The sequence below is a fragment of the Brachyspira suanatina genome, assembly GCF_001049755.1.
In the GTDB taxonomy this organism is placed as follows: Bacteria; Spirochaetota; Brachyspiria; order Brachyspirales; family Brachyspiraceae; genus Brachyspira; species Brachyspira suanatina.
In genome coordinates, this window is the sequence record NZ_CVLB01000001.1 from 1,441,639 (window position 1) to 1,499,309 (window position 57,671).

The following is a 57,671-nucleotide window of genomic DNA, read 5'->3' on the forward strand; positions in this document are numbered from 1 at the left end:
AATAGCACAAGCTACTACGGCTACTTTAAATATATATTTTTTATTTTCTTCAGCTTCTTTAGCCTTATCCACTTTTTGAATGGTAGAATTTAAATTATTATTTGAATTATCTTGATTATTATTAATCAAATTATTATTGTTATTATTATCCAAATTTTCCATAAACAAACTATTCCCCGCAGATTAATTTTTGAATATGATAACATATTTTAAATAAATTAAAAGAGATTAATGTAAAAAATATATATACTACCCTATTGTAATACAAAATTCCTAGTTTCTATATAAGGTGTCTCATCTGCAATATATGATTCTATAACAACAATATAATTTCCTCTAGGAAGTGATGATAATTCTTCTTTTGGTATAGTGAGTTTGAATACATCATTTTCTAAAACAGCATTATATTCCTTTTCGCCTCCATTAGGTAATTGAAGCAATATTTTTACTGTTGTATTAGGATCTGGCATCTCTAATGCATTATCCGGATAATTATATGAAGAAACATAAATATCTATATTCATGTCATTGTTTCTATCTGCTATAGCAGGCATATCAATATCTTCTATTCTGCTCATTTTTGTAGATAATTTTTCAATCCAATATTCAGCAGTGTAGCCATAATCTTTAAATGCACTTAATTCTATATAATTAGCTTTAGAATCTATTCTTGAAATGAAGAAAGGTCCATTTGATATATAAGCATGTCCGTATTTATCTATAAAATCAATAGCAGACTGATATCTTTTAACAGCTTCTTCTTTTGTTATAAAATCTTCTATTCCGGCAGGTATATACTGAGAATCACGCATTTCTATCAATTTCTCTTTTATGTCAGATACACATGTAGGATTTTTTACATCTATAGAAGTTAAAGACTGATCCTGAGAAATAGTATAAACATTTCCAGATTTAGAACCCTCAAGAACAATTTTCATTATAGCTTCATTTATCTCGAAAGGAATAACAGTATTTCTATTAGGATTTCCTATTTTAGGACCAACTGAAGCAATACCTATTTGTCTATTCATATCCATAGGCCAATAATAATTTCCATAAACAGTAAAACTTCCGTCTTCATTGATTACACTTCCAACAGCCCCGTCCATAGCAGAAAGATATCTTCCAGCCATAGCAGAATCATAATATTTATCGTTTTCATTAGTTTTTGTTATTATATTAGCGATGAATACACTTCCATACATTAAATCAACTAAAGATGAATCTATACCATGATGCCATTTAAAACTCTTAGGCTTGAAATCACATTTTACATAGGCAGTAAGATTATCTGATTTTGTATAAACTAATTCGCCTTTATCATTAACTTTAACAGTTAAACCCTCTTCCCATTTTTGAGTATAAGGATTGTACATTTTAGCATTTCGCGGAACTTTTACAGTACCAACAGGTATACCATTATTTCCTGCTCTAACTCCTATTTCTAAACTATTAGTATCAGGATCTCCAAGTATGAATTCTGTTTTTGCTGTAGAAGGCGATTCAAATGAAGCACCTGCATCAGAACAAGGACCTATCATTATAGCAGAATAAGCATCAGAAAATCCTCCAACTCCTACAGGATCCCAAGGACTTATAAATAATGAACCTTGTGCGGAATGCTGAAGAACTCTCAATACTTTTTCACCATTTCTGTTTGGTTTTATATCAGCACTTCTTATAGACCAATCATTTATACCATCGCCTACACCATAAAGCATTCTTCTATTGAATCTTTCTTTATTTGCCACAAAAAACTGAGTTTGAGAGTTTAAATATATTCTGATAGCATCTTCAAGCCCTATTTCCTGCAAACGCATATTACCATTCCAATATTCATCTGCAGTCAAAAACCAGCCATTTGAATTTTTATCACTTATCCTAGAAGCCTCTTTATTATCATAGTTCCAAAACTCTGCAACATTAGCTCCAGGCATATAGTTGCCTTCTCTTACATACATCTGTCTTAATGTAACGTCCCACCAAGCACGAGTAGCACCTGCCCCCCAAGCCTCTGTTATAATATTCCATCCATAATCTTTTGGGTCTGAACCGTATACAACTTGAGTAGATTTATTTCTATCATATAATAATTTTTCAACTTTTATTCCTGTTTTCTCTATTAAATCGGATATTGCATTACCTGCCGGAAGTCTTCCTGTAGGATCATCAACCCTTATAACAAATTTAATAGTTACTACTTCTCCGTTATATTTCCACCAGCCATTTTCTTTTACTAGTTTCCCCCTATTCTCTGGAAGATTAGCTGCTTTCTCCATAGCTTTATTTATATCATTAAGAGCTTTTTCCTGATTGCCGTTTTCTGTAATACCCATTTTTGAAGGTATAAGATTATATCTGTAAGTACCCGGCTGTCCCGGTGTAGCTTGTGTAAATGAAGGCTGTCCTGCTCCTCTTAAAATTTCATCAACAAGTTTTTTTCTATCAATTAAGAAATTCATAGCGAATCTTACTTCTTTTATAGCTAAAGGATTAAAATGAGTTTTTCCGTCTATTGTTGTAACTGTATATGGGGCTTTATTTGGTACAGGGTTAAATAATAATGACCATGAACCTGAAGGTACTGCATAAGTATCGAGCTTTTCTAAATCACTCTCGCCTAATGATAAATATGTACTTCCGTCTATTCCGCTTGCCATTAAATCAGCTCTGCCGTCTGCCACATCTTTAATGGCTATTGTCATATCTGTTCTCACTTCATATATTATTTTATCTATTAATGCACCGCCTCTATCTATTTCTTTATGTTGAATTTCTTCCTGACTATTGGAACATGACAATAATATTATAAATAGTATTAATATTGGAAATTTATATAAAATTTTATCATTCAATTTCATTATTTAGCCTCATTACTATATACAGATTAACATAATATATAATAATAGTATAAACAATAAAAGTCAATAAAATAATATCTATAAATTATATTCAAAATATTTTTACAACCACAAATAATATAAAAATTATATCATTATTAATAAAATATTTTTTATTAGTAGTATATGTATAATAAAACATCTATAAAATAAATAAAATATGTCCTTGACAAATATAAAAAAGAAAATTAGAATACCTAATTAAACTCAAAATTATTTTGAAATAAAAGATCTCGGAGAAAATATGAAAGTAATAGATATAGACAAAAAACCTGAAAATGAAAAAATATTTTTTGGAGATTTTGGACACTATTTAAGAATAGATTCCGTAAGTCATGAAGTGGCTAGAAAATTGAAAGAAGCTAGTGAGGGAAATACTTGGTTTTCAAAAGAAGTTGATTATAAATCTGATAAAACAAGATTCTCTTCATTGCCTCAAGATGCACAAAGAGCTTTCAAACTTAATATAGCATATCAAACTTTGATGGACAGCGGGGTTACATCAGGATTTTCATCAATATTGAACAGAATAGTTACAAGCTCAATATGGTCTATTTTATATGCAAGAATAGCTATAGAGGAAAATATACATGCTGAAAGTTATTCTTACGGACTTTCTGAAGTATTCGGACATGAAGCAACAGATACATTAGATTTAGTATACAATGATGAATTTGTCAAGCATAGAATGGAGAAAGAGGTAGAATTATTCGGAAATGTTGATGAACTATGTAATTTAGAAAATTCTCCGGCAACATTAGATGAAAAAAAACAGGCAGTATTAAAATTACTTATGGGGATATATTTGCTTGAAAGTGTGAAGTTTCCATTCTCTTTTCTTGTAACTTTCACAATTAATAATAATTATGACAATGCAATAGCAGGATTCACAAAGACTATTAAATTGATAGCACATGATGAATTAAATACACATGTACCTACTGGTAAAAATGTAATGAATATACTTAGAAAAGAAAATGATCAAGGTTTTACACATTTATTTAAAAGCGGTTGGTTTAATGATATGGCTAAAGCTATGACTGAATTTACTGTTAATGAAGAGATAAAATGGGCTAAATACCTTTTTGACGGATATGAGGTAGCAGGTATTAATTCTTCAGTAAGCGAACATTTTATTAAATATTGGGCAGGGGTTAGATTAAGAGATTTAGGAGTTGAATCTCAATATAATGAGAAAAAATCAGATATCATAGACTGGTTTAATAGCTATAGAGATATAAACAAGCAAAATGCTGCGTTACAGGAAACAACTAACACCTCTTATCAAAAAGGTGCTTTGAAAAACGATTTATAATTTATGCTTAATTTTCAAAATAAAAAAATAATTATCAGGGTTAAATTATGATAGAACTTACAAAAGATAAAAAACATATAATCATTAAAAGGGACGGCAGAGAAGAGCCTTTTAATGAAGAAAAATTAAGAAAAGTTATAGATTGGGCTACAGAAGGTAAAGAGGCTTTCACTAATCAGCTTCTTGAAGGGCTTAATATTAAAATAAATGATAAAATGAAAATAGAAGTATTATATGATGAACTCATAAATACTGCTGTTAACATGATAAGTCCTTTATACCCTATGTATGATACAATAGCAGAAAAACTTTATTTAATGAAAATATATAAAGAAACATGCGGATTAAAAAAAATAGGTTCATATCCTCATATAAAAAATTTCTTAAAAAAAGGTATAAAATATAAAATATATGATAAGGATATAATTCAGCTTTTCACAGATAAAGAATTAGATAAAATAAATTCTATGATAGATCCTAACAGAGATTTATTATTCACATATAAAGGACTTGCAATATTCTATAAAAAATATTGTAAAAACATAGGAAACAAAAAATTAGAGCTTCCTCAAATAACATATATGGTAGCTGCTATGTTCTCATTCTATGATGATTATTATAAAGGCGAAAACAAAGATAAATTAGAAATAAGCAAATCTGAAAGACTTAAATATATTAAGAGAACTTATGATATGCTTTCAAAACATGAAATTACTTTTGCAACACCTAGAATAGCAAATAGTATGACAATAAAAGCACAATTAGCTAGCTGTATATTAAACACCCCTGCTGATGATACTTGGAGCTTGAATCAAACAGATGGAAATATGGCATTATACTCAAAATTTTCAGGCGGTATAGCTTATGATGCTTCATATATAAGAGCTGCTGGTTCCACAATACAAACTAATAGAGGACGTTCCGACGGTCCTATACCTTTTATAAAAAGAGTTGAGCAAACTATATCATCATTCAATCAGGGCGGAGTTCGTAAAGGCGCATGCGTTATTACTTTCCCTTGGTGGCATTTAGATGTACTTGATTTGATTATGCTTAAAGATGCTGGCGGTACTGAAGATACCAGAGCTAGAAAATTAGTTTACTCTATTAGAATAAGCAATATATTCAGAGAAAGAGTTAATAAAGACGGATATGTAACTCTATTTGATCCTAAAGAAACTCCTCTTTTAAATGAAGAATACGGAAAAAATTTTGATGTTGCTTATATGTATTATGAAAGTAAATCTTCTATAAGAAAAAAGAAAATAAAAGCTAAAGATTTATTATTCCAAATATTAAAAGTAAGACAGGAAACAGGAAATTTATATTTAACATTTGTAGACAACATCAATGAGCAGAATATGGTTAATAGATTCGTAGGAGCTTCAAACCTCTGTCAGGAAATAGTAATACCTTCCTACCCTTCTAAACTCATAAAAGAAAAATATGTCATTAATGAAGACGGAGAATATGAAATCATACAGAGAAAGAAAAGCGGCGAGATAGGTATATGTAATTTGGTTTCTGTAAATTTAATGTCTTGGGTAAATTTCTCACCTGAAAAGAAAAAATCATTCTGTTACACTCTTTTAAGAGGATGCGACAATATTATAGATACTCAATTCTATCCTGTTAAAGAAGGTGAAATTGCAAACAAAAAGAATAGACCTATAGGAATAGGCGTTATCAATTATGCTAATTTACTTGCTTCAAATAAAATAAAATATACTGATAAAGAAGCTTTGGAATTTACAAATAAAGTTTTCGATGATTTATATTATCATATATACGAAGCATCTAATATATTAGCAAGAGAGAGAGGACCTTATAAAACTTTCAATGAATCAAAATGGAAAGAAGGATTAACTCCATTTCATATATCATTATTAAATAACAACAAAAAGAATAATCTTAATGTAAGTGTAGATAAAGAGAAATGGGATAAGCTTGCAGAAAATATAAAAAATAATGGTGTGAGATTTTCATTCCATGGAGCAATAGCCCCTACTGCTACATCAGGAAAAAGTGTATCTGCAACAGAAAGTATAGAACCTATAGTAGATTTATTTTTCATAGAAGAAGGAATACAAACACTTCCTAGCTTGGTACCTAATATCAAAAAAAATAGAGAGTACTATGAAAGATGCTGGAATATTCCTGCAAAAACTATAATAGAGCTTGCTGCTGTAAGACAGAGATATATAGATCAGTCTCAGTCATTGAATTTATATTATGTAAAACCTGATTCTGCTAAAGAGCTTTGGGACGATATTCAGTACGCTATGGATTTGGGATTAAAAACTCTTTATTACATGAAAACCCCTAAATCTAATTTCGAACTTGAAGAAGTTTGCGAATCCTGCACATAAAAAGTAAACATAATTAAGTTAACATATCAACAAAATATGTTAACTTAATATGTTTTTATAATATTCTTCTATAATATATATCCCAGTATAGTTTATAAAAAAATATCAAAATTTAAATTAAATTTCAATTTTTGTATTGACATAATGTTTTTTTTAGTATATAAGGTGTGCGTTAATTTTCACAATTAACAAAAAATTATTTCGGAGTGAATCAATATTATGAAAAAAATTTTGATTTTCTTAAGCCTTATAAGTATGTTAATACTTATTTCTTGCGGAGGCGGTGCTTCAAGTGCTACTGATATAGTTATAACAGGTTCCTCTTCAGTTTCTCCATTGATGTTCAAATTGGCAGCAAAATTTGAAGAGCTTAATCCTGATTACACTGTAACAGTAGAAACATCAGATTCTACTATTGGAGTTCAAGACACTATAAACGGCAACAACAATATAGGTATGGCTTCAAGAAATTTGAAAGAAGATGAGTTAACTGGTTTGGACAGCTATTTATTATGTCAAGATGGTATAGTAATAATCGCTAACAAAGATTCTGAAATTACTCAAATAAGCGAAGAAGAATTATACAATCTTTATATGAATAATACTGCAATAGGCAATATAACTAAATCTATTTCAAGAGAAGACGGATCAGGTACTAGAAGTGCATTCACTGATTTAACTTCTGTGGGAAAAGAAAATCCATTACCTTCTACTGTTGAAATATTGGATGGAACAGGAAAGGTAAAAACTTCAGTTATGAGCGATGCTTCAAAAATAGGTTATATCTCTTTAGGTTCTATTGATGATACAATAAAGCCTTTAGCTTATAAAGCAAAAGGACAAAATGAATATGTATCTGCTTCAGTAGAAAATATACAAAGTGATACCTACAAACTTTATCGTCCCTTTTACATATTCACAAAAAAAGGAATTGAACTTGATGAAGGAACTAAGGCATTTTTAGACTTCATTAATAGTGAAGCAGGGAAAACGGTTATAAATGAAAATGGCTATGTGGCTAGCTAATTAGAAAATTAATAAGTCGATGTACAATGATTTTGTATATCGGCTTTTTTTATTTTCTATCAACAAATCAAGAAAAAATAAAAAATCAATAATTAGGATATAATTTTGAATAATAATATTAATAAACATATACGAAATGAAATAATAGATAATATTATGAAATATATATTTTTTATATGTTCTATATTTTCAGTTATAGTTGTATTTTCAATATGTATTTTTATATTTATCTATAGTCTTCCAATATTCAAAGAAACAGGATTTTTAAAATTCGTTTTTGGAATGGATTGGTCGCCTTCATCAAAACATTTTGGTATATTTCCAATGATAGTAGGCTCTGTATATATAACTATTCTATCTACCCTATTAGGAGGAGGATTCGGTTTCTTTACAGCAGTTTATATATCGATGTTTGCACCAAGTAAATTAAAAGTGATACTATCTCAGGTAATAGATTTGCTTGCAGGAATTCCATCAATAGTTTATGGTTTTTTTGGAATGTCTGTATTAGTACCATTTCTAAAAAATATTTCTCCAAACGATATAGGCGAAGGAGTATTAGCTAGTTCTATAATACTTGCAGTGATGATACTTCCAACAATAACATCGATTACAAAATATAATTTAGAAGCGGTTTATAAATATTACTATGACGGTGCAAGAGCTTTAGGAAATACACATTCTCAAGCTGTTTTTGGTGTTATAGTAAAAGCTGCCAAATCCGGTATATTCTCGGCTATAGTTCTAGGTATGGGAAGGGCTATAGGAGAAACTATGGCGGTTATGATGGTAGCTGGAAATGCTCCTTTTATACCTCAGGATTTATTCTCATATTTCAGAACTATGACTATTAATATAGCTTTAGAAATGGGATATGCTACAGGTATACATAGATCCGCATTGATTGGAACTGCTTTTGTATTACTTTTATTTATACTTATAATAAATATAATATTATCTCTTTTGAAAAGAAATAATTTATATTTTTCATTTTCATTTACTAGCCTTTTTAAAAAGAATAAAGAATTAAAAACTGATATTAATAACTTTTCTTTTAAAAATTATGAAATGAAAATGCAGACAATAAAAGGTGATATGCTCAAATATATTTCAATATTTGCAACTCTAGTATCAACTTTATTTCTAGTATTTATAGTAGTATTTATACTTGTAAGAGGACTTCCTCATATAACATTAAATCTTTTGTTTGGAAAGAGTAACAATTCACAGATGACGCTTCTTCCTGCAATAGTATCAACTTCTATGATGCTTTTTATGTCATTAATTATAGCAATTCCATTAGGAGTATTTGCTGCTATTTATTTGACTGAATATTCAAAAGCAAAAAGTAAATTAATAGCTTTAATAAGAATATTTACCGACAGCTTATCAGGAATTCCATCAATAGTGTTCGGGCTTTTTGGTATGCTTGTATTTGCTAATTTGTTGGGTATAGGAAGAAGTATATTAGCAGGTTCTTTGACATTAGTTTTAATAATACTGCCATCTATAATAAGACAGACAGAAGAAACTCTGATGTCAATTCCTGCAAGTTTAAGAGAAGGAAGTTTGGCACTTGGAGCATCTAAAGTGAGGACTATATTTCAAATAGTTCTTCCATGCGGATTTTCAGGAATCATGACTTCTGTTATTTTAAGCATAGGAAGGATAGTAGGAGAAAGTGCCGCTTTGATATATACAGCCGGTGCAGTACGATATATGCCTAAAGGTTATTTGAGTTCAGGAAGTTCATTTTCAGTTATGATGTGGATGTTCTCAAGTGAAGGACTATATATCAATCAAACTTTCGCTACAGCTAGTATATTACTTATTATGATTATAGTTCTTAATGCTTTATTATTCTTTGTAAATAAAAAGTTAAAAAAGGATTATTAATTTTAAGACTATATAAAAAGGATAAAAAATGAATAATGAAATAAATAACGAAATAAACTTTGATTTTGATACGGATAAAATTATTAAAGTTAAAGATTTAGATTTATATTATGAATCTTTTCAGGCTTTGAAAAAAATAAATATAGACATAGATAAAAACAGCGTAACAGCTTTTATAGGACCTTCAGGCTGCGGAAAATCTACTCTTTTAAAAACTTTCAATAGAATGAATGATCTCGTACCAAAATGCAGAGTTGAAGGAAATATAGAAATAGCAGGAGTTGATATATACAATAAACATATAAATGTATCATACTTAAGAAAAAATGTTGGAATGGTATTTCAGAAATCAAATCTATTTGCTATGAGCGTTTATGATAATATAGCTTACGGACCTAGAACATTCGGAATCAAAAAGAAATCTCAATTAGATGAAATAGTTGAATACAGTTTAACAAAGGCAGCAATTTGGGATGATATAAAAGACAGATTAAATAAAAATGCTTTAGGACTTTCAGGAGGACAGCAGCAAAGATTATGCATCGCAAGAGCTTTATCTGTTAATCCTAAAATACTTCTTATGGACGAGCCTACAAGTGCATTAGACCCTATAAGTACTGGTAAAATAGAAGACCTTATAAATGAACTTAAAAATGAATATACTATAGTAATAGTAACTCATAATATGCAGCAGGCTATGAGAGTATCGGATAAAACTGCTTTCTTCCTATTCGGTGAAATTGTAGAATACACTGATACAGAAGAAATATTCTCTAAACCTAAAGATGAAAGAACTGAAAAATATATTACAGGAAGATTCGGTTAATTAATAATTTATTATCATTGCTGAATATAAGCTTTTATTTTTTAATTAGGCAATTATAAAACAATAAAAAATGGAGATAAAAATGAAAAAATTTGAAGAAGAATTAAATAAATTGATAGAACATGTTAGTGAAGCAGGCGACATGATATTAGAGGCTTTAAGAAACTCTACTAAAGCATTAACTAATGGAGACATTGAACTTGCAAATCAAGTAATAGAAAATGACAGAAACATAAATAGAATATCATACAAAATAGAAAGTTCATCTTTAAAAATGCTTTTATTAGAACACCCTGTTGCAACTGATTTAAGAATAGTTTCAGCAGCATTAAAGATAGCTACAGATTTAGAGAGAATCGGAGATCAGGCGAAAGATATATGTGATTTGCTTAGATTCTTATTGGAAGGAAATATATATAAAGAGAATCTTGATATTATAATAGAGATGTCAAACATAATAGAATATATGATAACTAATTGTCTAAATGCTTTCAAAGAAAAAAATGCTGAACTTTCAAAAAATGTTATAGCAAAAGATGATGAGGTTGACAAGCTATTCTATAAAATGCGTGATTCTATGGTTGAGCTTATTAAAAGCGGTGCTGAAAATGCTGATCAGGCAATATACTTAATGATGATAGCTAAATATTTTGAGAAGATGGGGGATCATGCAGAAAATATAGCTAAATGGGTTTACTATTACAGTACAGGCGAGAGATTTAAATAATAATTATTTATAAAAAAACTCCTAACTTCATATAGTTGTTAGGAGTTATTTTTTATATTTTTATTTAATTATATTTTGATCATGATAATAATAATTTATCGCTTAAAGAACCATCAGCAGTTTCAAATTTCTTGAGTAAGTCAGCTATCTCTAAAGATTTTTTCTCTTCACCTGAAACATCATATATAATATTACCATCATTCATCATTATAAGTCTGTTTCCGTAATGAATAGCATCTTTAATATTGTGAGTAACCATAAATGCTGTTAGCTTATCTTCTCTGATGATTTCTTCTGTTAAATCTAATACTCTTTTAGCTGTTTTTGGGTCAAGTGCCGCAGTATGTTCATCTAATAATAAAAGTCTTGGTTTTTTTAAAGTAGCCATAAGCAAAGTTAATGCCTGTCTTTGTCCACCTGATAAAAGCCCTACTTTTGACTGCAACCTTGTTTCAAGCCCTAAATCAAGTCTCTTTAATTTTTCCACATACTCTTCCCTTTCGGCTCTTGTTATACCCCATTTTAAAGTTCTTCTTTTACCTTTTCTTTTAGCAAGTGCCAAATTCTCTTCTATACCCATATTAGAAGCAGTACCAACCATAGGATCTTGGAAAACTCTGCCGAAAAGTCCTGCCCTTGCATACTCTTTCTTATCTGTAATATCTACTCCGTCAACTGATATTGTACCATAATCAACTTCATAAACTCCGGCAATCAAATTGAGAAGAGTGGATTTCCCTGCTCCGTTTCCGCCTATAACTGTTACAAAATCCCCGTCATTTAATTTAAGATTAACACCTTTAATGGCTTTTTTCTCTGTGATAGTGCCTCTATTAAATGTTTTATAAACTTCTTTTAATTCTAACATAAATGCCCCCCAAATATCATTTTCTTTTTCCGCCTACTACTCTTGTAACTTTTCTATTAATTACAGGCACTGAAAGAGCAATTGCAACTATTATAGCAGTAAGAAGTTTTAAATCTGTAGCCTTTAATCCCAACTGAAGAACTATAGCTATTATTATTCTGTATATTATAGAACCCATTACAACAGAAGCCAATTTGTACCAGAATGAGAATCTATTACCGAATACAACCTCCCCTATTATAACAGAGGCAAGACCTATAACTATAGTACCAGTTCCCATACCTACATCAGCATATCCCTGACTCTGAGTAACCAAAGCACCGGATAAAGCAACCAAAGCATTTGATATCATAAGTCCTATTATTTTCATAACATTAGTATCAACACCTAATGCTCTAATCATTCTTTCATTATTACCGGTAGCCCTTATAGCACAGCCCATTTCTGTACCGAAAAACCAATACATCAAAGCTATGATTATTACAGAGAATATAAATCCTACAAGTAAATCTGATAATACTTTACTTAATGAAAGTATATTTTGAATTATAGTTAAAGAAGTATCCATTCCCAAAAGAGGTATATTAGGTCTGTTTCCCATAACTCTAATGTTAATAGAATATAATGCAATCATTGTAAGAATACCCGCTAATATTCCAGGTATTTGAAGCTTAGTATTTAAAAAACCTGTTGCAAATCCAGCCAAAGAACCTGCCAAAAAAGCAAAAAACAAAGTTATAAAAGGATTCATACCATTCGATATAAGTATTGCACTTACAGCACCGCCTAAAGCAAAACTTCCATCAACAGTCAAATCTGGGAAATCCAAAACCTTAAATGTAATATAAACACCTAGAGTCATTATTCCCCAAATGATACCCTGAGATGCTGCACCTTCTATTGCCAAAAAAATCCCTTCCATTATACAAACCTCTATTATTGCTGATTAAAATATATGATAATTATTATAACAAAAATTGGGGGCAGAATCCTTATTAAATATTAAAGATTCTCCCTCAATTCTTATATTTTATTTAATATTTTACTTATTATATAATGATTCTGGTATTGTTATGCCAATGCTATTAACCATATTAGTATTAACTACCAAATCAAAAGTTTTTAATGTTTCTATAGGCATAGTTGCAGGCTTTTTTTCTCCTTTTAATATAGCAACTGCCTGAGTAGCTGTCAATTTTCCAAGTTCATAATAGCTTATAGCATAAGTAGCAGTACCGCCAAGCATAGTCATACCACCTTCTCCGCAAACTACTGGAAGTTTAGCAGGCTCTGCAACTAAAGCAACTGTAGCCATACCAGCAGCTATCATATTATCAGTTGGGGTATAGATAGCTTCTACTTTTCCAACTAAACTCTGAACAACCTGCTGTATTTCATTAGCGGATGTCACTGTTGCATCTATATATTTTATTCCCATAGAATCTAATTTCTTTTTTGCTATATCCATTTGAAATACGGAGTTCTGTTCGCTTGAACAATATAAAAGTCCTACTGTTTTTAAGTTAGGAGTGATTTCATTTAATAATTCAATTTGTGCTTCTACAGGAGTTAAATCAGAAGTACCTGAAACATTTCCTCCAGGAGCATTATTATCAGCAACAAGTTTTGCTGCTGCAGGATCTGTAACAGCTGTAACAAGTATAGGTATATCTTTTGTCATATTAGCTACTGCTTGTGCTGCAGGTGTTGCTATTGCCAAAATCAAATCGCTTTTATCATTAACGAACTTTTGTCCTATAGTTACACAGTTTGCCTGTTCGCCTTGAGCATTCTGATAATCTATAATAATATTTTTTCCGTCTTCATATCCTGCTTCTTTAAGTCCGTCAACAAAACCTCTGTAAGAAGCATCTAATGCATCATGCTCTATTAACTGAAGAATTCCTATTTTAAATACTTTATCTCCTGCTGCATTAGAATTAGAACTTCCTGAAGAACATGAAATAAATATCATTGATGTTATGATAAATAAAGAATATAAATATCTTTTCATAATCAAACTCCTATTTTTAATAGAAAAAAATTTAAGAAACTATATACAGTAATTATACTACATATAATAATAATGTCAATTAATAATTATCACATTATTAATATATCAAAATAGTTTTTCAAAAACTAAAATATTTTACCATAATGTATAATATAATTTTGGTAACATAAATATGAATTTAATTTTTTAATGAAAATATTAATTTTTAAGTTTTTTATAAAAAATAATATAATATTTTTATGCTTTAAATATAAAATAACTTGATATAAAAAAAATATTATATATAATTTGCTGTCAAAGAATATGGGAATGAGGGTGAAAATCCTTCGCTGGCACGCAACCGTAAAGTTTAGTTTTTTATATAAATAAAATAACTAACGAAGTCGGATACCATTAAAATAGGCGAGTGCACTGAAAAATTCTTTAAGCACTCATTTATTAAATACTCAGTAATATTTAATTTAAATAAAGGAGCATCTATTATGCAAAAACAAATCAAATTTTTTTTAACACTTTTAACGGTGTTAATTTTAGCCGTATCATGTGCTAAAAACAATCCAAATGACCCTAATAATAATAACGGATCTGGAATAATCACTACAGTATATTATGGCAGTAAATCTATTGTTGTTAATACTGCAGATCAAGACAAATTAAAAGAATTATGGATAGGATTAGTTAAGAATCAATTTATTTATTATGCAACAGATTATGCATATAAATCAGGAAAGTTTGACTCTGAAGGAAATTATCATGATATTAGCAGTGATTATCAAAATCCTAAACCTGAAATTAGAACTAAATATATAAAAAATATCGCTTATCAATACAATGGAAAATTTTATCTTGCAGGCATATATTGGGATAATGAAAATCAAGGTATGCCTAATGCTTATCGTCTAATCGCTTTCGATGATAAAGGTGCAGAATTAGCATGGTTTGGTGGCGGAAGCAATCCTAATAACATACCAAATGAAAATACTGTATGGACTAGATATAAAGATGGTTCTGGAAAAGATGCTATATGGGGATATATAGAAAAATTCTAATATATTAATTTCAATTTTTTCTATAAAAATAATTAGTATAAAATTTATAATATACTGCAATATTAAAATTTAGTATTTCATAAAATAGTATAGCATTTGAAATAGTAAGTACACTAACATTCACATTTATTAAAATTCATAAAAAATAAAGGAGCATTTATTATGCAAAAACAAATTAAAATTTTTTTAACACTTTTAACAGTGATAACTTTAGCAATATCATGTGCTGGAAACAATCCAAATAATCCGACAGCAGGAACATCTTTATGGAAAAACAATATAAATTACAACTTATTAATCAAAGATTGGTATAATCCAAATTATCAAACAGAAATTTATAAAATAGAAGAAAGTGGAAACAATAAAATAGACTTTAATGTACTTAATCCTCAGGGAGATATTAGCTACTCTATTTCTGTATCAGAAATAATTTGGAATAATGATAATACATCTGGTATTATGTACGGAATATATACAAAGATAGACGAATCTTTTCAAGCTGGGGCTCTTAATAAATGGTATGCTATATCATTTAAAAATTTAACTAAATCTTCTTTATCCATATCTCAAGCTTGGGTTCAAGATGGAACTCCTTCTGGTATTTTTTATACTGAAACTCTTGAAGAAGCAAAAACTAAATTTACAGAAGAAAATAAGGCATTTTCAGTTTATTCAGATTTAGTACCTAAAACAAAATAAACAATAAATTAATAATCAAGGTATAATCATCATGAAAAATAAAATCAAAATTTTAATAAACATATTTATAATATTAATTATATCTATTTCATGTGCTCCTAAATCTGTAACTGATCCTAGACAAGAAACAATCAATGAAAATTCAAAAGTAAATGTATCAGCTGTAGAAATTGGAAATGGATATAATGGAACTATTTATTATGGTAACAAAGCTTATACAGGTGAAATAACTCAGTCAAAAATTGAAGAGATATGGAAAACTATGGTTAATAATAAAAATATATATGAAACATCATCATATAGTACAGTAACAGGACAATTCAAAGATGATGCTAATTATTATGAAGATAAATGGAATAATGGAACAAGCCCTAGAACTGTTTTTAAAAGATGTATGGTATGTACATATAATGGTAAAAATTATATAGCCGGAGTATATTGGGATAATAAAACAGGCATCGGAATGCAGATAAGATATAGACTTATAATAGTTGATGAAGAAGGAGCTGAACAAGCTTGGTATGGCGGCGGAAGCGATCAAAATACTATACCAAATGAAAAAACAAGCGATTGGGTAAAGTATTGGTGGCCTTTTGGTTATATAAAACTTCAATAAAATAAAATTAAAAGTGTATTCATATGAAAAAGTATATCATAGTATTATTTATATTCACAAATTTATTATATTCACAAAGTTATTTGATAAGAGAATTAAAAGGCGGTATTTGGGTTACTTCTCAAGTGGAAATAACAAATGCATCTCAAACTAATCAGACTAATAATATTTCTGATCCCAAAACTCCTATCAAAGCAAATAATCGTATAATAACATCTGAAGAAATAGACAGAATGGGATATAAAAATGCTCAGGAAGTATTAGCTAATCAGCCGGGATTCATTAACAAAGGCAATTATATGGGAAATGAAGTTGTTGATCCTGCTGGTGCAAATGGAGATAATATAAAAATATATATTAATGGCATACTTATGAATACAGCTAAAGGAAATGCTGATGCCGGAGTTGATTTAAGAAGAATACCATCGAATTTGATAGAATCCATTGAAATAATAGGCAATTCTATATATATAACAACTAAAAGTCCTGTTCAGGATATACTTTTAATATCATTATGTTATGGCGCTTATAATACAGTAAGACCATCTATACTATTTTCAAAGAACATTGATGAACATCAGGTATTTACTTTTACTGCTGATTCTTATTATAGTGATGCAAATTATCATTATGATTTTATTAATTCTTCAGGAGACAGAGTACAAGGAAATTTTAGAGATAATAGACAATTTATAGTTAATTCATCTGCCAACTATAAATATACATTTGATAATAAAGATCATATAAATGTATTTGCTAATATATCTTATTCAAGCTCTGCTGCCCAATATCAAATACCGCCTATAAATAAAACTGATTCTTGGTTTACTTTTACTACTCTAGCTTCTTCAATATCATATAATGGATTTTCAGATATTTTAAATTATAATGTTACTTTATCATATTTATTTGATTCATTTGTAGACAGACCTTATTTTCAGAATGGTAAATTTGTATCAGATTATAAATCGCATGCTATAGCTTTAAATACAACTTTAGAAAGAATGGACGAATTTTTACCAAACACTATTACAATGTATAATAAATTAACCCCTGAATACAGATATGATATTTTAACAGAAGATACAAATGCTATAGAAACTAATTTTTATTATTATCCTCAAAGACATTCTATTTCAATAAAATATGATATGCAATTATCTTTCGGATATTGGGATAATAATACACCTATATTTACATTGCTTCCTAGCATAAAGTATGAATATCAAAATGAAATATTTACTAATCAAAAAAATAATAATTATTTAGCATACAATGTAGGATTTAATTTAAATTTTTATAAAGGCTACTCATTGTATTTTGGCTATATGAGTGATTATACCTCACCTACTTTTAATGATCTTTATTACGGCACTTTCAGTAATCCTAAATTATTGCCTGAAAGCTATAATCAACTGCTCACTAAATTAACATTAGAACCTATAACAAATTTAAAAATAGAAGCCTCTTATGCTTATACAACATATACAAATAAAATAATTTGGCTGTATGCAGTTCCTGAAAATGTAGATACAGCAACTTCACATATATTTACTTCAAGTATAGGATATGATATACCATTTGCTCAGTATCATAAGATAAAAACAAAAATAGGTTATTCTTATCAGCTTGCCTATATGGGAGAAAATCAGCTCCCTAAAATAGGTTTGCCGGAACATGTTGTTACAGCATTACTCGGTTATGATTTTATACCTAAAAATAAAGTATTAAGTTCATTATCTTTAAATATTTACTATACCTACTCTGCTCCAAGACCTTTAACAGATTATAAACCAATAAAATATTCTGAAGTATTTCATGATTTTGATATATCATTCTACTCTATATGGTTTAATCATTTGATATTCTCTATGCATTTTAAAAATATTTTTAATAAAACTCCTATACTTTCTACATACTCTGTTGCCAAACCTTTTACTTGGGAATTTGAAATAGGATATAATTTTTAATAAAAATATTTTGCAATTTTAATTTACTTTAGTATAATCTTTTATATATAAAAAATATAATGAGTTTCTTATGTTAAAAGATATATCTAATTATATAAAATACAGAATTGACAGAATGCTTAATAAAGGGCTTTTCTATCAATTAATGCTTTTAGTATTTGCAATAATAATTCTCCTTTTAATAGTATCAATATTTATCATAGTATTTTTTCAGTATCCTCCTAAAGATGCATTTTGGGATAGCTTGATGCAGTTTATAGATACGGGAAATATATCTTCTGTAGAAGGCAATACTGGTGTAGTAATAACTTTTTTAATGGTAACTTTTGTAGGCGTATGCGGCTGGGGTTCTCTTATAGCTATGATCAATAAAGCTTTGCAAGATAGAATAAATAATCTAAGCAAAGGTAATGCATTTATAATGGAAAAAAATCATGCTATTATTTTAGGGTACGGAGAAGAAGCTCTCACTATAGTAGAAGAATTTATAAAAGCAAAAGTTAAAACCATTGTAATACTATCTGAACATAATGTTGATGTTATAAGGAAAAGAGTTTCATTTATAAAAGGATATAAAAAAACTAATATAATAATAAGAGAAGGAACTACAAGCAGAATAGAAAATATAAAATTATTAAATATTTCTAAATCATCAAGCATATCAATAATAAATAATGATGATACAGAATCTCTGAATATACTTTTAGCTTTGAAAAAAATTATAGAAGAAATAGAAGAAGATAAAATTGATAACAAAATTAATATATGCGTATTGGTTCATGAAGAAGATACTATTGAGATAATAAAATCCATTGAAAATAAAAACTTTGTAATTCATGTAATTTATAAATATGAAATTCTTTATAAACTTATAGCACAAAGTATAATTTATACAGGCTTAAGCAATGTTTATGAGGATTTATTTTCTAATGATGGTAATATATTTTATATAGAAAATGATCATGATTTTGATAATTGGAAATTTGAAGATGCTGCTTCAAAATATTTTGACAAGGGAATGATATTGCTTGGAATAACAAAAGAAGATAGAAGTCAGATTTTAATACCTAATTATGATTATGTAATAAAAAAAGAAAATAGACTAATAGTATTATCAAAAAATAATTACGATAACCCTATTAAAGAATATCCTGATATAAAACCAAATATTATTAAATATAAAAATAACATTCTATTAATATGTGAAGAAAAAAGATACACTGAAATAATAAAAGAAATTTCAGAATATATAGAAAATAATAATATAGTTATGCTAAGTTATGATTTAATAAAATCTCAAAAAAATAAATATAAGTTTATGTTGGAAAAATTAAATAAAGAAAATACAACAAAAATAGTATTAATATCTGAAGATAATATCACAGACATAAAAAGCATTAATATACTTTTGATTATAAGAGAAATAATAAAAAAAGAAAAATTAAATATAGCAATATTATCATTATTAAATTCTATACAAAAAAGGAATTTGATATATTCAGATGATGTAAGAGACTTTATAGTGAGCGGTAAACTTATAGGTATGCTTATGGCACAGGCTTCTATAAGTTCAAATATATTATATATTTTCTACGGACTTCTAAGCAGAAATGGAAAAGATATTATAATGTCTCCATATTCTGATTATTTTAATGAATCTAGAAGTTTTAAAGATGTATACTTTAATTTACTAAAGAAAAAAATAATTTTAATAGGCATCAAAAGATACAATGATATTATTTTAAATCCTAATTCTGAATGTATGCTTGATAATAAGGATGAAATTGTAATTATAACTAATTATGTATTAGAAGAAGAAAATGAAGAGTTAATTTTTTAACCTACTTCATTGCAATAAAGTAGATTAAAAAATTGAAATATAAAAAATTTTATTCAAGAAGTTTTATTATATCATTATAATTGTTCATCTTAGCATAATATAAAGCATCATTTCCATGTTTATTTACTATAGATTTATCAGCACTTGCTTTGATTAATAATTCTACAACTTTAATATGACCTTCCATACATGCCAATATAAGTGCAGTATTTCCTACATCATCTTGTATATTAACATTGATATTTTTAGCAATAATTGCTTTTATAACATCCTCATCTCCGAATATTGCAGCATCTAAGAATGTTTCTTCATCTTGATTTAATGGATAAAGTTGATTAAATGAAATTAAAGTTATAGATATAATCATTAATGGTATAAGTATAATATTTTTCATTATAAATATCCTCCTTTTTTATTATCGGAGAAAAACTATTTATAGTTAAAAAATAAAAACTATTCTCAAATAATATTTAAGAATAGTTTTATAAAAGATGTGGAGGTTATGGGGATCGAACCCACGACCTACTGCGTGCAAGGCAGTCGCTCTCCCAAACTGAGCTAAACCCCCGATTATATATTTTAAAGAACCTGAGCGTGTGGGCCTGGGAGGAATTGAACCACCGACCTTTCGATTATCAGTCGAACGCTCTAGCCATCTGAGCTACAGGCCCTTTAATTTATTCATCAACGATATGTATTAGATTATAGCATAATTAAAAAAAATAGCAAGTGCTTTTTTATATTTTTTTTTATAATTAATAAAACTTTATAAAAAATGTTGTAAAAAAAACTATTTATATTATACTATACAAATATGATTAATAAAAATAATTTTTTTTCTAGAGATAATAATTCTTTAACACACAATAAAATTTTAGTTATTGGCGGAGAAATACTATTAATTGCTATAGTATTTACTGCTTTTTTCTATTTTTGTTATTTAATTAGAGATATAATAAATCCTATTATATTATTTATTATACTTATAGTAGCTCTAATACCGTTTTGGAAATATATATGGGCTAAAACTTCAATAGTATTAATATTAGCCTTATTTACACTATGGGTCATTAAAGAAGCCGGATATTTAGTTGCACCATTTATTTGGGGAATTTTTATTGCATATATGTTTGATCCTTTAATAACAAAAATGCAGACTAAAATTCCTAGAATAACCGCCGTATTACTAATATATATACCATTATTATTATTGGCTATAATATTTATAATATTTATTCTTCCCAGAACTATAGAACAAATTGAAGTAATATTTAAAACATTGCCTCAATATGTGGATAAAATATATAACTCCATATCTGATATGCTTATAACATTATCTGAAAAATTAAACAGAACAATAGGAAAAAGTTTTGATATCAATTTAGAAATAGACTCAAATGCTATAAATGATTTTTTATTTGGTAATAGCGGCGTTGTAACTTTAATGTATAGAAAAATTATAGATTTCAGATTCCAGAATATAAACAGCATAACTACAATATTCAGCATAATATTTTCATACTTTGTAATACTTCCTTTTGTTACTTTTTATCTAATGTTGGACTTTCAAAATATAAAAGATAGAATCATAAAAATAATACCTATGAGATGGCAAAGTTCTGTAAGTAATATAATAAAAAATTCAAATTATATAATAAATAGTTATGTAGTTGGAATGACAATATTAGCTGTATCATTTTTTATCATATGTTATATAATGCTATCCGTAACAAATACTAAATATGCATTTATATTAGCTTTACTTAGAGGGCTTTTAAATTATATACCATTTATAGGACCATTTGCAGCATTTATATCAGCATTATTTATAGGTATAATTACAGAACCTGTATGGTGGCATGGCGCTTTAAAAATGTGTATAATATACGGCATCATACAAATATTGGATTCAGGAATAATGGCGCCTAAAATATTGGGAAAATCAGTAAAAATTCACCCTATAGCTGTAATGTTCAGTACTATTATAGGAGGAGTACTTTTTGGTTTCCTAGGAGTATTATTTGCTGTACCATTCTGCGGAATTATAATAATAACAATAAAAAACTTTTTTAATAAATATTATCATTCAAAATTTTATACTTTAACGAAAAGAGGCGAATAGATGTTAGTTTACTTAGTACCAATATTTATAATACTTCCATTATTTTTAATGGCTATTATGATATTTCTACCAACGTTCATAGGAAAGAGAATACCTCCTGCTTTCTCAAAAGAAAAAACTCAAGTATTTAATATTAATAGAAATGAATTATACAATCTCATCATAGATTATGAAAACTACCCTGCTTGGTTAAAATACATATCAATAGTTCGTACAGAAAAATTAGATAATGATAAATTAAAAATAATGCAAACATATTCAAATAGAAGGACATATCAGGAATTAATAGAAGTAAGAAGAATAGAAAACAGTGAAATATCAATAGTAAAAACAGAAAATGAATACACAGCTCTTTGGACATATATATTAGAAGATACAGAAAATGGAAGAACTAGACTTACAATAAAAGAAACTATGTATGTATATCATCCTTATTTGAGATTCATGCTTAAATATGTACTTATAGATGAAAACGGTAAAAGCGACTTTTTCAGAAGAGTAAGAGCTTTTATAAACAAACATAAACAATAATTTTTTATTATTGTTATGCTCGCCCACCTGTAAAGGTGCCTACTTGGTTCACTAAAGGCTTAACTTAATAAATTAAGTTACGTGCCTGTGTCCCTATTGGAAGGGCTTGGACTCGCTTTTATATTTTAATTCTAATATTTAAAAACTATTATTTTTTATTATTGCTAATAAAAATTGTTCCTCTCGCTATGCGTGCCTACAGCAAAGGCTCTGTCAAGTAAACTTGCCAGAGGCGAACAATTTTTATAATTAGCTTTACAATATTTAAAAATTACTATTTTCTATTCTTTTTACCCCATACACATATAGCATCTAATATTGGTATTAAAGATTTACCTCTTTTAGATAAGCTATATTCTACTTTGGGTGGTATTTGAGGGTATTCTTTTCTAGTAATTAAATCATCTTTTTCTAATTCTTTCAAAGTTAAACTCAATGTTTTATGAGAGATATTAGATATTATTCTTTTTAATTCATTATATCTCACAACATTTAATTCTGACAATATATATAATATTATCATTTTATATTTACCTGATATTAATGACATAGTATAGGCAAAACCTGTATCTTCCATATATTTTTCTTTAAGTTTGTTATTATCTTTTTTCATATATTATCCTTTATTATCATTTTATACTTTACTTTTAGTTAGTATATAATATTTTTGTTAGTACTTGATAAATATAATATATAATACTAAAATAATAATATCAATAATAATTTACTATACAGGAGTAAAAAATGAAAAAAATATTAGTTTTAAATGGAAGCCCAAGATTAAATGGCAACACTTCTGTTTTGATAGAAGAATTTACTAAAGGGGCAAAACTTAACGGAAATGATATAATAAAATTCAATTTAGACAGAATGAATATACATTGCTGTAAAGGCTGTTTAAAAGGAGGTAAAAATCCTGATAGTCCATGCTCTCAAAAAGACGATATGGATAAAATATATCCGCATTATAAAGAAGCAGACATACTGGTATTGGCATCTCCTATGTATTATTGGGCCTTCTCTGCTCAATTAAAAATCTTTATAGACAGAATATTTGCTGTTACTGAAATAGATCCTAATTATAAAACACCATATAAAGAATGCATTATGCTTATGGCAGCAGAAGGAAATGATGATAATAATTCTAAGCCTGTTATAGAATATTATCAATCTTTATTGAATTATTTAGGCTGGAAAGATTTAGGATATTTAATTGCAGGGGGAGTATTTAATATAGGAGATATTAAAGGAAAAGAAGAATTTTTAAATAAAGCATTTGAAATAGGAAAAGCTATAATTTAAATCCATTTACATTAATTCATTTTAATATATAATTTATAGTCAATAAATTTAAAAAATAAGGATTTTTAATACATGATTAATTTTGAACCTATTTCATTAGAAAAACAGGAACTTTATCATAAATATTTTTCTATGACTCCAGAGCAATCTGCTGATTATACATTTATGAATTTGTTAGGATTAAAGGATATATATATGCTTGAATGGGCATTTACAGAAAAGCTAGTTTGGATAAGACAGAAATCTCCTTATACTATATATTGGGCTCCTGTAGGCGATTGGTTTAATACTAACTTCTGCACTGATTTTAGCCCTTGTGAAATTTCAGGTGAAACTATAATAAGAATACCTAAGGAACTAGCTTTATTTTGGGAGAAAACTACTAAAATAAAAGTTAAAGAAACTAGAGATGAATGGGAATATATATATGATCTCAATGAACTAACTACACTACCGGGGAAAAAATTCCATAACAAAAAGAATTTATATAATCAATTTCTTAAAAATGAATTTAAATATGTTCCAATAGATAATAAAACTGTAATAAAGGATATACTTGATTTCGAAGCTAAATGGGAAGAAGAAGAGAAAAAAAACAATGCTGCTTTAAATGAAAATAATGCTGAAGAATGCGAAACTTTTGACAGCAGTAAATTATTAACTCATGAAGTAAGAGCGGAAGCAGACACTATAATGATAAAAACTTTACTTGGTAATTGGGATATAATAAATAATATATCAGGAGGAGCTATTTATATAGATAATAAAATAGTAGCATATACTATAGCTGATTTAAGTATGAGAGATACTATTGTAGTTCATTCAGAAAGAGGTGATAGAAATTACAAAGGCACATATCAGGCAATAAACAGAATGTTCTTAGAAAATTTAAAAAATTATATAAATGATTATGAAAGATTTAAATTTGTTAATAGAGAGCAGGATGTTGGAGATTTAGGACTTAGAAAAGCAAAAATGTCATATAATCCTGTAGGATATATAGAAAAATATAAAGGTTTCTGTACAGAATTCTAATAAAAATATAAACTCAATTTAAATTTTTCAATAAAAAAGGAAGCCCAATTCTTTGAGCTTCCTTTCATATTATCTTATTTACTCATTAACCTAATATAGCTAAAAGTACTCCGGCAGCAACAGCAGAACCAATTACTCCTGATACATTCGGACCCATAGCATGCATAAGTAAGAAGTTATGAGGATTAGATTCCTGTCCAACTTTATTAGCAACTCTTGCAGCCATAGGAACAGCTGATACTCCAGCAGCTCCGATAAGAGGATTGATTTTATCTTTACTAAATATATTCATTAATTTAGCAAGAAGTACTCCGCCTGCTGTACCCATAGAGAATGCTACTAAACCTAATACTAATATACCCAATGTTTCAAAACGTAAGAATTTATCAGCAGCCAATTTACTGCCAACAGATAATCCTAACATTATTGTAACTATGTTAATTAATTCATTTTGAGCAGTTTTAGAAAGTCTGTCTGTAACACCAGATTCTTTGATTAAATTACCAAACATCAAAGCACCAATTAAAGGAGCAGCATCTGGTAAAAGTAAAGCAACAAGTATTATAACAGTAAGAGGGAAAATAATTTTTTCTCTTTTACTAACAGGACGAAGCTGTTTCATCTCTATTTTTCTTTCATTTTCTGTAGTAAGCCATTTCATAATAGGAGGCTGTATTATAGGTACTAAAGCCATATATGAATAAGCAGCAACCGCAATAGCACCTAATAAACCAGGTGAAAGTCTTGAAGCTGTAAATATAGCAGTAGGACCATCAGCACCTCCGATAATACCTATTGAAGCAGCATCTTTTAATGTGAAAGAAATAACTGGTATATATGTAGATATTATCATAGCACCAAGTAAAGTACCAAATATACCTATCTGAGCAGCAGCACCTAATAAAGCAGTTTTAGGGTTAGCAATAAGCGGACCAAAGTCTGTCATAGCACCAACACCAATGAATATGAATAGTGGGAATAATCCTGATTCAATACCAAAAGTATATATTTGACCTAAAAAACCTCCGCTGCTTATAGTAACAGGTATACCATTCATAATTTCTACTACAGGCAAAGCAGCAATATTTGCTATAGGAATATTAGCTAAAATTCCGCCCATACCTATAGGAATAAGAAGAAGTGGTTCAAAACCTTTAGCTATAGCAAGATAAACTAAAAGTAAACCAACACAAATCATTATAGCATTCTGCCATAATGGAGCAGATTTTACTTTAATATCATTTAATTTAGTTTGATATTTTTCTTCTTTACTCTTTTCAGCTTTAGCTTGAGCTTCTGCTATTTCTTTTTCGCTTCTAGGAAATAAACCTCCGAAAGCAGTATTTCTCACCAAAGAAATAAGCGAATCTTTTATATTAAGAGGTTCCTGATCACTTTCTTGAGGCAACACCACAGATGCTGTCATAAAGATAAGTGCAAATACTAAAAATATTTTTCTCATTATTTTTATCTCCTTAAAATCAGCATCTATATATTAGCCAACTATAGCCAATTCCTGACCTGCAACAACAGCATCACCTGGTTTTACTTTTACTTCTTTAACTACACCGCTAGCAGAAGATTTAATTTCAACTTCCATTTTCATAGCTTCTACTATTAATATAGTAGTTCCGTCTTGAACTTGAGTTCCAACAGGAGCAACTATTTTTAATACTGTACCAGGTAAACCAGCAGTAACAGGAGTAGCAGAACCTGATGAAGCAGGAGCAGCAGATTGAGCAGCACCAGCAACTATACCATCTTTAATACTATAATCATAGCTTACACCATCAACTATAGCTTTACCATTTTCTATTTTTATACCATAGCTTGATCCGCCAACTGTAATAGTAACTTCATTGCTTGTAGCTTTAACATCAGAAGTACCGCCTGCATTCTTTCTAATACCAAGTTTAGCTTCGCCTTTAAGGAATTGAATACCTTTTTCTTTACAAGCAGCAGCAATAAATACATTCTCATCAGAAAGATCAGTTATGCCAGCATCTTTTAAAGCCTGTTCAGCAGCTTTTCTACCTTTTTTAGGGTTTTTATCATCTATATCCATGGCAAGTTCAGTAGTAGGCTGTAAACCTAACTGTTCGCTAGCTATTTTTACGATTTCTGGGTCTGGAGTAGAAGGTGTTTTACCAAAATAACCTAATACCATTTTTCCATAACCGTCAGCAATTTTTTTCCATTCACCTTGCATTACATTATTGAATGCTTGTTGGAAATAGAACTGAGATACAGGAGTTACTGAAGTACCAAAACCGCCTTTTTTAACTACCTCTGTCATAGCTTTAATAACTTCAGGGAATCTATTCATTACGTTAATATCTCTCATCATTTGAGTATTAGCTGTTAAAGCACCACCAGGCATTGGAGCGAATGGAATCATTGGCTCTACTGTTCTACTTTCAGGTGGTAAGAAGTAATCTTTCATACATTCTTTGAATACTTCTTCAGCTTCTCTGATTTTATCTATATCTACATTAAGAGTATATTCAGTGCCTCTTAAAGCATGCCACATAACTATTAAGTCTGTTTGACAAGTACCACCTGATACAGGAGCAGCTGAAAGGTCTATACAATCAGCACCAGCATCTAAAGCAGCTCTATACTGAACAGCACCTATACCTGCTGTTTCATGGCTATGCATTTGTATATGTACATCTTTACCTAATATTCTTCTAGCCTCTTTAATAGTATCATAAACTACCTGAGGAGTTGTAGTACCTGAAGCATCTTTAAAACATACAGAATCAAAATCTACTTTATCTTTAATTTGAGTTAATACTTTTCCATAGAATTCAGCATCATGTGCACCTTCACATCCAGGAGGAAGTGCCATCATACTAACACATACCTGGTGTTTAAGTCCTGCTTCTTTAATACATTTACCGCTAAAAATAAGGTTATTAACATCATTTAAAGCGTCAAAGTTTCTAATAGTTGTAACACCATGTTTTTTGAATAAATCAGCATGAAGTTTAATCATTTCTCTAGGCTGAGATTCCAAACCTACAACATTAACGCCTCTTGCTAAAGTTTGTAAGTTTACATTAGGTCCTACTGTTTTTCTAAAAGTATCCATAACATCAAAAGCATTTTCATTATTATAGAAAAATGCACTTTGGAATGTTGCACCGCCGCCTGACTCAAAATATGTAACTCCGGCTTTAACAAAAGCCTCTACAGCAGGCATAAAATCTTTAGATAATACTCTAGCACCATAAACAGATTGGAAACCATCTCTGAATGCTGTTAGCATAAATTTTATTTCTTTTTTAGCCATTATTATTTCTCCTTATAACTTGATAAAAAAATTACAATTTAATTATTTAGATTTACTGCTATGAACATGTGCTAAAGCAATAGCAATAGCAACCATTTTGTCATTGCTTGATGATATAACTGGAGGAGCAGCAGATATTTCTTCCTTAGGAGGAGGCATTAATTTATCTACTTGTGCTACTATACCAGCGACAAACTTCATAACGAAAACTAATATAATTAAAAACAATACAACAACACCCATACCTATGAGCATTATTTGCAAAGCTTCTATAATACTACTATTCATCAAAACACTCCTATTATTAATAAATTTTAACTGCTTAATTATACATTATTTTTTACTTATATACAAGTAAATTTATTACAAAATATAGATCTAATATCACAATATATTTGACTTTATAGAAATACTATATATAATAATTATAATTTAGTTAATAAATTTTTGGGATAAAATTATGAATACTAATTCACTTTCAGCTAATATGCCAATAGCAGTTTTTGATTCAGGATTAGGAGGTTTAACTGTTTTAAAAAAATTAATTGAAATACTTCCTAATGAAAATTACGTATATATAGGTGATAACGCTAATATACCATACGGTGATAAATCTAAAGAAGAAATAATAAATCTAACATTAAAAATGACTGATTTTTTAGTTGAGCAAAAATGCAAAATGATTATTATCGCATGCAATACTATAACAGCTTGCTCTTATGATATTTTAAAACAAAGATATAATATACCTATAATTGAAGTTATATCAAATGCTGTAATAGATGCATTGGATAAAACAAAAAATAATAATATATCAATAATGGCTACAGAGTTTACAGTTAATTCTAATATATATAAAAACAGAATAATAAAATTTAATAAACAAGCAAAAGTTACTCAAATAGCATGCAAAGACTTATGCCCTATGATAGAAAATGGCTGGTATAGTTATGAAAACAGATTAGAAATATTAAAAAACTATTTAGAAAGCATAGATACAAATTCAGATACTTTAATATTAGGATGCACCCATTATCCTCATATAATTAATGATATAAAAAATTTATTAGAAAATGATATTAGAAATTCTATAAATAATATAATAGATCCTTCGTATCATACAGCAATATCAGCTAAAGAATATTTAAAAAATAATAATTTATTATCTGATAATATAATAGAAGATTATAAAACAACCATATTTTCTACAGAGAAATCAGAAAAAATTAATAAATTGATAAATATATTAATTCCAAAAGATATTTATAAAAACTATAACATAAAATATGTAAATTTATAATTATTGACTTTATTTTATATTATGATAGTATTATAATATGAATTGTTTAATCACAAATCTGAAAAGTATATTCTATTTTTCATTTACAAAAATATCACAAATTCAAAAAAAATTATTTTTTGTGGAGTATTGTGATGTTTTCTGATATACTTTACAGTTTAACAATATACCCTATTGAATTTATATTAGAAACAATATTCTATTACTTTAAAGTAGAAACACAAAGCAGCTATACGGTTAGTGTCATTCTAGTTAGTTTGATTATTAATATATTATCACTTCCTCTATACAATATAGCTGAAAAATGGCAGCAGAAAGAAAGAGATATGCAGGCGAAAATGAAGCCTACTATAGATAATATTAAAGCTGTATATAAAGGAGATCAGGCTTATTTATTAATTAGAACTTGTCAAAGAATCAATGGATACAAAACGATATATGCATTCAGAGGAGTATTAGGATTATTAATACAAATACCTTTCTTTTTAGCAGGATATAATTTTTTTACAAGTCTTACAGGAGCTGAAACAGAGAGTTTTTTTCTAATTAAAAGTTTAGGGGATCCAGATAAAATAATTCATATTGGAAATTATTATATCAATTTACTCCCATTTATAATGACTGCTTTTTCATTGGCATCAACATTTGTATACTCAAAAAAATTAACATTTAAAGAATCAATACCTATATTTTTAATGAGTTTATTCTTTTTAGTATTTTTATATAATTCTCCTGCTATACTTTTATTATATTGGACTATAAACTGTGCATTTTCATTTTTTAAAAATATAGTTTTAGTAAATATAAAAAAAATAAAAACTATTATAAATAATATATCAAATAATAAAATATTTATTTTAGCTTCTAAGATAATATATTCTCTATATACTATTTTAATACTAATAATGACTATTCTATATTTTTTAAGAAATACATTGATAAATAAATCATCTATTGGATACCCATTTTTAAAAATATTTATAATACATGTTAAAACTTACATGGATTTATCATTAATATGGTTATTAATTTCAATTATAGCATTATTAATATTTTTAAATAAAAAAAATATATTAAATTTTATACAAATAGAAAGCAAATTGAGATTAAAAATATTCATATCATCATTGATAACTATAACAACATTATCTGGTTTATTTATTATAACTTCATTGATAGCATCTTCCGGACAAGAATTTGAAAATCCATTTAATACAATATTTGCTGTATTTTTTAAATATGTTGGTATATTTATAGTCTATCCAATATTTATATATTTTCTATTCTCTGAAAAAATTAAAAATAATATAACTCTTATTTATATATTTATAGCATTAATATCATTAGTTAACACTTTTATAATGGTAATGGACTATGGTTATATATCTAATAATTTTAAATTTGAATTAGAATATTTACTTATACCAAGTTTAAAACAAACAATTATAAATATCATTTTGATATTATTAGTATTATTTTTAACGTTAATAATAATAAAAAAGAAATTAATAAATTTAATGTTTAATATATTTATAATTATAACAATAAGTTTATTGGCTATATCATTATTTGATTTTGTAAAAATAAATAATGAACAAAAAAAATTATTAGAAATATCTTCTTTAAACAAGACAATAAATAAAAATGACAATATATTTAATTTTTCTAAAACAGGGACTAACATATTCATTATAATATTAGATAGAGGAAATCCTGAATTTGGAAACATAGCGTTTGAAAGATTTAAAGATATAAAAGATGAATTTGATGGTTTTATATGGTATCCTAATACTACCGCTTTAGGAGGCGGTACATTTGGAAGCATACAGGCATTATATGGGGGATACGAATATGCTCCATTTGAATTAAATGGAAAATATAATCTTAAAGATAAACATAATGAAGCACTTCTTATGATGCCCCAATTATTCTATAATGCAAATTATAGTTCTGTAACATTTGATCCATGTTTTGCAAATTTTTCATGGATTCCCGATTTAACTATATTTAAGAATTATACAAATATAAAAGCATATAATCAAAATAATAATATGATGGAAAAAGAATTGAATAATTTGATTAATGATAATTATACTAATAATTTTAATACAAATAATATAATAAAAAATAATGAAAACAGAGCTGTAAGATTCTCATTATTTAGAATACTTCCCGTTTTCTTGAGGAATCAATTATATGCGCAAAATGATTGGTTTATACCTAATTCTGGAAGAAATTTAGCCATTGTTGGTAAAAGTATACAAGAATATGCTCTATTACAAGCCTTAACAAATTTAACGAAAATAAATGAAAATGGTAATTATTTCAATATTATACATAGCGATACAACACATGAACCATTCAATTATAATAGCAATTTTATACCTTCATCAAAGATTGAAAATGTTCCAGATGAAGATATGAAATATTTTGGAAGTGATTTTTCTGCAAGAAGTTATTATTCCACAGTTGCTTCTTTAAGAGAACTTGCAAATTTTTTCAAATATCTAAAAGAAAATAATGTATATGATAATACAAAAATTATAATAGTTTCCGATCATTCTGGATATTTTTCTCCATCTATATTTGATAAAAATGATATGCATATATTTAAAGTATTCAATTCTATGCTTTATTTTAAAGATTTAAACTCAAAAGGAAATATTATATCTAATAATACATTTATGACTGTGGCAGATGTACCATATTTAGCTTCTAAGCATTTAGATAATCCTACAAATCCATTTACAGGAAAAATCATAACTAATGATTATAAAAATATTAATGGAATTGATGTTATTGTAACAGCAGATGGAGATCCTAATGCTAATTTTGAAAAAAGCTTTAATTATGTTGCTAGTTATAATGTAAAAGATAATATTTTTATAAAAACTAATTGGACACAAATAAAATGATTTTTAATATATAGATTTTAATCCTGTGTCTATATCGAATATCCAATGTTTATTAAATACTTTTCTATATGAATAACCGAATGGAAATTTTCCTATAGATACAGCAAAATATTTATTGCCGTTATTTTTTTGTTTGCTGCACATAGTTACTAAATTATTAGGCATATCCTCCATTATAAAATCGGATAACACTAACACATCAGCATTTCTAAAACTAGATGTATTCATCATTCTGTTTGCCTCATAAAGAGCCTTGTATATATCAGAACCTCCATGATAGCTTAGCTTCAAAAATTTTATTAAATCTTCAATGCTATTTTCTTTAGTAAATTTGCATGTATATATCTCGGTGCTGAAATTAATAAGATAAGCATTTCTATTTTCTGACAGAGCCTGCATAACCATTTTAAACATAGTAGCTTTGGCAATATATTCATTAATCCCTTTCATAGAACCGCTTGTGTCTATGCATATAATCATATCGCCTCTGCCTTCTCTGTAGCCTGCTCTTACTAAATGCTCCATATCATCATTAAACACATAAGCACTTTTATCAAAGCACATAAGCCTATTTTCTATATATTTTAATTTGAATAATTTTTCACTTTCTTCATTGCATAATAAAGAAAGTTCTTCAGGTATAACATTTTCTATATCTTTAGCAAAGTATATTCCAACTATCTCTTCTTTGGAACTTATCTTTTTATTGGTATTACTGTAAGTATTTTTAAACTCAACATTCTTCAATGATTTTTCTATATCGATTCTTCTGCCTATACTATCGCAAATGACTTCTATATCTTTATATTCATTTATAAAATCAACCCATCTTTTAAGTAAAGATATATCTTCTTCTTCAAGTTCCCCTACTCTAAAATCCCATAATACGCCTGTCTTTATTCTCAATATATTTGACATATACTTTAATTTTTTAAGCAAATTAATCCAAGATTCTATGTCAGCAATAAATTTATCCCTTCTTTCTTTTACTGTAGAAACAAGCCAATCATTATTTTTTTTATTATAAGTTTTTTTCCATACTGAAATGATATTCTTTTTTAAGATATTTAAATCATCTGAATTTGATAATTTTTCTCTCCAGAAATTTGTATCAATAGACAAAGCATTCAAACTATTTAAATCATTAAATATATCTTCTTTACTAGTATTTTTTAATTTTTTTAATGCTATATCCAATTCTGTTTTATTATCTTGATACGGATTATTATCATTTATAAAGACATTTAAATCTTTTTTCCATTTAGTAATTTTTATTTCTAATTCTTCAGTTAATCTTTCATCATTATAAAGATTATTAAAAGCACTATTAAAGACTCCTTTAGCCATTACTTCTGTTTTTTTTATTTCATCTTTATAAGAATCATTATCAAATTGTTTCATGATGTTCTATTTCACTTTTTAATCTTTCTGCATCCAATTTTTCACTTTCAAGATTTTCTATATAAGAATTAAACATATCTGTGAAAAAATTGAAACTTTCATCTGATACAAATATGCTTTTATTTGTATATTTATTTTTATTAAAGTCATTTTTAAAATTAACTATAATATTTTCAATACTAGATATTAAAGACTTTATCAATTTCAAATAGGCATCTTTTTTTTCTTTTTCAAGCTTTTTAGGACTAACCTTTTTCATATAAAAATCAGGCTCTGCTTCACAAAGAAACTCATAATTTTTAGAAAGCATGCCAGATACAAAACCGTTTGCCGCAGTAGCAGAATTTATTTCAACAGTACATTTTTCAGTGCCGTTAAAATTGCACCTGAATTTTCTTGTTTGATTTCTTCCTATATCTAAAGGATAAAAATAACCTTTTTTGCCTAATTGTTTTATTGGTATATAAATAATAGTTTCACCTTTATTGCCGTATTCATCAATATTGATAGATAAAGTTTTTGCCATATGAGGCTTATCATCAATATTTTCTGTATCATAAGTCTTTTCTAAATTATAAAACTCATCATCTATATTTTTCTGAACACTCTTAAAACTTTCTCTCCACTCATTAATATTCTGATTATTCAAATCATAGCATAAGCTTATAGCATTCTCTACTATTTTTTTTACTGCTTCAATATGCTCTTCCAAACTCCATAAACAATTATAAATTAAAATAGTTTCATAAATATCAACTTCATTTTTATCATTTAAATATGCAGCTGTTTTAAGTAAATATGAAATATGCTGCCATCTTCTATCTGAGACATATATTGCTATATCTCTATTATCCTCATTAAATTTTTCTATAGAAAGTTTTATATTATGAATTATATCAATAACCGATTTTGAAAGTTTTATATTATTTACCTCTTTTCTTATATTTACCCATTCATCAGTTGAAATTTTTAATTCATCATCTATATTTATATATGAATCTAATTGAGTATTTTCAAGTATCTTTTCAAAATTATCTTTATTTTTTATATTATTAACTATTAAACGTACAATGAATCTGTCATATAATGCCTCAAGTCCCTGACCTTCAGGAGGAGTTTCATTACTTGCTGAAATCAATGCTTTCAATGGTACTTTTATTTCTTCACTTCCATTTTTGAAAACTCTTTCATTTATTATGCTTAAAAGTGTATTAAGTATTGCAGGCGTGCTTTTCCATATTTCATCTAAAAATGCAAAATCAGCATCAGGCAAATATCCATCAATTTTTCTTATATATTTATCATTCTTTAACTCTTCCAAACTAATAGGACCGAATATGTCTTCCGGAGTAGAAAATCTCTGCATTAAATATCCGAAATATTTTGAGTCTTTAAATGCATAAGATACTCTTTTGGCTATAAAACTTTTTGCAGTTCCAGGAGGGCCGTATAAAAATATTGGCTTTCCTGCTATTGCACTAAGAAAAGTTAAAGATACAATTTCTTCTCTTTCATAAAGCCCTTCGGAAAGAAGTTTTATTATTTTTTCAATTCTTGATTTTGTATTTTTCATAAATATATATTTCTCTTAAAATTACTTTATCCTTACTTTTAGTAGTAAACTTGTAAAAATATTATATCATTTTTAATATAAATTGGAATTCCTTATTTTATATGTTATAATAAAAAATATAAAATATAGTAATGGAGTAAAAATGCTTAATTCAAACAATATAAAATTATTAATATTCGATATGGACGGCACATTAATAGATAGCGCATATTTAAATTACTATTCCTATTACAATGCATTTAAAAAATTTAATATAGAATTAGATACGGACTATTATTATAAAAAATGTTTCGGACTTCATTATAAAGTATTTACAAAAAACATTTTAGAATTAAATGATAAACTAACAAACGATGAAAATAAAAATAATGAATTAATAGAATCTATACATAATTTAAAAGAAAAAATATATTTAGAAAATCTTAATCTAGTTAAAATCCATCCATTTATGTTTGAAACTTTAATAGACAATTACAATAGAAAAGAAAACAAAAAATATACAGCATTAGCAACAACAGCATCACCTAATGGAGTTTATGCCATATTAAAAACATTTCAACTAGAACATTTATTTGATTTAGTTTTAACAGGCAATGATATAGAAAAAAAGAAACCTGATCCTGAAGTATTTTATAAATGCATGGAACATTTTAATATAAAAGAAGAAGAAAGCATTATATTTGAAGACAGTGAAGTGGGACTTGAGGCTGCTAATCAAACTAATGCTTGGGTTATAAAAATAGAAAAATGGGTAAAATAATAAGACAATATTTCATAATAAAAAAGTGCTGATATTTATTCTTATCAACACTTTTAATTATATTTTTATTTTTTATATTTATTTATAAAATTTTCAACTAAATCAAACATATCTCTAGTCCAAAACTGCCAATCACTATGATCAGCATCTTTTACAGCATAAAATTCATAAACTCTATTTTCTTCTTTTAATTTATCAGCTAAAATTTTACTTTGATTGAAAGGCACTAATTTATCACCTGTACCATGCGCCAAAAATATAGGCGGTAAGTTTGCAGCTTTTGAAATCTCATAATAAGGACTTATTCTTTTAGCTTCTTCAGGATAATCATAAACATTTTTTCTTCCTATCAAAATTCCTTCAGGACTTTCAGCATCTCCTGTAGTTGAACCTAAAGGATCATTTCTCATTTCAAGCAAATCTGTAGGAGGATAATAAGAAATTATTGCATTTATATTCGGTATTGTATTGTCATTATCATTTAATGGTATCGCTGTAAATAATGCAGTATGTCCTCCGGAAGAATCTCCCCAAACAAATACATTATTTGTATCAGCATTATATTTATCTGCATTTTCAATCATAAATTTAATAGCATCTCTTGTATCCTCTATTTGAGCTGGAAAAACTGCTGTATCACTTGGTCTATATTCCACTATAGCTACAACATATCCCCTTCTAGCAAAATCTCCAAGAGCAACTAAATTTTTATATACATCCTGCTTTCGCCATGCAGAACCTTGTATATAAACTATTAAAGGATATTTTGCATTTGTATCCACAAATAATGATCTTGGAATCATTATTTGAAGTGTTAAATCTGTATTATCTTTATTAGCATAAACAACATTAGGTTTATACTCAATATTATAAACAATATCCTTTTGCTCAAAAACTATACTTCCATCTTCATTTGTAGATATAGTTACATTAGAATTATTAGCAGTGTTTGTATTACTGCATGAAACAAATAAAACTAAAAAACTGAGAATGATTAATATATTTCTCATTTCAAACCTCCTTATATGTATATACAAACATGTATTTATTTACATACTAAATCATTAATACAAAAAAATCAATAATAAAACAAATATTTTTTATATAATATTTATTATTATAAAATAAAACTTTAATAATTGTACTAAAATCAAATAAATTGTATAATACATAAGGATACTATATAATCGGAGATATTATGGATTTTACTATACCTTATGAAAATGAAATAGATGAAAAAGATAAAACTATAATACAAGAATATATACTCAATAATATAAAGGATTATGAAAACAATTCAACTAAATTAACAGAACTTATTATAGAAGCTGTATCATCTTTGAGTGCGGGAAAATCCAGAACAGAATATTTAGCAAAACAAGGTTTTTTAGAAAATATAATCAATTCTATAACAGGACAAAATAGAAAAATAAGAGGTGAAATTGATTATAATTACGCTGTAGTAAAAAATGCCTCATTGAAAATGATAGAATATTTAGCAAATCAGAATAAAATCACTTATGAAGGTCTTATATATTTAAATAATAAATTAAACAATATAGAAAAAAATATTGAAGAAGAATTAATTGCAATATGCAATAATGTAAGAGAATCATTTAATGTAATACTAAATAAAATTAATAAAGAATCAAACAGAATAGATTCATTAGAAAAAAAAGTTCAATTACTTGAGTTTAAAGCTGCATCTAATATTCTAGAATTTGATAATATTAAATACATTGATATGGATAATATAGAAAAAATTATATGTTTAAGCAATGATCTATTTACAAAAATATCAAATGTAAATAATTCAGACAATAATATACCAAAAGAAAATATCTATATGATAAAATCTATATTATTTGATTTTAATGTTGATATGAATCAGAAAATAAAAGTAAATGATATATACTACAAATTAATAGAAAAACCTAATTTCATAAATAAACTTTTTTTGAATACGCAAAATAATATTAATACTTATGAATATATTATACCTATATTAAGCGGAATTAAAAAGATAGAAAAATTGGATAAAGAAGAAAGTTATATAATCAACTCAATAACTAAAATCAATCCTAATATAAATATAAAAGATATAAAAATCGACTTAGTAAATGAATATGGAATAAATATATCCAATTTTGATTATAATGCTGAGATTACAAATTATGATATTATTGTACTAATTATAAATGAACTAAAAATGATATCCAAAACATTTAATCCGCCTATAAAGTACACTGATTCAAAAAAATCCATAGAATTAGCTAGAGAATATTTTGATAATAAAAAATATAAAAAGGCAATGGCAGAATGCGATTCTATACTATTTCATGATAAAGAAAATAAAGAAGCAAGACATATAAAGATAGAAAGTTTATACAAACTGCTAATCAAAGAAGTAAGAAATTTTGAATCGCCTTTATGTTATAAAGAGATAGCTAAAATATATTTAATAAAAAAAGACTATGAGAACACATTAAAATATTTAAATAAATACTTTGATTCATATTCCTCAAATAAAGAAATATTTAAATACAAAGAAAAACTTCAATTTCAATATAAAAAAATAATGGAATATGAAGAAAAAACTAATAAGAAACTTGAAAAAATTACGGATAAAAACAAGAGAGATTATTTAGAATTTATAAATGATTTCTGGGGAGTATATTTAAGTAAAATTTGATTTTTATATTTTGGAGATTATATGAAAAAATTAGGTTTAGTTTTAGGCGGCGGAGGCGGACTTGGAAGCTATCAAATAGGAGTATGGAAAGCTTTAAGAGAATACGAAGTAGATAAAATGATTAAAGCAATATCCGGTACTTCTGTAGGCGTTCTTAATGCATGTTTGATAGCACAGAATAATTATGACATAGCCGAATATATTTGGACTAATGAAATAGAAGATAAAATACTCTCAAAAAAGAAAATGGATAAAAATAATAATTATATATCTTCAAATGGAATTTTCAGTAGAAAAGGATTAATAGAGATAATAGAAAAATATTTAAATATTGACATCATTATCAATTATGAATATCCAATATATGCCACAGCTGTAAATTTAAAAAACATTGATGCTGAATATTTCAAATTAAATAACAAATCAGCAAAAGAAATAAAAGAAATAATGATGGCAACAAGTGCAATACCGGTAATATTCGGAAGGCAGACAATAGAAGGAGTTGATTATATAGACGGCGGTGTTGAATTATTAAAAGGAAACAATCTGCCTTTAAAGCCTCTTTATGAAGAAAAATGCGATGAAATAATAGCCATTAATTTATACAAAGAAAGCACAAGAGAAAAATTCAATAATTGCAAAGTTTATGAGATAGTACCAAGTAATGATATAGGAAACTTCTTTAATGGGGCTATGGATTTTTCACTTGAAGGTGCTAAAATGCGTATTAAAGAAGGATACAATGATGCAAAGAATATGCTTAAAGAAATATTTAAAATGGGTAAAACACAATTAGAGAATTTAGAAAATAATAATATGCTTTATATGTATGAAAATGATAATGCTGCAGAAAGAAAAAAATTAAAAAAGAAACTTAATAAAGCAATAGATAGTTTAAAAATAGATGATAATAACTAATACAAAATAAATTTTACTTTATAATAAGAAATATTTAGCATACGCAGAGTAAAGTAAAAAAACAAAGATGAATCATATTATAAAAATAGCCATAAAAATAATGCCCATTCACCGCGTGTTAATTAAGCTCTAACTCTACAAAAAGCAAGGGATGGATATTAACAATTCTACTAAAAGCTTTAAAAAATAAAATAATAAAAATTCATATTAAAGCTATAAAGTAAAAGGGCGGGCAAACGTAATGGATTTTTTAAACTTTACAAATTAAATATTTTGAATATAATACTTCGCATAAAATTAATTTAATATTAAAGGAATAATATGTATATAGATAAATTATGGGGAGAATATTTTGGTGATTGTGATGACTCATTAGTATTATTAGAGTATTTTGATGAGAATGATAATACTCAATATAGCGTTAAAAAAATATTTACTGACTTTAATGTATACAATGAATATTCTACAATAAAAGTTGATTCATTTAGAAAAAGTAAAGATATAAAATATATTTGTAATGGTATTGAACATAATATAGATATAGTAATAGATTTAATATTAGATTTATCAGTATTAATTTTAGAATGTCTTCATAACAAAAAAATATATTTAAAAGATTTATATAGTAATTCTGAAAAAGATAAATATATATCAATAAATGCTGATAAGGAAGATATAGAATTATTTATAAATATATTAAATGACTTTTCTGTTAATGGTTCTAAGTATGATTTAGCCGATATGTGTGATGATGAAACTATTAATAATATTGCTGAAAAGACAAAATATATAGCAAATGAAATGTCAAAATTTATATATTAATAAATAAAAAAAATATTAATAACTTTACATAATTTTTTTATTAAAGTTTTAGTTAAAATATATTGAGATTTTTACATTATAAATATACAATATAGCAACAATCAAATATATGAGGGATTATATATGAGTATAGGCTCTAGCAGAAGTAAATTAGAAGACGGAATAAAATTTTTTAGAAATGAAAACTATAAAGAAGCAATAGACTCTTTGGAAAAAATATTCTCAGAAAAAAATGATGTTGAATCCGGATACCATCTAGCATTAGCCTATGCACAAATTCAAGATTATGATAATACTCTTCAGGTATTTGATAAAATAATGAGAAGACTTGATAATCCTCTTAGACTTATGCAGGCCCATATAATAGTAGGATACATATACGCTGTTAAAGAAATGTATGATCTAGCTGAATTTGAACTTCTAGATGCTTTATCTTCTGGAGTTGAAAATACTCAAATACATGCAGCTTTGGGTTATGTTTATTATAAGAAAGGAAATATCAGAAAAGCTATAGAGCATTTGAGAAAAGCTGTTAATCTTGATCCAAAAAGTGCAAATGCTAGAAATTCTTTAGGATTTATTTTGGCAGATACAGAAACTAATATAGAAGAAGGAATAGAAGAAATTAGAAAAGCATTGGCGATAGATCCTAATAATCCGGCTTATTTAGATTCATTAGGCTGGGCTTTCCTTAAGAAAAATGATTTTGAAAGAGCTAAAGAATTTTTAACAAAAGCTTTTGAACTTGCTCCTACAAACAGAGATATAAAAGAACATTTATTAAAATTAGATAAGTCTTCATATAAAAGATAACTGTATAAAATAAATAATTTAATATAAAATAATAATTTCGGAGGTTTTATGAAATATATTATCAGCATTATATTTTTAATTTCATTATCTTTATATTCTCAAAATAATATTCAATATTTAGGCAATACTTCTCTAAACAGAGGCGGAAAAAATATTGATATAAAAACTTCTAATGAAATATTAGCAAATGATATTATAGAAACTGAAAAAAATGCTTTTGCTGAAATAAAAATAGGAAATAAATATTATTATCTTGCTCCAAATACAAAAATAAAAGTAAGCAATAATAATGCTGTTTTAATAACTGGAGCTATGTATACTAGAAATAAAGCCTTTAATTCTTTAGAAGATTTCAAAAAATATGATAATGATATAAAAATATATGCAGATCCTTTCCCATTCTATGCCGGTAAAGTATCAACTATATTCATAGCTTCCAAAGATGAAGTAAAAATAGAAAACTCAAAACTTATGGGAAGTGCAAGACCTATAGTAAAATTTTTTGAAGTAAAAAATGCTGATAGAAACATGAAAGTTTATAAAAGTGTATTCGGTATATATGTAGGTGCTCAGGATAAAAAATATCAATTTATATCTGATATAAAATTAAAAGATAATACAATATTAAATGTGGCAATAGATATAAAATTAGACTTTACTCCTCCACCACCAAAACCAAAACAAATACCTGGTGTAACTGCTACTATGAAAAATATTATAAGCAATCCTCAAAAATCAAAAGAAGAAAAAGAATTATTAAATGGAAAAGTTTATATAAGTTATACTCCTACTAATTATGCAGATAAAGTTTATATAATGCCTTCTCAAGGAAGATACTCATCAGGATTCGGTGCTTTCAGAGGATACACTAAAGACTATGCAAGATATCATCAAGGATTTGATATAGCCAACACAAACGGTACTCCTATAATAGCAGCAAATAATGGAGTGGTAAGAGTATCAAGAGAATTATTTGTTAGAGGAAACTGCGTAGTTATAGATCATGGCGAAGGAGTATACAGTTCATATTTCCATATGTCCAAATTAATAGCAAAAGAAGGACAGTATGTTAAAAAAGGCGAAGTAATAGGATTAATAGGTTCTACAGGAATGTCTACAGGACCTCATTGTCATTGGGAAATGAGAGCAGGAAATATGACATTTGATCCTTTAAGTATTTTAGAAAAGCCTGTTTCATTTAATACTAAAACTCTTACTCAAATAAAATAAAAATCGTAATTTATAATTAGAGAGCTGATGCAGTAAATGAAAATAAAAGAGAAATCCATAATAGAATCAGAAAATATACATAAAATAGAACCTTTACTCATTAGGTATTTAACTATAATAACCGCTTTAGTTTTGATAGTTTTGTTTATATTTTTCTTCGGTACCAATAGGCTTAATGAAGAATATAATACTGTAAATGTTTGGAGTAAAAAAACAGATTCATTAGATCCACCATCTCATGATGAAAATTTTTATATAAATGGCATATTCAAACACAACTTTTTCACAAAGCCTGAAGGTATAATACACTATTTTGATTTTAATGGAGATACGATATACAGTACAAATCTATCAAGAGGAGAATTAGCAACTTTAAACAATCAGAATTTTATTATATATAAAAGATATGGAAATTATATAGATGCCTATAATAATATGGGGGGAATTATATGGCGTACTAATACTTCTATTTATCCAGAAATAGCTCCTTATGCAGAAAGAATAGTATACCATTCAAGCGACAACTCAAAAATACAAATGTTTGACTTTAATAATAACCCTTTAAGCAAACATATACAATATGGTGAAATAATAACTGACGGAGCCTTTGCTTTGTATACGGGTGATTATATTGCAGGTTTTTCAAGCGGAGATATAGCATATATAAATAGAAACGGTGAATTATCTTTTGCAATATCAACTATTCTAAGCGAAATAAATATAGTAAAATCTGTAGCAATAAGCGAATACGGAAGTTTTGCATTGGCTGTTAGCGGAATAAGACCTGAATATATTACGCTTTATGATGCTAATGGAAATACTATGTGGTATTCAGATACAGGACTTAACAGAAGAAGACATGTATCTAGTTATATAAGTGAAAAATCAATGACAGCATTTATGCTTGCTGACAGAGATATTATATTATACTCATTAAATAAAGGTAATGAAATAAAAAGAATAAATTTAGAAAAATATAATATGCAAAATGCTATCAACATGAAATTAAATGGCGAAACTAATACTACAATTATGAGCGTTTCAAAAGATGCTAGAAGTGTAGTTTTAATATATGATAATCATACAAAAGAAATTGTATTTGAAAAATATTTAGATGGTTGGGTATACAATCTTGATATATCAAATTTAGAAAATGAATATATGATTGTAACAGACAAGATGATTTATACGTATAAGAGGGTTAAACTATGAAAAAATATATATTATTATTATTTATAATATCTTCGTTCTTATTTGCAAGGGTTCCTATTGATCCAAACAGAATAAGAGTAACAAGCACATTCGGAGAGTTTAGAACAGACCATTTTCATAACGGAGTTGATTTCGGCGGACATAAAATGGAAATATATCCTGTAAAAGACGGTGAAATAGTTTATTATGTTGATGAAGATGAAGACCCTACTAGACCTCTTTATGGTGTAGGAAATGTACTTATGATAGAACATCCAGATAATTTAAGAAGCTATTATTATCATATAGAACCAGGCACTATAGAAAAATCTTATGCCAAAGTTACAGAAAAAGATGTAATAGCACTTACAGGAAATAGCGGAAGATCTGGAGGAGCACATTTACATTTAACTATAGAAAATATGAAAGAGGGATTAGTTGTCGATCCATTAGAATATTTAAGTATAGATAAAGGCTCAACCCAAGCACCATTGATTCATGGTATATATTTGAGAACAGAAAACAGGCTCATACAAATAAAAGATAAAATGCCTATGAGTTATAATGGAGAAATAAAATTATTTATCAAAGCCTATGACTTATTAGGCGGAATACCTATGGGGCTTAAAAGAGTAAAAATATTTATGAATGATGATTTAGTGAGAGATTATGATTTCACATACTTCATCAAAAGAGATAACGTATATTATATATCTCCAAATTATACCTTTGAAGAAGTGTACGGAGTAGATTCGCATTTCTATAGAGGTGGAGTATTCGTTCCTAAAAGAGGAAAATACACATTTAAGGCAGAAGTTACAGATTTTGATAATAAAAGCGTAGTGTTAACAAGAACTGTTAATTTTTATTAATAATTAAAATATGGATTTTAAATTAGAATCAAATTTCAAGCCTTCAGGGGATCAAGTAACAGCAATAGACTCTTTGGTAAAAGGACTTGAAAATAAAAATAAATATCAAACTCTTCTTGGAGTTACAGCAAGCGGAAAAACTTTTACTATAGCAAATGTTATAGAAAAAGCTAATCGACCTACTCTAGTAATGTCTCATAACAAAACTTTAGCAGCACAGCTTTATAGAGAATTAAAAGACTTCTTTCCGAACAATGCTGTTGAATATTTCGTTTCATATTATGATTATTATCAGCCTGAAGCCTATGTTCCGGCAAAAGATTTATATATAGACAAAGATGCTTCTGTTAATGATGAAATTGACAGATTAAGACTTAAAGCAACTACATCGCTTCTTGAAAGGAGAGATGTTATAATAGTGGCTTCTGTTTCTTGTATATACGGTTTGGGTTCTCCTGAAGATTACAGAAAATTATATATTGCTATAGAAAAAAATGGAGAATATGACAGAGATGAAATAATTGAAAAATTAGTGTCTATACAATATGAGCGTGTTAAAGATGTACTTGAAAGAGCAAGATTCAAAGTTATAGGCGATACTATAGAAATAATGAGTGCCTATTCTGACGAGGTTATTAGAGTAGAATTTTTCGGTGATACAGTTGAGCGTATAATAAAAATCAATCCTATAACAAGACAAAAATTAGCAGAACAAGACAGAGTTGTAATATATCCAGCAAAGCACTTCGTTACAGGAGGCGATAAATTAGCTACTGGTATAAAATTAATAGAAGAAGAACTTGAAGAGCAATACAATAAATTTAAATCCGAAGGAAAATTAGTAGAAGCAGAAAGAATATACGGAAGAACAAAATATGATTTAGAAATGCTTAGAGAGGTTGGATATTGTGCAGGAATAGAAAATTATTCTCGTCCATTATCAGGAAGAAAAGAAGGAGACAGACCTGCTTGTTTAATAGACTATTTTCCGGATGATTTTCTCACTATAATTGACGAGTCGCATGTTAGTGTGCCTCAAATTAGAGGAATGTTTTTTGGAGACAGAAGCAGAAAAGAGACTTTAGTAAAGTACGGTTTCAGACTTCCTTCAGCTCTTGATAACAGACCTTTATACTTTGAAGAATTTGAAAAACTCACTCATGATACAATATATATTAGTGCCACACCTGCAGAATATGAATTAAAGAAAAGCTCTCAGGTTGTAGAGCAGATAATTCGTCCTACAGGCTTGCTTGATCCTATAATCGAAGTATACCCTATTGACGGGCAGATAGACAGGATACTTGAAGAAATAAAAAAGACTGTATCAAACAATGAAAGAATATTCATAACAACACTTACAAAAAAAATGGCTGAAGACCTTACAAAATATTTAAATGAAAATGGAGTAAGAACTCGTTATCTTCATTCAGACATTCAAACCGTAGAACGTGTTGAAATAATAAGAGATTTAAGACTTGGTGCTTTCGATGTACTTGTTGGAATTAACCTTTTAAGAGAGGGGCTTGATGTACCGGAAGTATCACTTATATTAATACTTGATGCTGATAAAACAGGATTTTTAAGAAATACTACTACCCTAATACAGACTATAGGACGTGCAGCAAGAAATGCAAACGGCAGAGTTATAATGTTTGCCGACTCTATAAGCGATGCTATGAAAGTAGCCATTGATGAAACAGAGAGAAGAAGAACAATACAGATGGAGTATAACAAAGAACATAATATCACTCCTAAAACAATCATCAAAAAGATACAGGATATCATTGAACGTGAGGAGAAAGTTGAAACATCTTATGAGCTTCATTTCGATTTCAGACGCTTCAATGAAAGAGTGAAAATTGATCCTGAACAGAAAAGCGATGATTATATAAAAGAGCTTGAAAAAGAAATGAAAAAAGCATCAGATAGCTTAGAATTTGAAAAGGCTATTGAAATAAGAGAAAAAATAAATCAGCTTAAACAATTAAAGCCTCAAAAGAAAAATGTTCATAAAAATGTAACTTCCAAAAATCCAAATGGAAAATCTAAAAAATAATTTTTATATACTAAAAATTTCTAACTTTGTTAATTTTATTGTTGTTCTTTTCCCGCCGCACACCGCAGGTGGACTTCGTCAAAGTTGCTGCCGTAGGCATGCTTTGCGAAAGTGCAAGTATAAAATTAGTATTAAATCATACTAAAATTGTTTTACATGTAATATAAATTATCAGTTTAAACTGAAATATAGCCCTTCGCGAAGCGTATCCGAGCTTGTCGAGGATATAGCTTCTCGCCTGCCGTAGGCACACTTTGTGAGGCGGGCTGCGCCTGTGGCAATACCATACCTGAAGGTACTCCCTTCAGTCACAGGCACTTCCTTCGGTCGCAAAAGAAGTGGGGTGCGCGTTAAAGCCATGCATATCTTTAAAATTTAAAAAATTATTTCTTACAAAATATAGTTATTTAGGTATATACAAACTAAATAATAATAAAGTATAAAATTTTTCATCATAATAGTAAAAAATTTTATACTTAATTTTTATAAAAAATTTAAATCAAATAGAAAAATCTGTGCTGTCATCTGATGAATATATTAAAGTAAAGTCTTCTCCATTATCTATATATGGAACATAAGCCATTTTTATATGATCGCAATTTATATCATCTTTAATTTCTTCTACAACTTCATTTAATATGAGTCTGAATGCAATATCCACATCCACAACTACAGAAAAGAAATTAATAACATATTTTTCTTTTATATTTTCAGTTTCGCCGGCATTCCAAGAATCTAAAGAACCAAGACCATTCCAGCTCAAAACTGAATTTAAAACATTTCCTATTTTATTTAAAACATTAGCATATTTTTCTGGTAATTCATTTTCAAAAGGTTCTACTTCAAATTGCAAAATCAAATAAGATAAATCTTCATTATCAATTACTTTATAATCATCATACTCTTTATAAAAATCATCTAAAAAATTTTTATATTCTCTTGGATTACTGCATTCATATTCTTTAACATCTCCGCTGCTTCCAACTATTCCAGTATGCTTTACTATATTATCTTCATTTATCCAGCATTCAGCATAATATAAAAATCCATATTCTTTTTTATACAAAGTAACAATATTAGGAAGCTCCTCTAAATAAGGTTCTAAAGGCATACCATAAGAATCAAAAATTTCATCAGCAACTTTTTTATATTCTGAATCTTTATTAAACATTTTTCTAATTGAAAAAGTTTTATCTGTTTCTTCGTTTTTAAATTCTGCATCAATAGTATAATCAATATTAAATTTTACAAATGTTAATTTTGCATTTTCTTCATTTTTTATTTTTTCTTTTACATCTTTTAATTCTTCTATGGATTCTTTTATCAATTCTTTATCCAATTTTGATATAGCAGCTTCATTCATTAAAAATACACCATCCACCAAATCATCAGCAACATAAAATTTAAAAGTACAATAAGGATGATCAGCTTCCCAATCTATAGGATTAATAATATCTTTAATAGCCTGCAATTTTTCTTCATCGCATAATATATAGGCTATAGCATTTAATTTGTCTTCGCCGTAATCAAGACCTCTAAGTAAATTTTTATCGCTCTCTTCATTGATGTAATGATATTCTAATGCTTCTATAGAATAATAATTTTCTATTTCTTCAGCCTGTCTTAAAAACTCATAATCACCCGGTACAAGCTCCAATCCCTTATTATTAGCTTCGACAGCTCCTTCTTTATTTCCGAAATGAAGTCTTAATTTAGCAAGCTCAAGCCATCCCCAAGGATAATCAGGCTCTTCAATAACACCTTGTTCAGAATATTTTAATGCTTCTTCCAATTTTCCGCAGTAAATTAATGCCACAGCATACCTATAATACCAAGTTCCGCATCCTTTAGCATTTTTCTCAGAGTATTTCATAAACTCTTTAGACATATAATAATGCTCATAATCACCTATATTATTACAGGCATAAGAATACCATAAAGCAATATCTAAATCTTCCCTAGCCTCTTCTAATCTAAATTTATTTTCTTTTATACCATTCTCAATAAACTCTTGCAAATAATTCAGCATTTTATAAAAATATCCGCCGCCGTCTGTATTAAATGATTGTAATGTTTCAATATCTTCTCTATTAAGTAAGCCCATATATATTCTCCGTATTATAATTTATATATACCTAAACGACTATATTTTGTCAAAAATAAATTTATATTTTTGTTTTTATATTTGGGGCTTTGCCCCAAACCCCACTTCTTTTGCCGATTAGGCACCTACTCGGTGTTGCCCCATACGCAGTACGCCTTCGGCGAGAAGCAAAAAGGCTACATTTGAACTTGAATTTAATAAATTATCTTATATGTAAGACAATTTTAGTATAAACAATATTATCCTATAACCGTACCGTTTTCACATTCTTCTTTTGTAGTTAATAATACAACTTCTCCATTATCTTTTACAGCACCTAAAACTAAACACTCCGAAAAAAAGTTAGCTATCTGTTTTTTTGGAAAATTAACTACAGCAATTATGCGTCTTCCTATCAAATCTTCTTTTTTATATAATTTAGTTATTTGTGCTGATGAAACCTTTATGCCCAATTTACCAAAATCAATTTTTAATTTGTATGCCGGTCTTTTAGCTTTTGGAAAATCTTCCGCTTCTATTATAGTACCTGTTCTAATATCTAATGCCAAAAAATTATCAAAACTAGATTCAGGCTTTATTTCATCTTTAATATCCATTTTAATCTCCGAAATATTTTTATATATTTTATGTCATTAGAAAAAATTTTTAAAGTACATTTCAATAACTTTTAATATAAAGCATTAGTAAAATAAATATCAAAGCACTATTCTTTCGCTTCCTTCTCTTCTCACTAATTTTTCTCTTTCAAATGCATTTAATATAGGAAGTACATATTTTCTAGATAGTCCTGTTTTATCACGCACAGAAGCTATTGTAATAATATCATTAGTTTTTGTATTTTGCAAAATAAGTTTTTTTATTCTATTATAAACATCTATATGATAATATATACCCTCATCAAGATACACAGCCTTTTTTGATGCTGATAATACTTTTATATCTTTCATACCATTAGTAAATGTTCTTATAGTTTTTTCATCTAATCCGTTTAAATCTTCTTTTTTTAATTTTTCTAATAATATTTTTTGAGAATTATTTAAAGTAATTTCTTCATTATATTTTTTGTATATATTATTAAATGGCATTAATATTTGATTTTCAACTGAATAATCTATAAACACTTTTGTAAATGCATTATTAATATTTAAATAATTTCTTATGTCTTCAAAACTTATGCCTTCTTTTTTATTTTCTATTAGATTTTTTAATCTTTCTAATAAAGTATTTAAATAATCTTTTTTAACAAAGAAATTTGCAACTTTAATGGCATAATCAGGAATATCTTCGCTTGCTTCGGTATAACCATTCACTGACATAAATAAATCATTATATTTTTCTCTTTTTATTTCTCCCAAAAACTTGCCGGCATTATCAATTATTCTTTTTCTTATGAAAGGATTAGTTTTTTCTCCCCAAAATACATTGCCTGCTGCTATTATACTGCTTCCGCCATGGCTTATTAATATACCGCGTTCTTTCCAAAACACTGATATAGGCTCATCAAATTTTAATCTTATGAATCTATTATCTATTTCTTTATTATTTTTATTATCTTTATCAGATTTATCATTTGAATATGTTTTGTTTTTGTAAATAGGAAGTATTTGAGCAATTAAGCATTCTGTACCTACAGCAAATTCAGCATTCTTTATTTTTTTAAGATATTCAACATCATTTTTATTTATAAGCTCTAATATTATTTCATCTGTTGAAAATACTTTTTCTTCCTTACAGCATAATAAATGCCCTCTTCTTATTTCTTCTTTCTTTATATTTTTTATATTAATAGCTATTCTTGAAGCAGAGTAAACAATTTCTTTATCTTCATGGTAAGATTGAATATTTCTTATTGAAATTTCTTTTTTGCTTGGATAATGTATCAAAGTATCATCTTTTTTTATATTACCACCTCTAAGACTTCCTGTAATAGTAAGTCCAGCACCTTTTATAGAAAATACTCTGTCTACATAAATATGAGTTTTTATATCATCTTCATATTTTTCATTTGATAATATATCAGTTATTCTATCTTTCAAAAAGTCTATATTAGTACCATTTAAAGCTGACACTTTTACTATTTCTATATCTTTATTGAATATTCTATACAGATTTTTTTTAATATCTTCTTCGCTTTCTTTTAATTTATCATCATCAACTAAATCAATTTTATTAATTACGCATATTATATTTCTTATGCCAAGAGATAAAGCCACTTTAGCATGCTCTTCCGTCATATTCATCCAGCCTTCATTAGCACAAACTACAAGCATAACTAAATCCAAGCTCCACATACCAGCAACCATATTTCTTATAAATCTCTCATGTCCGGGTACATCTATTACACCTATTGTAATATCATCATTAGGCTTGAAAAAACCGAATCCCAAATCAATAGTCATTTCTCTTTTCTGTTCTTCAGGAAGCCTCATCATAGAAATTCCAGTTAAAGCCTTTATTAATTCTGATTTACCATGATCAACATGCCCAGCAGTTCCTATTATTTTATTCATAATATAATTCCTATTATTGTTATATTCGCCACCCGTAAGGGTGCCTACTTGGCTAGCCTATAATCAGGAATAAATAAATTTATTCACTGGCTAGACTAACTTTTATTGTTATATTAACCACCCGTAAGGGTTCCTATAATCAGTGAATAAATAAATTTATTCACTGGCTTGGCTCACTTTTTATTGCTATATTCTCATTTTATTGTTATTAATAAAAATTGTTCACTATTTATTGTCTAGACGCTCACAATTTTTATATTTAGCATTCTAATATAAAAAATTATTTATTATTGATAATGGAAAAAATCACATATAATATAGATAAAAACTTACTTCATCAGTTATAAGCTAATAATTTATAACTTAGAAACAATTCTTATTTTTACTATTTTTTAAGCTGCTCTATTTCATTATAACCTTTTTCTTTAGCTATATCAAAAATAGTTTTACCTTCTTTGTTTACTGCTGAAGTATCTGCTCCATATTCTATAAGTAATTTTACCAATTCTATATTATCTTCTTCAATAGCGGTAAATATTAAGTTTTGAGTTTCTTTGCTGTAAGGATCCATTGTACTTTGAGAATTTACATCCGCTCCATTCTTTATTAAATATTCAGCTATATCAGTAGTTTTATTATTAAATGTTTCATTAAGCAATGAAAATTCTATATTTCTATAATCCGTATAATTCATAGCAGGATCAATACCTTTAGATACTAAATATTTTACTATATCAATACAATCCTTTTGAACAGCCATAGCTATTACTGGTATACCATAATAAGAGTTTTCAATATCAGCACCAGCCTCTGCAAGAAGTTTAAACTTTTCTGCATCACAACTATAATCAAAGAACTTATCTATTATAGTTACTGTTTCATCTTCGCTATCTGGAATGGGATAATCTCTGTAAGCAACAGCACCAGCATTTAGCAATTCCTCAACTATTTTTGTACTGTTTTTATTAGTAGAAAGTACCGCACATGATAAAGCATCATCTTGTTCATAGCGCATTATATTAACATCAGCACCATTTTTTATTAATTCTTTTACAAGTTTTAAATATCCTCTAGAAGAAGCCTCCATTAATGGAGTATATCCATAATCAGCACGTTCATCTATATCTGCTCCGTAAGAAATCAATTCAATGGCCTTTTCTTCTGTAGGAAAATATTGACATGCAAATATTAATGGCGATTCCTTAGTATATTCTGACTGCCAAGCATCTAAAGAAGCTGTATCTTTTACAGATTCAAGTTCTTCAATAGCAAGTAATTCATATTCATTTAATTTTGTAAGTAATTCATATATGTCATTTTCATTAGATGCATATCCGTCATAAATATCATCTGTATATAAATTATTAGTTTCTAAAATATTTTTATTATCATTAGAAGTATTATCAATGATATAATTGGTTTCCATATTGTTAGTTACCGAATTATTAATTTCTGAACTATACACATCTTTTTTATTTTTACTGTCATTACAGCTAATGATATTAATAAATATCAAAGTTATTAAAATAAATCTCTTTTTCATATATCTCTTTTATATCCTTATTATAAATAATCAGCAAACACATATGTACTTTATACTAAGAATTATATTAGTTTTTTATTTATTACTAGCTAACTCACTTTAAAAATAATTATCTTTTATTTGTATTAAAACTTCTTTTATGTAATTTATATCTTCATCATTTATAGTTATTACATACATAAGCACTGAATCCTTTTTTACTTTTGGTATAATAGGTACATCTAAATTATGCATAAACTTAATTACAGACTTTATATCTTTAGGCCTAAAACTTATTGCATAAGACGGATAAAAAGTATCAGGCATAGCACCGCCTCCTGTTTCTATATCTTCTTCAACAACTTCAAAGCCTTCAATATTTTCTATAATCTTTAAAGCCTTTTGTTTTATTATTTCCTTATCTATACTCAATAAAGTTTCACAGTATCCTTTGAAATTGCCTTCAGTATTCAATCTTTTTATGATACTTTTTTCTAATATTGACAGTACTGTTTTTCCGCATCTGAAAGCTCTCATTAAAGGATGTTTGTATATTTTTTCTATATATTTTTTCTTTCCTACTATGATTCCAGCCTGTACACTTGAAAACATTTTATCACCAGAAAAACACACTAAATCAGCACCGCTTTTTAATGCATATTTTATATGTTCTTCTTCGCTCATACTTTCATCAAATATTCCGGCTCCCTCATCATAAACTAATGCTATATTATCAGGTATAGTTTCTCTTAACTTTTTTAATGAAGGAGATTTAACAAAGCCTCTTATTTTAAAATTGGAAGTATGCACTTTAAGTATCATGGCTGTATTTTCTGTTATAGCTTCTTCATAATCTTTAATATCAACTATATTAGTAGTACCGACTTCTATAAGTTTAGCTGATGCTTCTTTTAATATATCAGGTATTCTAAATCCTCCGCCTATTTGTACCTGCTCTCCTCTTGATACTATTACTTCTTTATTACTTGCTAAAGTTTTTAATATTAAAAATACAGCAGCCGCATTATTATTAACTACCAAAGCGTCTTCAGCACATGTTAATTTACTTAAAAGTGAATATACAAATTCTCCTCTTATCCCTCTTGATTCATTATTAATATTATATTCAAGATTATTACTGTTAATATTTAATTCTCTTACACTATCCCAAACTTCTGAATCTATTGGCGATCTTCCCAAATTTGTATGCATTATAGTTCCAGTGGCATTTATAACTTTTTTTATTGGAAGATTTGCTTTATTTTTTATTTCAATTTCGCATAATTTGATTATATCTTCTTTACTGTAACTAAGATTATCATTATTTTTTAATTGAGTTCTTAATTTTTCTAATGTTTCTCTTATAATATCTGCTGCAATTGGGCGAGAAATAATTTTATGATATGGTTTTATAGATTCATCTTCTAATACTGCATTAGTTTGTATTAGATTAAATTTATTGTTCATAATTGTTCCGAAATGCTTTGTAATTTTATCGGAAGAGGCAGGAGTTGAACCTGCCGACGTTGTTATAACGTCCAACGCTTTTGAAGAGCGCGGAGCCCACCGGGACTCATCTGCCTCCATATATTTTGATATGATATATTAGTTTTTGTTTTATGTCAATAATTTCAAAAACCCTATATAAGTATATAGAAATAAACTAAAATAACTTTTTATTAAATTTTTCTATAAATTCCCACCCTATAGGCTTTCTATTATATCATGTCATTTTAACATTATTTTTCTTTTAAATTTCAAATTCGTATTTTAACTGCCCACCCAATTTTTTTAACTTCATTACTTTTATCACCGCACGGTGAGCAAAATTATAAATATAAATCAATCAATAATTGCAATTTAAATTATAAATAATGATTCACTAAACGTGCGTTAAAAAGATTAAAAATATAATAAGAATTTGGGCGGGTATTCTTTTTATAAATAAAATAAAAAAACAATGAAAAATTATATATTCTATTAAAAAGCAAAAAATATAAAGGGCGGGATTTTAAAAAGAATCTTTAAAAATAAAAAACAAATAATGCATATATAAAGAATAATTATATATTACATTATTTGTTTATTAATATTATTTTTTAATTATTTTATTTTTGCTATAAATATATCATCTATTTTTTCTACTTTTTCTATAGACTCAATTATAGAATTAATATTAACATCTTTAAGTACGAACATGAAATTTCCATTTCGTTCCATACTTTTATCAATATTAATATCATAAAAAGCCTCATTGAATGCAAGCAAGTTATTATTATTTGACTTGAATCTTACATAGAAATTTTCATTCTTTTCTCTAAAATCTTTTACTTGAAGCTCTTTATTTTCTTCTACGAATCCAAGTATAGGTATTCTAAGCTCATCTGTAATTAAACTATTCCTAGCTAAAGTAACAGCATCAGAAACTATAGCACTGCTTGTAGGTCTTCCGCCAGCACCAGAACCATAGAAAACAGTATCTCCAGAACGATCCCCTACCACAGTTATCGCATTAAAAGCATAATCAACTTTAGAAAGCATATTATCATCATTAAGTAATGTAGGTATAACGTATATATAGGCATTATTATTTTCATCCAAAGCAGCCTCAGCTATTAATTTGATAGTAAGTCCCATCTCTGAAGCAAATACAATATCATCTAATATAATATTTCTTATACCTCTTATAAATATTTTATCAAAACTTATAACATTACAGAAAGCTATAGATGAAAGTATGCATAATTTATGCGCTGTATCTATTCCGTCAATATCAAATGTAGGATCAGCCTCAGCATATCCTTTATCCTGAGCATCTTTAAGAACATCTTTAAAATCTAAATTGTTCTTAGTCATATTAGTTAAAATATAATTACAAGTTCCATTTAATATTCCGTAAACATTCTCCATTCTATCAGAAACTAAACTCTCTTTCATTGCCTTTATTATAGGTATAGCACCAGCAACAGAAGCCTCAAAAGCTATATCAGTTTTTCTATTCTTTATAAGTTCACCAAAACAATTAGCTAGCAATGCTTTATTAGCTGTAACAACTGGTTTTTTTGTTTTTATAAGAAGCTCTTTTGCTGTATCCATTCCTCCAAGTACTTCTATTACAATATCAATATCATCATCATTTAATATATCATTTAAATCTTTAGTTTTTATTTCTATTTTATCTAAAAATTTATCATCTTTTACCTTATCAATATTTCTGCTAAAAATGGTTTTAATGGTTAATTTTATTCCGGTTCTTTTTTCCATTATAGCATTATTCTCTATAATAGTTTTTACTGTGTCTTTACCAACATGTCCATATCCGGCAACTGCAACTTTAAATTCTTTTTTCTTTTCCATTTTTAACTCCTTAAAATTTAATTGAATATAAATTTGTTTTAATAAAATTAACCTTAAAATTATTACAAAAGCTAGTAATATTGTAGTTTTATTTTATATGAATTTCTAAATACGATATTACTGTATTAAGTTATATTATAACATCTATTTAAAATTTTTACAATACATACTAAGAATTTTAATTAATATAAAAAAACAGTATAAATAATAGAAAAATATAGTATTTTTTATAACTTTTTAGTAAATAATAGATATTGATTTCATTATTCATTTATGTTATAATAATAGAACAGTTTAATTTTTTGGAGGTAAATTATGCCACGTGTTATAAATAACGATTGTGTAGCTTGCGGATCATGCGTTCCTGAGTGTGCATTCGATGCTATTAGTGAAGGAAATATCTATGTGATTGATCCAAACAAATGCACTGATTGTGCTGCTTGTGAAGCTGTTTGTCCAAGCAACGCTATAAATCCAGCTTAATTGCTGCTGATGGCATAGCAGGGGTGGGTTTTAATTATATTAAAGCCTACCCTATTTTTATATATAAGGAATAATATTGATAAAAAATACTGAAGCATTTATACTATCATATAATGCATATAAAACTTCATCTATAATAGCATCTTTTCTTACAAATAATTCTATAATGCAGGCTATATGCCATAAAGCAAAAAATAATTCAAAAGCATTCGGATCCGATTTAGAAAGCATATCAAAATTAAATATAAACATATACGAAAAAAAAGAAAATCAGCTATCAATATTAAAAGAATCTTCTATTGTTAAAAATTATAAAATATTAGAAAAATCTATATACTCTTCTTTATCTGTTTTCTATATCAGAGAAGTATTATTATATTGTGCCAAAGATTCTGATAATAGATATTTTATTCTAATGGAAAAAACATTAGATGCTTTAGAAAATTTGGAAGAGAATAATAATAATAATATAAAAAAGATGTATATCAATATTTTAATGAGAGCATTTGAAATGAAAACTTTGCATATAGCAGGGATATCACCTCATTTGGATAAATGTACTATATGCGAAAACAATAATGATTTATTATATTATTCTACACTAGAAGGCGGATTAATATGCCAAAAATGCAGAAATCTAATCAAAGACCCTATAAATATAAATGAATATGATATAGCGTTTATGAGAATTATAAAACATACATCTCTTATAGAAATAATAAAAAATGAAAATCTAAAACAAATATATA

General features: G+C 27.3%; 47 protein-coding genes and 3 tRNA genes (2 of these 50 only partly in view). 28 read left to right on the forward strand and 22 right to left on the reverse strand.

The genetic code is table 11. The features are described from left to right. Nucleotides 1-162, reverse strand: the 5' end (the start) of a protein-coding gene (locus tag BRSU_RS06150) for an ankyrin repeat domain-containing protein (RefSeq protein ID WP_048594392.1). The gene continues 1,755 nt to the left of window position 1, outside the view; 162 of the gene's 1,917 nt are visible here — the first part of the coding sequence; it begins with the start codon at nt 160-162; its stop codon lies off the left edge, out of view. Nucleotides 163-254: 92 nt separating this feature from the next. After that, the gene (locus BRSU_RS06155; protein ID WP_048594393.1) at nt 255-2,861 is read right to left on the reverse strand and encodes an ABC transporter substrate-binding protein; all 2,607 of its coding nucleotides are present in this window, start codon (nt 2,859-2,861) and stop codon (nt 255-257) included. Nucleotides 2,862-3,144: 283 nt separating this feature from the next. Here BRSU_RS06155 and BRSU_RS06160 point away from each other — a divergent pair, with 283 nt between their 5' ends. The 6 genes from BRSU_RS06160 (at nt 3,145) to phoU (ending at nt 11,059) form a co-directional block, all read left to right on the forward strand. Next, complete coding sequence (locus BRSU_RS06160) at nt 3,145-4,215, forward strand: ribonucleotide-diphosphate reductase subunit beta (protein WP_048594394.1); 1,071 nt, start codon at nt 3,145-3,147, stop codon at nt 4,213-4,215. A 47-nt stretch (nt 4,216-4,262) separates the two neighbouring features. Continuing rightward, on the forward strand, nt 4,263-6,584 hold the full coding sequence (locus tag BRSU_RS06165) for a ribonucleoside-diphosphate reductase subunit alpha (RefSeq protein WP_048594395.1): 2,322 nt from the start codon (nt 4,263-4,265) through the stop codon (nt 6,582-6,584). 219 nt (nt 6,585-6,803) lie between these two features. Then, nucleotides 6,804-7,610 (forward strand): substrate-binding domain-containing protein, encoded by an 807-nt coding sequence (locus BRSU_RS06170; protein ID WP_048594396.1) that lies wholly within the window; start codon nt 6,804-6,806, stop codon nt 7,608-7,610. 105 nt (nt 7,611-7,715) lie between these two features. Next, nucleotides 7,716-9,506: a phosphate ABC transporter permease subunit PstC gene (gene pstC / locus BRSU_RS06175; RefSeq protein ID WP_048594397.1), complete on the forward strand. Its 1,791-nt coding sequence runs from the start codon at nt 7,716-7,718 to the stop codon at nt 9,504-9,506. 28 nt (nt 9,507-9,534) lie between these two features. Beyond that, nucleotides 9,535-10,332, forward strand: a complete 798-nt coding sequence (pstB, locus tag BRSU_RS06180; RefSeq protein ID WP_048594398.1) for a phosphate ABC transporter ATP-binding protein PstB — start codon at nt 9,535-9,537, stop codon at nt 10,330-10,332. An 82-nt stretch (nt 10,333-10,414) separates the two neighbouring features. Next, nucleotides 10,415-11,059 (forward strand): phosphate signaling complex protein PhoU, encoded by a 645-nt coding sequence (gene phoU / locus BRSU_RS06185; protein WP_048594399.1) that lies wholly within the window; start codon nt 10,415-10,417, stop codon nt 11,057-11,059. Nucleotides 11,060-11,138: 79 nt separating this feature from the next. Here phoU and BRSU_RS06190 read toward each other — a convergent pair whose 3' ends face one another. The 3 genes from BRSU_RS06190 to BRSU_RS06200 all read right to left on the reverse strand — a co-directional run bounded on the left by BRSU_RS06190 (nt 11,139) and on the right by BRSU_RS06200 (nt 13,941). Then, nucleotides 11,139-11,927, reverse strand: a complete 789-nt coding sequence (locus BRSU_RS06190; RefSeq protein ID WP_048594400.1) for an ABC transporter ATP-binding protein — start codon at nt 11,925-11,927, stop codon at nt 11,139-11,141. A gap of 16 nt (nt 11,928-11,943) precedes the next feature. Further along, nucleotides 11,944-12,849, reverse strand: coding sequence for an ABC transporter permease (locus tag BRSU_RS06195; RefSeq protein WP_048594401.1), 906 nt, complete (start codon nt 12,847-12,849; stop codon nt 11,944-11,946). A 120-nt stretch (nt 12,850-12,969) separates the two neighbouring features. After that, a complete protein-coding gene (locus BRSU_RS06200; RefSeq protein ID WP_048594402.1) occupies nt 12,970-13,941 on the reverse strand; it encodes an ABC transporter substrate-binding protein in 972 nt (323 codons plus the stop codon). Between the two features lie 482 nt (nt 13,942-14,423). Between BRSU_RS06200 and BRSU_RS06205 the strand changes: the two genes are divergently transcribed. The 5 genes from BRSU_RS06205 (at nt 14,424) to BRSU_RS06225 (ending at nt 20,115) form a co-directional block, all read left to right on the forward strand. Continuing rightward, nucleotides 14,424-14,990, forward strand: coding sequence for a hypothetical protein (locus tag BRSU_RS06205; RefSeq protein ID WP_020063594.1), 567 nt, complete (start codon nt 14,424-14,426; stop codon nt 14,988-14,990). 162 nt (nt 14,991-15,152) lie between these two features. Further along, nucleotides 15,153-15,689 (forward strand): hypothetical protein, encoded by a 537-nt coding sequence (locus BRSU_RS06210; protein WP_020063595.1) that lies wholly within the window; start codon nt 15,153-15,155, stop codon nt 15,687-15,689. 31 nt (nt 15,690-15,720) lie between these two features. Next, entirely contained in the window at nt 15,721-16,305 is a 585-nt protein-coding gene (locus BRSU_RS06215; RefSeq protein ID WP_012669941.1) for a hypothetical protein, read from the forward strand. A gap of 23 nt (nt 16,306-16,328) precedes the next feature. After that, nucleotides 16,329-18,275 carry a TonB-dependent receptor plug domain-containing protein gene (locus tag BRSU_RS06220; protein WP_048594403.1) on the forward strand — a complete coding sequence of 649 codons (1,947 nt, stop codon included), beginning with the start codon at nt 16,329-16,331 and terminating at the stop codon, nt 18,273-18,275. Between the two features lie 70 nt (nt 18,276-18,345). Further along, complete coding sequence (locus BRSU_RS06225) at nt 18,346-20,115, forward strand: CASTOR/POLLUX-related putative ion channel (RefSeq protein WP_048594404.1); 1,770 nt, start codon at nt 18,346-18,348, stop codon at nt 20,113-20,115. Between the two features lie 49 nt (nt 20,116-20,164). Here the strand turns inward: BRSU_RS06225 and BRSU_RS06230 are convergent, their stop codons facing one another. The 3 genes from BRSU_RS06230 to BRSU_RS06240 all read right to left on the reverse strand — a co-directional run bounded on the left by BRSU_RS06230 (nt 20,165) and on the right by BRSU_RS06240 (nt 20,786). After that, nucleotides 20,165-20,509 carry an ankyrin repeat domain-containing protein gene (locus BRSU_RS06230; RefSeq protein WP_048594405.1) on the reverse strand — a complete coding sequence of 115 codons (345 nt, stop codon included), beginning with the start codon at nt 20,507-20,509 and terminating at the stop codon, nt 20,165-20,167. Between the two features lie 100 nt (nt 20,510-20,609). Next, nucleotides 20,610-20,683 (reverse strand) — tRNA-Ala (locus tag BRSU_RS06235). Nucleotides 20,684-20,712: 29 nt separating this feature from the next. Then, a tRNA-Ile gene (locus BRSU_RS06240) sits at nt 20,713-20,786 on the reverse strand. Nucleotides 20,787-20,929: 143 nt separating this feature from the next. On the opposite strand from BRSU_RS06240, the gene BRSU_RS06245 reads away from it, so the two are divergent. Both BRSU_RS06245 and BRSU_RS06250 read left to right on the forward strand, forming a co-directional pair. Then, nucleotides 20,930-22,237 carry an AI-2E family transporter gene (locus BRSU_RS06245; protein WP_048594406.1) on the forward strand — a complete coding sequence of 436 codons (1,308 nt, stop codon included), beginning with the start codon at nt 20,930-20,932 and terminating at the stop codon, nt 22,235-22,237. Next, nucleotides 22,238-22,768: an SRPBCC family protein gene (locus BRSU_RS06250; protein WP_048594407.1), complete on the forward strand. Its 531-nt coding sequence runs from the start codon at nt 22,238-22,240 to the stop codon at nt 22,766-22,768. A gap of 274 nt (nt 22,769-23,042) precedes the next feature. Here BRSU_RS06250 and BRSU_RS06255 read toward each other — a convergent pair whose 3' ends face one another. Further along, nucleotides 23,043-23,381 (reverse strand): winged helix-turn-helix transcriptional regulator, encoded by a 339-nt coding sequence (locus BRSU_RS06255; protein WP_048594408.1) that lies wholly within the window; start codon nt 23,379-23,381, stop codon nt 23,043-23,045. Nucleotides 23,382-23,512: 131 nt separating this feature from the next. On the opposite strand from BRSU_RS06255, the gene BRSU_RS06260 reads away from it, so the two are divergent. Then, complete coding sequence (locus BRSU_RS06260; RefSeq protein ID WP_048594409.1) at nt 23,513-24,070, forward strand: flavodoxin family protein; 558 nt, start codon at nt 23,513-23,515, stop codon at nt 24,068-24,070. 72 nt (nt 24,071-24,142) lie between these two features. Then, nucleotides 24,143-25,105, forward strand: coding sequence for a DUF2156 domain-containing protein (locus BRSU_RS06265; RefSeq protein ID WP_048594410.1), 963 nt, complete (start codon nt 24,143-24,145; stop codon nt 25,103-25,105). 85 nt (nt 25,106-25,190) lie between these two features. Here BRSU_RS06265 and BRSU_RS06270 read toward each other — a convergent pair whose 3' ends face one another. The 3 genes from BRSU_RS06270 to BRSU_RS06280 are packed head-to-tail and all read right to left on the reverse strand — an operon-like array spanning nt 25,191 to nt 28,688. After that, on the reverse strand, nt 25,191-26,567 hold the full coding sequence (locus tag BRSU_RS06270) for a sodium ion-translocating decarboxylase subunit beta (protein ID WP_048594411.1): 1,377 nt from the start codon (nt 26,565-26,567) through the stop codon (nt 25,191-25,193). Nucleotides 26,568-26,600: 33 nt separating this feature from the next. Then, complete coding sequence (locus tag BRSU_RS06275) at nt 26,601-28,400, reverse strand: biotin/lipoyl-containing protein (protein ID WP_048594412.1); 1,800 nt, start codon at nt 28,398-28,400, stop codon at nt 26,601-26,603. 42 nt (nt 28,401-28,442) lie between these two features. Continuing rightward, nucleotides 28,443-28,688, reverse strand: coding sequence for an OadG family protein (locus BRSU_RS06280; protein ID WP_020063515.1), 246 nt, complete (start codon nt 28,686-28,688; stop codon nt 28,443-28,445). A 172-nt stretch (nt 28,689-28,860) separates the two neighbouring features. On the opposite strand from BRSU_RS06280, the gene murI reads away from it, so the two are divergent. Together murI and BRSU_RS06290 are read left to right on the forward strand one after the other, a co-directional pair. After that, nucleotides 28,861-29,700 (forward strand): glutamate racemase, encoded by an 840-nt coding sequence (murI, locus tag BRSU_RS06285; protein WP_048594413.1) that lies wholly within the window; start codon nt 28,861-28,863, stop codon nt 29,698-29,700. Between the two features lie 134 nt (nt 29,701-29,834). Further along, nucleotides 29,835-32,615 carry a YidC/Oxa1 family membrane protein insertase gene (locus BRSU_RS06290; RefSeq protein ID WP_048594414.1) on the forward strand — a complete coding sequence of 927 codons (2,781 nt, stop codon included), beginning with the start codon at nt 29,835-29,837 and terminating at the stop codon, nt 32,613-32,615. A gap of 3 nt (nt 32,616-32,618) precedes the next feature. Here BRSU_RS06290 and BRSU_RS06295 read toward each other — a convergent pair whose 3' ends face one another. Together BRSU_RS06295 and BRSU_RS06300 are read right to left on the reverse strand one after the other, a co-directional pair. Beyond that, the gene (locus tag BRSU_RS06295; RefSeq protein WP_048594415.1) at nt 32,619-34,016 is read right to left on the reverse strand and encodes a VWA domain-containing protein; all 1,398 of its coding nucleotides are present in this window, start codon (nt 34,014-34,016) and stop codon (nt 32,619-32,621) included. After that, the gene (locus tag BRSU_RS06300) at nt 34,003-35,589 is read right to left on the reverse strand and encodes an AAA family ATPase (RefSeq protein WP_048594416.1); all 1,587 of its coding nucleotides are present in this window, start codon (nt 35,587-35,589) and stop codon (nt 34,003-34,005) included. The genes BRSU_RS06295 and BRSU_RS06300 overlap by 14 nt, the downstream gene beginning before the upstream one ends. A gap of 142 nt (nt 35,590-35,731) precedes the next feature. Between BRSU_RS06300 and BRSU_RS06305 the strand changes: the two genes are divergently transcribed. Beyond that, on the forward strand, nt 35,732-36,349 hold the full coding sequence (locus BRSU_RS06305; protein WP_048594417.1) for an HAD family hydrolase: 618 nt from the start codon (nt 35,732-35,734) through the stop codon (nt 36,347-36,349). Nucleotides 36,350-36,414: 65 nt separating this feature from the next. Here the strand turns inward: BRSU_RS06305 and BRSU_RS06310 are convergent, their stop codons facing one another. Further along, a complete protein-coding gene (locus BRSU_RS06310) occupies nt 36,415-37,359 on the reverse strand; it encodes an alpha/beta hydrolase (RefSeq protein ID WP_048594418.1) in 945 nt (314 codons plus the stop codon). A 188-nt stretch (nt 37,360-37,547) separates the two neighbouring features. Here BRSU_RS06310 and BRSU_RS06315 point away from each other — a divergent pair, with 188 nt between their 5' ends. The 8 genes from BRSU_RS06315 to uvrB all read left to right on the forward strand — a co-directional run bounded on the left by BRSU_RS06315 (nt 37,548) and on the right by uvrB (nt 46,946). Beyond that, a complete protein-coding gene (locus tag BRSU_RS06315; protein WP_048594419.1) occupies nt 37,548-39,041 on the forward strand; it encodes a hypothetical protein in 1,494 nt (497 codons plus the stop codon). 21 nt (nt 39,042-39,062) lie between these two features. Then, the gene (locus BRSU_RS06320) at nt 39,063-39,959 is read left to right on the forward strand and encodes a patatin-like phospholipase family protein (RefSeq protein WP_048594420.1); all 897 of its coding nucleotides are present in this window, start codon (nt 39,063-39,065) and stop codon (nt 39,957-39,959) included. Between the two features lie 321 nt (nt 39,960-40,280). Next, nucleotides 40,281-40,781 (forward strand): imm68 putative immunity domain-containing protein, encoded by a 501-nt coding sequence (locus BRSU_RS06325; RefSeq protein ID WP_048594421.1) that lies wholly within the window; start codon nt 40,281-40,283, stop codon nt 40,779-40,781. A gap of 123 nt (nt 40,782-40,904) precedes the next feature. Further along, nucleotides 40,905-41,594: a tetratricopeptide repeat protein gene (locus BRSU_RS06330; RefSeq protein WP_048594422.1), complete on the forward strand. Its 690-nt coding sequence runs from the start codon at nt 40,905-40,907 to the stop codon at nt 41,592-41,594. A 48-nt stretch (nt 41,595-41,642) separates the two neighbouring features. Beyond that, complete coding sequence (locus BRSU_RS06335) at nt 41,643-42,824, forward strand: M23 family metallopeptidase (protein ID WP_048594423.1); 1,182 nt, start codon at nt 41,643-41,645, stop codon at nt 42,822-42,824. Between the two features lie 36 nt (nt 42,825-42,860). Continuing rightward, complete coding sequence (locus BRSU_RS06340) at nt 42,861-44,036, forward strand: hypothetical protein (protein WP_048594424.1); 1,176 nt, start codon at nt 42,861-42,863, stop codon at nt 44,034-44,036. Further along, nucleotides 44,033-44,887: a M23 family metallopeptidase gene (locus BRSU_RS06345; RefSeq protein WP_048594425.1), complete on the forward strand. Its 855-nt coding sequence runs from the start codon at nt 44,033-44,035 to the stop codon at nt 44,885-44,887. Before BRSU_RS06340 ends, BRSU_RS06345 begins: the two co-directional genes overlap by 4 nt. A gap of 10 nt (nt 44,888-44,897) precedes the next feature. Continuing rightward, on the forward strand, nt 44,898-46,946 hold the full coding sequence (gene uvrB / locus BRSU_RS06350; protein ID WP_048594426.1) for an excinuclease ABC subunit UvrB: 2,049 nt from the start codon (nt 44,898-44,900) through the stop codon (nt 46,944-46,946). A gap of 499 nt (nt 46,947-47,445) precedes the next feature. Here the strand turns inward: uvrB and BRSU_RS06355 are convergent, their stop codons facing one another. The 7 genes from BRSU_RS06355 to BRSU_RS06380 all read right to left on the reverse strand — a co-directional run bounded on the left by BRSU_RS06355 (nt 47,446) and on the right by BRSU_RS06380 (nt 56,439). Continuing rightward, nucleotides 47,446-49,050, reverse strand: coding sequence for a tetratricopeptide repeat protein (locus BRSU_RS06355; protein ID WP_048594427.1), 1,605 nt, complete (start codon nt 49,048-49,050; stop codon nt 47,446-47,448). A gap of 239 nt (nt 49,051-49,289) precedes the next feature. After that, on the reverse strand, nt 49,290-49,646 hold the full coding sequence (locus BRSU_RS06360; protein WP_047103988.1) for a tRNA-binding protein: 357 nt from the start codon (nt 49,644-49,646) through the stop codon (nt 49,290-49,292). Nucleotides 49,647-49,745: 99 nt separating this feature from the next. After that, nucleotides 49,746-51,560: a selenocysteine-specific translation elongation factor gene (gene selB, locus BRSU_RS06365; protein ID WP_048594428.1), complete on the reverse strand. Its 1,815-nt coding sequence runs from the start codon at nt 51,558-51,560 to the stop codon at nt 49,746-49,748. Between the two features lie 385 nt (nt 51,561-51,945). Beyond that, nucleotides 51,946-53,103, reverse strand: a complete 1,158-nt coding sequence (locus BRSU_RS06370; protein ID WP_048594429.1) for an ankyrin repeat domain-containing protein — start codon at nt 53,101-53,103, stop codon at nt 51,946-51,948. A gap of 99 nt (nt 53,104-53,202) precedes the next feature. Then, nucleotides 53,203-54,549, reverse strand: a complete 1,347-nt coding sequence (gene selA / locus BRSU_RS06375) for an L-seryl-tRNA(Sec) selenium transferase (RefSeq protein WP_048594430.1) — start codon at nt 54,547-54,549, stop codon at nt 53,203-53,205. Between the two features lie 28 nt (nt 54,550-54,577). Continuing rightward, nucleotides 54,578-54,667 (reverse strand) — tRNA-Sec (locus tag BRSU_RS14475). Nucleotides 54,668-55,185: 518 nt separating this feature from the next. Then, nucleotides 55,186-56,439, reverse strand: a complete 1,254-nt coding sequence (locus BRSU_RS06380; RefSeq protein ID WP_048594431.1) for a homoserine dehydrogenase — start codon at nt 56,437-56,439, stop codon at nt 55,186-55,188. Nucleotides 56,440-56,754: 315 nt separating this feature from the next. Between BRSU_RS06380 and BRSU_RS06385 the strand changes: the two genes are divergently transcribed. Continuing rightward, nucleotides 56,755-56,922, forward strand: coding sequence for a DUF362 domain-containing protein (locus BRSU_RS06385; protein ID WP_014487796.1), 168 nt, complete (start codon nt 56,755-56,757; stop codon nt 56,920-56,922). A 76-nt stretch (nt 56,923-56,998) separates the two neighbouring features. Then, nucleotides 56,999-57,671 carry the 5' portion of a DNA repair protein RecO gene (gene recO, locus BRSU_RS06390; protein WP_048594432.1) on the forward strand. Its footprint extends 107 nt past the window's final position, so the window shows 673 of its 780 coding nt (coding positions 1-673); its start codon is at nt 56,999-57,001; its stop codon lies beyond the right edge, outside the window.

What these genes read in the sequence shown, in the direction of transcription:
- BRSU_RS06155 (WP_048594393.1), bottom strand. Translation starts at nt 2,861, where the DNA reads ATGAAATTGAATGATAAAATTTTATATAAATTTCCAATATTAATACTA.
- BRSU_RS06160 (WP_048594394.1), top strand. Translation starts at nt 3,145, where the DNA reads ATGAAAGTAATAGATATAGACAAAAAACCTGAAAATGAAAAAATATTT.
- BRSU_RS06165 (WP_048594395.1), top strand. Translation starts at nt 4,263, where the DNA reads ATGATAGAACTTACAAAAGATAAAAAACATATAATCATTAAAAGGGAC.
- BRSU_RS06170 (WP_048594396.1), top strand. Translation starts at nt 6,804, where the DNA reads ATGAAAAAAATTTTGATTTTCTTAAGCCTTATAAGTATGTTAATACTT.
- pstB (WP_048594398.1), top strand. Translation starts at nt 9,535, where the DNA reads ATGAATAATGAAATAAATAACGAAATAAACTTTGATTTTGATACGGAT.
- phoU (WP_048594399.1), top strand. Translation starts at nt 10,415, where the DNA reads ATGAAAAAATTTGAAGAAGAATTAAATAAATTGATAGAACATGTTAGT.
- BRSU_RS06190 (WP_048594400.1), bottom strand. Translation starts at nt 11,927, where the DNA reads ATGTTAGAATTAAAAGAAGTTTATAAAACATTTAATAGAGGCACTATC.
- BRSU_RS06195 (WP_048594401.1), bottom strand. Translation starts at nt 12,849, where the DNA reads ATGGAAGGGATTTTTTTGGCAATAGAAGGTGCAGCATCTCAGGGTATC.
- BRSU_RS06200 (WP_048594402.1), bottom strand. Translation starts at nt 13,941, where the DNA reads ATGAAAAGATATTTATATTCTTTATTTATCATAACATCAATGATATTT.
- BRSU_RS06205 (WP_020063594.1), top strand. Translation starts at nt 14,424, where the DNA reads ATGCAAAAACAAATCAAATTTTTTTTAACACTTTTAACGGTGTTAATT.
- BRSU_RS06210 (WP_020063595.1), top strand. Translation starts at nt 15,153, where the DNA reads ATGCAAAAACAAATTAAAATTTTTTTAACACTTTTAACAGTGATAACT.
- BRSU_RS06215 (WP_012669941.1), top strand. Translation starts at nt 15,721, where the DNA reads ATGAAAAATAAAATCAAAATTTTAATAAACATATTTATAATATTAATT.
- BRSU_RS06220 (WP_048594403.1), top strand. Translation starts at nt 16,329, where the DNA reads ATGAAAAAGTATATCATAGTATTATTTATATTCACAAATTTATTATAT.
- BRSU_RS06225 (WP_048594404.1), top strand. Translation starts at nt 18,346, where the DNA reads ATGTTAAAAGATATATCTAATTATATAAAATACAGAATTGACAGAATG.
- BRSU_RS06230 (WP_048594405.1), bottom strand. Translation starts at nt 20,509, where the DNA reads ATGAAAAATATTATACTTATACCATTAATGATTATATCTATAACTTTA.
- BRSU_RS06245 (WP_048594406.1), top strand. Translation starts at nt 20,930, where the DNA reads ATGATTAATAAAAATAATTTTTTTTCTAGAGATAATAATTCTTTAACA.
- BRSU_RS06250 (WP_048594407.1), top strand. Translation starts at nt 22,238, where the DNA reads ATGTTAGTTTACTTAGTACCAATATTTATAATACTTCCATTATTTTTA.
- BRSU_RS06255 (WP_048594408.1), bottom strand. Translation starts at nt 23,381, where the DNA reads ATGAAAAAAGATAATAACAAACTTAAAGAAAAATATATGGAAGATACA.
- BRSU_RS06260 (WP_048594409.1), top strand. Translation starts at nt 23,513, where the DNA reads ATGAAAAAAATATTAGTTTTAAATGGAAGCCCAAGATTAAATGGCAAC.
- BRSU_RS06265 (WP_048594410.1), top strand. Translation starts at nt 24,143, where the DNA reads ATGATTAATTTTGAACCTATTTCATTAGAAAAACAGGAACTTTATCAT.
- BRSU_RS06270 (WP_048594411.1), bottom strand. Translation starts at nt 26,567, where the DNA reads ATGAGAAAAATATTTTTAGTATTTGCACTTATCTTTATGACAGCATCT.
- BRSU_RS06275 (WP_048594412.1), bottom strand. Translation starts at nt 28,400, where the DNA reads ATGGCTAAAAAAGAAATAAAATTTATGCTAACAGCATTCAGAGATGGT.
- BRSU_RS06280 (WP_020063515.1), bottom strand. Translation starts at nt 28,688, where the DNA reads ATGAATAGTAGTATTATAGAAGCTTTGCAAATAATGCTCATAGGTATG.
- murI (WP_048594413.1), top strand. Translation starts at nt 28,861, where the DNA reads ATGAATACTAATTCACTTTCAGCTAATATGCCAATAGCAGTTTTTGAT.
- BRSU_RS06290 (WP_048594414.1), top strand. Translation starts at nt 29,835, where the DNA reads ATGTTTTCTGATATACTTTACAGTTTAACAATATACCCTATTGAATTT.
- BRSU_RS06295 (WP_048594415.1), bottom strand. Translation starts at nt 34,016, where the DNA reads ATGAAACAATTTGATAATGATTCTTATAAAGATGAAATAAAAAAAACA.
- BRSU_RS06300 (WP_048594416.1), bottom strand. Translation starts at nt 35,589, where the DNA reads ATGAAAAATACAAAATCAAGAATTGAAAAAATAATAAAACTTCTTTCC.
- BRSU_RS06305 (WP_048594417.1), top strand. Translation starts at nt 35,732, where the DNA reads ATGCTTAATTCAAACAATATAAAATTATTAATATTCGATATGGACGGC.
- BRSU_RS06310 (WP_048594418.1), bottom strand. Translation starts at nt 37,359, where the DNA reads ATGAGAAATATATTAATCATTCTCAGTTTTTTAGTTTTATTTGTTTCA.
- BRSU_RS06315 (WP_048594419.1), top strand. Translation starts at nt 37,548, where the DNA reads ATGGATTTTACTATACCTTATGAAAATGAAATAGATGAAAAAGATAAA.
- BRSU_RS06320 (WP_048594420.1), top strand. Translation starts at nt 39,063, where the DNA reads ATGAAAAAATTAGGTTTAGTTTTAGGCGGCGGAGGCGGACTTGGAAGC.
- BRSU_RS06325 (WP_048594421.1), top strand. Translation starts at nt 40,281, where the DNA reads ATGTATATAGATAAATTATGGGGAGAATATTTTGGTGATTGTGATGAC.
- BRSU_RS06330 (WP_048594422.1), top strand. Translation starts at nt 40,905, where the DNA reads ATGAGTATAGGCTCTAGCAGAAGTAAATTAGAAGACGGAATAAAATTT.
- BRSU_RS06335 (WP_048594423.1), top strand. Translation starts at nt 41,643, where the DNA reads ATGAAATATATTATCAGCATTATATTTTTAATTTCATTATCTTTATAT.
- BRSU_RS06340 (WP_048594424.1), top strand. Translation starts at nt 42,861, where the DNA reads ATGAAAATAAAAGAGAAATCCATAATAGAATCAGAAAATATACATAAA.
- BRSU_RS06345 (WP_048594425.1), top strand. Translation starts at nt 44,033, where the DNA reads ATGAAAAAATATATATTATTATTATTTATAATATCTTCGTTCTTATTT.
- uvrB (WP_048594426.1), top strand. Translation starts at nt 44,898, where the DNA reads ATGGATTTTAAATTAGAATCAAATTTCAAGCCTTCAGGGGATCAAGTA.
- BRSU_RS06355 (WP_048594427.1), bottom strand. Translation starts at nt 49,050, where the DNA reads ATGGGCTTACTTAATAGAGAAGATATTGAAACATTACAATCATTTAAT.
- BRSU_RS06360 (WP_047103988.1), bottom strand. Translation starts at nt 49,646, where the DNA reads ATGGATATTAAAGATGAAATAAAGCCTGAATCTAGTTTTGATAATTTT.
- selB (WP_048594428.1), bottom strand. Translation starts at nt 51,560, where the DNA reads ATGAATAAAATAATAGGAACTGCTGGGCATGTTGATCATGGTAAATCA.
- BRSU_RS06370 (WP_048594429.1), bottom strand. Translation starts at nt 53,103, where the DNA reads ATGAAAAAGAGATTTATTTTAATAACTTTGATATTTATTAATATCATT.
- selA (WP_048594430.1), bottom strand. Translation starts at nt 54,549, where the DNA reads ATGAACAATAAATTTAATCTAATACAAACTAATGCAGTATTAGAAGAT.
- BRSU_RS06380 (WP_048594431.1), bottom strand. Translation starts at nt 56,439, where the DNA reads ATGGAAAAGAAAAAAGAATTTAAAGTTGCAGTTGCCGGATATGGACAT.
- BRSU_RS06385 (WP_014487796.1), top strand. Translation starts at nt 56,755, where the DNA reads ATGCCACGTGTTATAAATAACGATTGTGTAGCTTGCGGATCATGCGTT.